Annotated in this window: 57 protein-coding genes (1 of these 57 cut by a window edge); 30 read left to right on the top strand and 27 right to left on the bottom strand. The window is 37.1% G+C overall.

What is annotated here, in order from left to right; all coding sequences use genetic code 11:
- The 7 genes from NZD88_RS16655 to thrS form a co-directional block, all read right to left on the bottom strand.
- On the bottom strand, positions 1 to 63 hold the start of the coding sequence (locus NZD88_RS16655; RefSeq protein ID WP_259830614.1) for a M28 family peptidase. 1,122 nt of this gene lie to the left of the window's left edge; the window shows 63 of its 1,185 coding nt (coding positions 1–63); it begins with the start codon at positions 61 to 63; the stop codon falls past the left edge of the window.
- A gap of 46 nt (positions 64 to 109) precedes the next feature.
- A complete protein-coding gene (locus NZD88_RS16660; protein ID WP_259830616.1) occupies positions 110 to 1,285 on the bottom strand; it encodes a M28 family peptidase in 1,176 nt (391 codons plus the stop codon).
- Between the two features lie 235 nt (positions 1,286 to 1,520).
- A complete protein-coding gene (gene rplT / locus NZD88_RS16665; protein ID WP_034705993.1) occupies positions 1,521 to 1,865 on the bottom strand; it encodes a 50S ribosomal protein L20 in 345 nt (114 codons plus the stop codon).
- Positions 1,866 to 2,038: 173 nt separating this feature from the next.
- A complete protein-coding gene (gene rpmI, locus NZD88_RS16670; protein WP_034711140.1) occupies positions 2,039 to 2,236 on the bottom strand; it encodes a 50S ribosomal protein L35 in 198 nt (65 codons plus the stop codon).
- Positions 2,237 to 2,484: 248 nt separating this feature from the next.
- Positions 2,485 to 3,306, bottom strand: coding sequence for an alpha/beta fold hydrolase (locus tag NZD88_RS16675; protein ID WP_259830622.1), 822 nt, complete (start codon positions 3,304 to 3,306; stop codon positions 2,485 to 2,487).
- Between the two features lie 202 nt (positions 3,307 to 3,508).
- On the bottom strand, positions 3,509 to 4,009 hold the full coding sequence (infC, locus tag NZD88_RS16680; RefSeq protein ID WP_185194848.1) for a translation initiation factor IF-3: 501 nt from the start codon (positions 4,007 to 4,009) through the stop codon (positions 3,509 to 3,511).
- A 99-nt stretch (positions 4,010 to 4,108) separates the two neighbouring features.
- A complete protein-coding gene (gene thrS, locus NZD88_RS16685) occupies positions 4,109 to 6,028 on the bottom strand; it encodes a threonine--tRNA ligase (RefSeq protein ID WP_259830623.1) in 1,920 nt (639 codons plus the stop codon).
- Positions 6,029 to 6,293: 265 nt separating this feature from the next.
- Between thrS and NZD88_RS16690 the strand changes: the two genes are divergently transcribed.
- Entirely contained in the window at positions 6,294 to 7,262 is a 969-nt protein-coding gene (locus NZD88_RS16690; protein WP_259830625.1) for a dipeptidase, read from the top strand.
- A 39-nt stretch (positions 7,263 to 7,301) separates the two neighbouring features.
- Here NZD88_RS16690 and NZD88_RS16695 read toward each other — a convergent pair whose 3' ends face one another.
- Entirely contained in the window at positions 7,302 to 8,846 is a 1,545-nt protein-coding gene (locus tag NZD88_RS16695) for a hypothetical protein (protein WP_259830627.1), read from the bottom strand.
- A 146-nt stretch (positions 8,847 to 8,992) separates the two neighbouring features.
- On the opposite strand from NZD88_RS16695, the gene NZD88_RS16700 reads away from it, so the two are divergent.
- Genes NZD88_RS16700 through leuB form a run of 4 tightly spaced genes read left to right on the top strand, consistent with a single transcriptional unit; the run spans position 8,993 to position 13,303 of the window.
- The gene (locus NZD88_RS16700) at positions 8,993 to 10,156 is read left to right on the top strand and encodes a 2-isopropylmalate synthase (protein WP_259830629.1); all 1,164 of its coding nucleotides are present in this window, start codon (positions 8,993 to 8,995) and stop codon (positions 10,154 to 10,156) included.
- 31 nt (positions 10,157 to 10,187) lie between these two features.
- Positions 10,188 to 11,576 carry a 3-isopropylmalate dehydratase large subunit gene (leuC, locus tag NZD88_RS16705; protein WP_259830631.1) on the top strand — a complete coding sequence of 463 codons (1,389 nt, stop codon included), beginning with the start codon at positions 10,188 to 10,190 and terminating at the stop codon, positions 11,574 to 11,576.
- Between the two features lie 16 nt (positions 11,577 to 11,592).
- A complete protein-coding gene (gene leuD, locus NZD88_RS16710; RefSeq protein ID WP_259830633.1) occupies positions 11,593 to 12,198 on the top strand; it encodes a 3-isopropylmalate dehydratase small subunit in 606 nt (201 codons plus the stop codon).
- The gene (leuB, locus tag NZD88_RS16715) at positions 12,179 to 13,303 is read left to right on the top strand and encodes a 3-isopropylmalate dehydrogenase (protein ID WP_259830636.1); all 1,125 of its coding nucleotides are present in this window, start codon (positions 12,179 to 12,181) and stop codon (positions 13,301 to 13,303) included. Before leuD ends, leuB begins: the two co-directional genes overlap by 20 nt.
- 667 nt (positions 13,304 to 13,970) lie before the next feature.
- Here leuB and NZD88_RS16720 read toward each other — a convergent pair.
- The 9 genes from NZD88_RS16720 to NZD88_RS16760 all read right to left on the bottom strand — a co-directional run bounded on the left by NZD88_RS16720 (position 13,971) and on the right by NZD88_RS16760 (position 22,457).
- On the bottom strand, positions 13,971 to 14,153 hold the full coding sequence (locus tag NZD88_RS16720) for a hypothetical protein (RefSeq protein WP_169233233.1): 183 nt from the start codon (positions 14,151 to 14,153) through the stop codon (positions 13,971 to 13,973).
- A 12-nt stretch (positions 14,154 to 14,165) separates the two neighbouring features.
- Complete coding sequence (locus NZD88_RS16725) at positions 14,166 to 14,771, bottom strand: DUF4230 domain-containing protein (protein ID WP_259830639.1); 606 nt, start codon at positions 14,769 to 14,771, stop codon at positions 14,166 to 14,168.
- Positions 14,772 to 14,773: 2 nt separating this feature from the next.
- Complete coding sequence (locus NZD88_RS16730) at positions 14,774 to 15,340, bottom strand: TlpA family protein disulfide reductase (protein WP_259830640.1); 567 nt, start codon at positions 15,338 to 15,340, stop codon at positions 14,774 to 14,776.
- A 1-nt stretch (position 15,341) separates the two neighbouring features.
- Positions 15,342 to 15,809, bottom strand: a complete 468-nt coding sequence (locus NZD88_RS16735; RefSeq protein ID WP_034744534.1) for a pyrophosphohydrolase domain-containing protein — start codon at positions 15,807 to 15,809, stop codon at positions 15,342 to 15,344.
- A 210-nt stretch (positions 15,810 to 16,019) separates the two neighbouring features.
- The gene (locus NZD88_RS16740; protein ID WP_259830641.1) at positions 16,020 to 16,430 is read right to left on the bottom strand and encodes a hypothetical protein; all 411 of its coding nucleotides are present in this window, start codon (positions 16,428 to 16,430) and stop codon (positions 16,020 to 16,022) included.
- Positions 16,431 to 16,440: 10 nt separating this feature from the next.
- On the bottom strand, positions 16,441 to 17,157 hold the full coding sequence (locus tag NZD88_RS16745; protein ID WP_259830642.1) for a TNT domain-containing protein: 717 nt from the start codon (positions 17,155 to 17,157) through the stop codon (positions 16,441 to 16,443).
- Positions 17,158 to 17,667: 510 nt separating this feature from the next.
- A complete protein-coding gene (locus NZD88_RS16750; protein ID WP_259830643.1) occupies positions 17,668 to 20,601 on the bottom strand; it encodes a reprolysin-like metallopeptidase in 2,934 nt (977 codons plus the stop codon).
- A 204-nt stretch (positions 20,602 to 20,805) separates the two neighbouring features.
- Positions 20,806 to 21,303 carry a DinB family protein gene (locus NZD88_RS16755; protein ID WP_259830645.1) on the bottom strand — a complete coding sequence of 166 codons (498 nt, stop codon included), beginning with the start codon at positions 21,301 to 21,303 and terminating at the stop codon, positions 20,806 to 20,808.
- 14 nt (positions 21,304 to 21,317) lie between these two features.
- A complete protein-coding gene (locus tag NZD88_RS16760; protein WP_169233226.1) occupies positions 21,318 to 22,457 on the bottom strand; it encodes an acyl-CoA dehydrogenase family protein in 1,140 nt (379 codons plus the stop codon).
- Positions 22,458 to 22,650: 193 nt separating this feature from the next.
- On the opposite strand from NZD88_RS16760, the gene NZD88_RS16765 reads away from it, so the two are divergent.
- The 7 genes from NZD88_RS16765 to NZD88_RS16795 all read left to right on the top strand — a co-directional run bounded on the left by NZD88_RS16765 (position 22,651) and on the right by NZD88_RS16795 (position 29,832).
- Positions 22,651 to 24,549: an endonuclease gene (locus NZD88_RS16765; RefSeq protein WP_259830648.1), complete on the top strand. Its 1,899-nt coding sequence runs from the start codon at positions 22,651 to 22,653 to the stop codon at positions 24,547 to 24,549.
- Between the two features lie 174 nt (positions 24,550 to 24,723).
- Positions 24,724 to 25,329: a SatD family protein gene (locus tag NZD88_RS16770; protein ID WP_259830650.1), complete on the top strand. Its 606-nt coding sequence runs from the start codon at positions 24,724 to 24,726 to the stop codon at positions 25,327 to 25,329.
- Positions 25,330 to 25,331: 2 nt separating this feature from the next.
- Entirely contained in the window at positions 25,332 to 26,027 is a 696-nt protein-coding gene (locus NZD88_RS16775; protein ID WP_259830652.1) for a DUF3307 domain-containing protein, read from the top strand.
- 33 nt (positions 26,028 to 26,060) lie between these two features.
- Complete coding sequence (gene purC, locus NZD88_RS16780) at positions 26,061 to 26,780, top strand: phosphoribosylaminoimidazolesuccinocarboxamide synthase (protein ID WP_073330844.1); 720 nt, start codon at positions 26,061 to 26,063, stop codon at positions 26,778 to 26,780.
- 36 nt (positions 26,781 to 26,816) lie between these two features.
- Complete coding sequence (locus NZD88_RS16785) at positions 26,817 to 27,176, top strand: four helix bundle protein (protein ID WP_259830655.1); 360 nt, start codon at positions 26,817 to 26,819, stop codon at positions 27,174 to 27,176.
- Positions 27,177 to 27,240: 64 nt separating this feature from the next.
- Positions 27,241 to 28,740 carry an amidophosphoribosyltransferase gene (purF, locus tag NZD88_RS16790; RefSeq protein ID WP_259830656.1) on the top strand — a complete coding sequence of 500 codons (1,500 nt, stop codon included), beginning with the start codon at positions 27,241 to 27,243 and terminating at the stop codon, positions 28,738 to 28,740.
- A gap of 144 nt (positions 28,741 to 28,884) precedes the next feature.
- Positions 28,885 to 29,832 carry a glycerophosphodiester phosphodiesterase family protein gene (locus NZD88_RS16795; RefSeq protein WP_259830657.1) on the top strand — a complete coding sequence of 316 codons (948 nt, stop codon included), beginning with the start codon at positions 28,885 to 28,887 and terminating at the stop codon, positions 29,830 to 29,832.
- Between the two features lie 200 nt (positions 29,833 to 30,032).
- Here the strand turns inward: NZD88_RS16795 and NZD88_RS16800 are convergent, their stop codons facing one another.
- From NZD88_RS16800 to aroB, 5 genes are all read right to left on the bottom strand, one after another.
- Positions 30,033 to 30,740, bottom strand: a complete 708-nt coding sequence (locus tag NZD88_RS16800; protein WP_259830659.1) for a porin family protein — start codon at positions 30,738 to 30,740, stop codon at positions 30,033 to 30,035.
- Between the two features lie 413 nt (positions 30,741 to 31,153).
- Positions 31,154 to 31,840, bottom strand: a complete 687-nt coding sequence (locus tag NZD88_RS16805; protein ID WP_169233217.1) for a porin family protein — start codon at positions 31,838 to 31,840, stop codon at positions 31,154 to 31,156.
- Between the two features lie 184 nt (positions 31,841 to 32,024).
- A complete protein-coding gene (locus NZD88_RS16810; RefSeq protein WP_259830661.1) occupies positions 32,025 to 32,705 on the bottom strand; it encodes a porin family protein in 681 nt (226 codons plus the stop codon).
- A gap of 310 nt (positions 32,706 to 33,015) precedes the next feature.
- Entirely contained in the window at positions 33,016 to 33,651 is a 636-nt protein-coding gene (locus tag NZD88_RS16815) for a porin family protein (RefSeq protein ID WP_259830663.1), read from the bottom strand.
- A 500-nt stretch (positions 33,652 to 34,151) separates the two neighbouring features.
- On the bottom strand, positions 34,152 to 35,198 hold the full coding sequence (gene aroB / locus NZD88_RS16820; RefSeq protein ID WP_259830664.1) for a 3-dehydroquinate synthase: 1,047 nt from the start codon (positions 35,196 to 35,198) through the stop codon (positions 34,152 to 34,154).
- 101 nt (positions 35,199 to 35,299) lie between these two features.
- Here aroB and NZD88_RS16825 point away from each other — a divergent pair, with 101 nt between their 5' ends.
- Complete coding sequence (locus NZD88_RS16825) at positions 35,300 to 36,484, top strand: pseudouridine synthase (protein WP_259830665.1); 1,185 nt, start codon at positions 35,300 to 35,302, stop codon at positions 36,482 to 36,484.
- A 179-nt stretch (positions 36,485 to 36,663) separates the two neighbouring features.
- On the opposite strand, the gene pncA is transcribed toward NZD88_RS16825, so the two are convergent.
- The gene (gene pncA, locus NZD88_RS16830) at positions 36,664 to 37,269 is read right to left on the bottom strand and encodes a bifunctional nicotinamidase/pyrazinamidase (RefSeq protein ID WP_169233213.1); all 606 of its coding nucleotides are present in this window, start codon (positions 37,267 to 37,269) and stop codon (positions 36,664 to 36,666) included.
- Between the two features lie 129 nt (positions 37,270 to 37,398).
- On the opposite strand from pncA, the gene NZD88_RS16835 reads away from it, so the two are divergent.
- From NZD88_RS16835 to NZD88_RS16855, 5 genes are all read left to right on the top strand, one after another.
- On the top strand, positions 37,399 to 38,541 hold the full coding sequence (locus NZD88_RS16835; protein WP_259830666.1) for a DEAD/DEAH box helicase: 1,143 nt from the start codon (positions 37,399 to 37,401) through the stop codon (positions 38,539 to 38,541).
- 223 nt (positions 38,542 to 38,764) lie between these two features.
- The gene (locus NZD88_RS16840; protein WP_169233211.1) at positions 38,765 to 39,301 is read left to right on the top strand and encodes a YfiT family bacillithiol transferase; all 537 of its coding nucleotides are present in this window, start codon (positions 38,765 to 38,767) and stop codon (positions 39,299 to 39,301) included.
- The gene (locus NZD88_RS16845) at positions 39,295 to 39,756 is read left to right on the top strand and encodes a DUF1569 domain-containing protein (RefSeq protein WP_259830667.1); all 462 of its coding nucleotides are present in this window, start codon (positions 39,295 to 39,297) and stop codon (positions 39,754 to 39,756) included. The genes NZD88_RS16840 and NZD88_RS16845 overlap by 7 nt, the downstream gene beginning before the upstream one ends.
- Positions 39,753 to 40,130: a bacillithiol system redox-active protein YtxJ gene (gene ytxJ / locus NZD88_RS16850; RefSeq protein WP_259830668.1), complete on the top strand. Its 378-nt coding sequence runs from the start codon at positions 39,753 to 39,755 to the stop codon at positions 40,128 to 40,130. The genes NZD88_RS16845 and ytxJ overlap by 4 nt, the downstream gene beginning before the upstream one ends.
- Complete coding sequence (locus NZD88_RS16855; RefSeq protein WP_034730236.1) at positions 40,130 to 40,723, top strand: Crp/Fnr family transcriptional regulator; 594 nt, start codon at positions 40,130 to 40,132, stop codon at positions 40,721 to 40,723. Before ytxJ ends, NZD88_RS16855 begins: the two co-directional genes overlap by 1 nt.
- Positions 40,724 to 40,725: 2 nt before the next feature.
- On the opposite strand, the gene NZD88_RS16860 is transcribed toward NZD88_RS16855, so the two are convergent.
- On the bottom strand, positions 40,726 to 42,138 hold the full coding sequence (locus tag NZD88_RS16860; protein ID WP_259830670.1) for an aminotransferase-like domain-containing protein: 1,413 nt from the start codon (positions 42,136 to 42,138) through the stop codon (positions 40,726 to 40,728).
- Between the two features lie 93 nt (positions 42,139 to 42,231).
- Between NZD88_RS16860 and NZD88_RS16865 the strand changes: the two genes are divergently transcribed.
- From NZD88_RS16865 to NZD88_RS16890, 6 genes are all read left to right on the top strand, one after another.
- Positions 42,232 to 43,116 carry a DMT family transporter gene (locus NZD88_RS16865; RefSeq protein WP_259830671.1) on the top strand — a complete coding sequence of 295 codons (885 nt, stop codon included), beginning with the start codon at positions 42,232 to 42,234 and terminating at the stop codon, positions 43,114 to 43,116.
- Between the two features lie 575 nt (positions 43,117 to 43,691).
- The gene (locus NZD88_RS16870) at positions 43,692 to 44,306 is read left to right on the top strand and encodes a Crp/Fnr family transcriptional regulator (protein ID WP_259830672.1); all 615 of its coding nucleotides are present in this window, start codon (positions 43,692 to 43,694) and stop codon (positions 44,304 to 44,306) included.
- Positions 44,307 to 44,714: 408 nt separating this feature from the next.
- Positions 44,715 to 45,101 (top strand): hypothetical protein, encoded by a 387-nt coding sequence (locus tag NZD88_RS16875; protein WP_259830673.1) that lies wholly within the window; start codon positions 44,715 to 44,717, stop codon positions 45,099 to 45,101.
- A gap of 60 nt (positions 45,102 to 45,161) precedes the next feature.
- Entirely contained in the window at positions 45,162 to 47,297 is a 2,136-nt protein-coding gene (locus tag NZD88_RS16880; RefSeq protein WP_259830674.1) for a catalase, read from the top strand.
- A 43-nt stretch (positions 47,298 to 47,340) separates the two neighbouring features.
- Positions 47,341 to 47,841 carry a CinA family protein gene (locus NZD88_RS16885; RefSeq protein WP_169233204.1) on the top strand — a complete coding sequence of 167 codons (501 nt, stop codon included), beginning with the start codon at positions 47,341 to 47,343 and terminating at the stop codon, positions 47,839 to 47,841.
- Positions 47,842 to 47,925: 84 nt separating this feature from the next.
- A complete protein-coding gene (locus NZD88_RS16890; RefSeq protein WP_259830675.1) occupies positions 47,926 to 48,582 on the top strand; it encodes a DUF6766 family protein in 657 nt (218 codons plus the stop codon).
- Here NZD88_RS16890 and NZD88_RS16895 read toward each other — a convergent pair.
- Positions 48,579 to 49,385, bottom strand: coding sequence for an AraC family transcriptional regulator (locus NZD88_RS16895; RefSeq protein ID WP_259830676.1), 807 nt, complete (start codon positions 49,383 to 49,385; stop codon positions 48,579 to 48,581). The genes NZD88_RS16890 and NZD88_RS16895 overlap by 4 nt on opposite strands.
- Before the next feature lie 68 nt (positions 49,386 to 49,453).
- Between NZD88_RS16895 and NZD88_RS16900 the strand changes: the two genes are divergently transcribed.
- Entirely contained in the window at positions 49,454 to 50,599 is a 1,146-nt protein-coding gene (locus tag NZD88_RS16900; RefSeq protein WP_259830677.1) for an Atu1372/SO_1960 family protein, read from the top strand.
- A 177-nt stretch (positions 50,600 to 50,776) separates the two neighbouring features.
- Here NZD88_RS16900 and pdxR read toward each other — a convergent pair whose 3' ends face one another.
- The gene (pdxR, locus tag NZD88_RS16905; RefSeq protein WP_259830693.1) at positions 50,777 to 52,222 is read right to left on the bottom strand and encodes a MocR-like pyridoxine biosynthesis transcription factor PdxR; all 1,446 of its coding nucleotides are present in this window, start codon (positions 52,220 to 52,222) and stop codon (positions 50,777 to 50,779) included.
- A gap of 102 nt (positions 52,223 to 52,324) precedes the next feature.
- On the opposite strand from pdxR, the gene NZD88_RS16910 reads away from it, so the two are divergent.
- The 3 genes from NZD88_RS16910 (at position 52,325) to NZD88_RS16920 (ending at position 54,080) form a co-directional block, all read left to right on the top strand.
- Positions 52,325 to 52,780 carry a cupin domain-containing protein gene (locus NZD88_RS16910; RefSeq protein ID WP_259830679.1) on the top strand — a complete coding sequence of 152 codons (456 nt, stop codon included), beginning with the start codon at positions 52,325 to 52,327 and terminating at the stop codon, positions 52,778 to 52,780.
- A 171-nt stretch (positions 52,781 to 52,951) separates the two neighbouring features.
- Positions 52,952 to 53,836, top strand: coding sequence for a dihydrodipicolinate synthase family protein (locus NZD88_RS16915; RefSeq protein ID WP_259830681.1), 885 nt, complete (start codon positions 52,952 to 52,954; stop codon positions 53,834 to 53,836).
- Positions 53,837 to 53,846: 10 nt separating this feature from the next.
- Positions 53,847 to 54,080 (top strand): thioredoxin family protein, encoded by a 234-nt coding sequence (locus NZD88_RS16920; protein WP_259830682.1) that lies wholly within the window; start codon positions 53,847 to 53,849, stop codon positions 54,078 to 54,080.
- A gap of 104 nt (positions 54,081 to 54,184) precedes the next feature.
- Here NZD88_RS16920 and NZD88_RS16925 read toward each other — a convergent pair whose 3' ends face one another.
- Positions 54,185 to 54,691 (bottom strand): pyridoxamine 5'-phosphate oxidase family protein, encoded by a 507-nt coding sequence (locus NZD88_RS16925; protein ID WP_259830684.1) that lies wholly within the window; start codon positions 54,689 to 54,691, stop codon positions 54,185 to 54,187.
- A gap of 202 nt (positions 54,692 to 54,893) precedes the next feature.
- On the opposite strand from NZD88_RS16925, the gene NZD88_RS16930 reads away from it, so the two are divergent.
- Together NZD88_RS16930 and NZD88_RS16935 are read left to right on the top strand one after the other, a co-directional pair.
- The gene (locus tag NZD88_RS16930; RefSeq protein WP_259830686.1) at positions 54,894 to 55,694 is read left to right on the top strand and encodes an AraC family transcriptional regulator; all 801 of its coding nucleotides are present in this window, start codon (positions 54,894 to 54,896) and stop codon (positions 55,692 to 55,694) included.
- A gap of 60 nt (positions 55,695 to 55,754) precedes the next feature.
- Positions 55,755 to 56,711, top strand: coding sequence for a nitrilase family protein (locus NZD88_RS16935; protein ID WP_259830687.1), 957 nt, complete (start codon positions 55,755 to 55,757; stop codon positions 56,709 to 56,711).
- Positions 56,712 to 56,828: the final 117 nt, after the last annotated feature.

A 56,828-nucleotide genomic window follows, 5' to 3' on the forward strand; every position in this document is an offset into this window, starting at 1 on the left:
GGTCTGGGCACTGACGTTTCCGACCGCTAACGCAGTGCATAAAAATGTGGTAAGTTTTTTCATATTAAATATTTTGGATGGGTGTGTGATTGCTTATGTTGGTGTGTGATTATTTTTCTATAATGATTTTTCTGGTTATGGTATTTTTATCTGATTTTACGGTCACCATATACGCTCCATTGGTAAGCGCCGAGGTATTCATTCTCTTTTCGTTTTCAGCATTCAGCAGCAATCTCCCGTTCATATCACTGATCTCAACTTTAAAGTTTTTATCATCCTTTGGCAGCTCTATATGAATGAAATCATGCGCCGGATTAGGATAGATCCTGACTGTTTCCAATGAATTTTCAGTGTGCACATCTTCCGTTGCTAAAGTAATGGTTGAAGCGCCTGCAAAGTGCTGTAAAGCACCTAAAGCCGCCTTTCCGGTATTAAAAACGTAGATAGGATCTACATTGGCAAAAGTATCATTGACGGTATGCTCATTATAACTTCTTGTTGTTTCGTAAAAGCCTGTAATAATATCACCTTTGTTTTCAAATGGCATATAATCCGAATTAAATGCATTGGACATAGTTGTCTGAAGTGGAGAATATAATGTGGTACAGGTAGCTAACTGTTGCGTCATCGCCAATGAAGTTGCGTTATTTCCGGTTTGTCCGCTCTGATCGCTTTCACACTTGATATTATTGTTTAAATTTCCCAGTTGTCCTCCTACCTGATCAATATTGAATACAACTTTCAGATTAAGCTGACGCACATTATTCTGGAAAACAACATTATTTACATAATGTGTACTTCCCAAAAGATTCTGCTCCTCACCGGAAAAATGAATAAATTTCACAGAATAATCTGTAGGAACATCTTTTAAGATTCTGGCCGCTTCAAGAAGGATAGATGTTCCGCTGCCATTATCACTTACTCCCGGGCCGGTAACCGTATCATAATGCCCACAAATAATCACGTAGGTATCAGGGTAGACGGTTCCTGTTTTGGTGATGATTAAATTTTTTGAAATATTGCCATTATAAGTGAAACTATCTTCTGTGATTTGGCTTGCATCGTACCCGTAAGACTGATATTTTGCTTTAAGCCAATTCAGTGCATTCGTGTTTTCTGTTGAACCTGTTGTTTTTACACCCAGGTTCCCAAAACCCTGAAGGTTGGCGGTAATATTGGCCTGAGATACTTTATTTACTCTGGTCTGGTAAGCCTGTATAAAATTCTGACCCTGAAGGCTATAAGCTGATAAAGAAAGGAGTAAAATAGTCGTTATTTTTTTCACTTTTAACTAAATTTTTATAGATTTAATAATTCAACAAATGTAGATAATAAAAATCAATTTTATTTTATGCAAAAAGGAAAAATTCTCTAATAGATCCTTATTTTTTTTAATAAGTTTAAAAGGGCGAAATTTAATCTACAGTACGTTATTTTTAATGAAAAAAAGTTACAAAATGGTAGGCACAAAAAAATCCCGAGCAAAGCCCGGGATTATATTGATAACAAAAAATTCTACATTATTTTACTTGATCTACAACTGCTTTGAAAGCTTCAGGGTGATTCATTGCTAAATCTGCTAAAACTTTTCTGTTAAGCTCAACGTTGTTCTTTTTAAGAGCTCCCATAAATTGAGAGTAAGACATTCCATGCTCTCTGGCACCCGCGTTGATACGAGTAATCCAAAGTGATCTGAAATTTCTCTTTTTCTCTTTTCTTCCACGGTAAGCATATTGCATTGCTTTTTCTACCGCGTTTTTAGCTACAGTCCAAACGTTCTTTCTTCTACCGAAAAAACCTTTAGCTTGCTTAATAATTTTCTTTCTGCGAGCTCTTGAAGCTACTGCATTTACTGATCTTGGCATAATTTAAATTGTTTTTTTGAAAAGGGCGGAATTTTTTAATTTAGAATTAAAAGTAAATAATGAAAAATCTTAATTATTATCTTTTCACTATTCATTCACTTAGTGGCACCGTTTCAGGGTTAAATTGTTGAATTTGTTTGAATTCTTATAAACCGAATATAGATTTATAAAAACTACTTAATTGCTAATTGACGTTTAACACTTTTCTCGTCCACTTTTGCAACATAAGAAGTTTGCGTAAGATTTCTCTTTTGCTTAGTTTCTTTCTTTGTCAAGATGTGGCTTTTGAAAGCATTTTTTCTTTTAATCTTACCAGTTCCGGTAAGTTTAAAACGCTTTTTAGCACCTGATTTCGTTTTTAATTTTGGCATTGTTCTGCTTTTTTATTGTTTTGTTATCAATATCTTGTCCTTGATTCCTCGTAATACTTAGGAATTACAGTTGGCAAAGATACAAAAAAAACATCAATCTTTTCCCAGCACCATGGATTTTATAATAATTTCTTTAGCTGTAGGAGCTTTGATATTTTCATTTGTCAGAATGGGGTAGAGGATTTCACAAATCGAACAGCAGATATCTGTACCTGCTGTTCGATTGATATCATATTGAAAATTAAATTCTATGATTTGAAGAACTCCAACAGGTCTTTATTAATCGTTGCAGCTTCTGTAGTTGGCATCCCATGAGGAAATCCCGGGTATGTAATCAATTTCCCGTTTTTAACAAGTTGAGCCGCTACTACACCAGTAATTTCATAGGGAACAATTTGATCATCTTCGCCATGTAATACCAATACCGGCACCTCTACATTTTTAAGATCTTCTGTGAAATCGGTTTCAGAAAAAGCCTTGATACAGTCGTAATGAGCCTTGATAGAACCCATCATTCCCTGTCTCCACCAGTTTCTGCGGATTCCTTCAGATTCTTTGGCTCCTTCTCTGTTATAACCGTAGAATGCCAGCGAAAAATCTACAAAATACTGTGGTCTCTGAGTGGCTGTATTCTGACGGATTTCATCAAAAACAGACATTGGGATCCCGTTGGGATTGTTTTCAGTTTTAATCATAATAGGTGTTACTGCACTTATTAAAACAGCCTTTGAAGCTCTTCCCTTGCTATGCTGTGCTACATATCTGATCACTTCACCACCACCTGTAGAATGGCCTACATGAATGACATCTTTTAAATCCAGCGCTGTAACAATTTCTGCAACATCTGATGCATAAGTGTCCATATCATGTCCATCAGCAGTTTGTGTAGATCTCCCATGACCTCTTCTGTCGTGGGCAATAACCCGGTAACCCTGCTCTAGGAAGAATAACATCTGTACATCCCAATCGTCACTGGATAAAGGCCATCCATGGTGAAAGAATACCGGTTGTCCTTTTCCCCAGTCTTTATAATAAATCTCCGTTCCGTCTTGTAGTGTAAGTGTACTCATTGTTTTTTTTCTTTTAAGTTATTAATAATATAACGAATAGTATTGTTTATTATTTACAATACAAAGGTATATCAATATCTTTCACGGGATATTGATGTAGGATAATATTTAATAATAACTTAATAAAATTTCAAAACAAAAAAAAACCTCAAAATATTTTGAGGTTTTATATGATAGGAAACAGACGCTGGGTCTGCTAAAACTATTTAGCTGGTTTTTTAGGACTCATCATCATAATCATTCTTTTTCCTTCAAGCTTTGGCAGCTGATCTACCTTTCCTACGTGCTCCAGTTCCTGAGCAAGTTTTAGAAGAAGGATCTCTCCCTGGTCTTTAAAGATAATTGAACGTCCCTTAAAAAAAACGTAGGTTTTCAATTTAGAACCTTCTTCAAGGAATTTTTCAGCATGTTTCTTCTTAAATTCATAATCATGGTCGTCAGTCTGAGGTCCGAAACGGATCTCTTTTACCACCACTTTTATTTGCTTGGCTTTAAGTTCTTTCTGCTTTTTCTTTTGCTCATATAAGAATTTTTTGTATTCTAATATTCTTGCAATAAACGGTTCTGCCTTATCGGAAATTACTACCAGATCCAATTCTTGTTCTGCAGCAAATTGTCTTGCTTTATCGATTGGATAAATTCCCGGCTCTACGTTATCGCCCACTAAACGAAGCTCTCTCACACGAATTTTATCGTTGATCAAGTGTAGGTCCTCCTGTACAGGACGTCTCTGTGGGCCCCTGTTGTTAAATCTTTGTGCTATTGTATTAAATTTTATTGGTTAACTTTCTATTTAGCAATATTATATTGCTGCTTCTTTCTTAAAATAATTGACGAAATCTTCCATATTCATCACTCCCAGATCTCCTTCTCCACGTCTTCTTACAGAAATCGTGCCGTCATTCTCCTCATTTTCACCTACAACAAGCATGAATGGGATCTTCTTCAATTCTGCATCACGGATTTTTTTACCCGTTTTCTCATTTCTGTCGTCAATCAGACCGCTAATATCGTGATTTTCTAAAAATTGTGAAACTTTTTTTGCATAATCTACGTATTTTTCACTGATCGGTAAAATAATAAACTGATCAGGGCTTAGCCATAATGGGAAATCTCCTGCCGTATTCTCTAATAAGATCGCGATAAAACGTTCCATAGAACCAAATGGAGCTCTGTGGATCATTACCGGTCTATGTTTCTCATTATCGTTTCCAATATAGTGGAGATCAAATCTTTCAGGTAAGTTATAGTCAACCTGGATCGTTCCAAGCTGCCATTTTCTTCCCAATGCATCTTTCACCATGAAATCCAGTTTCGGACCGTAGAATGCAGCTTCGCCATATTCTACAATTGTTTTCAAACCTTTTTTCTCTGCTGCGTTGATGATCGCATTTTCGGCTTTTTCCCAATTTTCATCAGAACCGATATATTTTTCTCTGTTATCAGGATCTCTTAACGAAACCTGAGTAACAAAATCTTCAAAACCTAATGATTTAAAAACATAAAGCGTTAAATCAATTACTTTTTCAAATTCCTCTGAAAGCTGATCCGGAGTACAGAAAAGGTGAGCATCATCCTGAGTAAATCCACGAACTCTTGTCAGCCCGTGAAGCTCTCCACTTTGCTCATATCTGTAAACAGTACCAAATTCTGCATATCTCTTTGGAAGATCCCTGTAGCTCCATTGTGAAGTTTTGTAAATTTCACAGTGGTGAGGGCAGTTCATTGGCTTCAGCATGAATTCTTCTCCTTCATTTGGCGTTTTGATAGGCTGGAAGCTATCTGCACCATATTTATCCCAGTGTCCTGAGGTTACATACAATTCTTTTGAACCGATATGCGGTGACATTACAAATTCGTAACCTCCTTTTTTCTGAGCATCAGAAAGGAAATTCTCTAATTTTTTTCTTAAAGCAGTCCCTTTTGGCAGCCAAAGAGGTAAACCTGCGCCCACTTTTTCAGAGAAAGCAAAAATTCCTAATTCTTTACCTAGCTTTCTATGATCTCTTCTTTTAGCTTCTTCTAATAATTCAAGATATTCAGTAAGGTCTTTCTGTTTAGGGAAAGAAATACCATAAACTCTTGTTAATTGAGGATTTTTTTCATTTCCTCTCCAGTAAGCTCCGGCTGCATTTAAAATCTTAACAGCTTTCACAATTCCCGTATTCGGAATATGTCCTCCACGACATAAATCTGTGAAGTTATCATGTGTTACAAAAGTGATCTCTCCATCATTAAGATTAGAAATAAGCTCTACTTTGTAAGGATTATCTGCGTATGTTTTTAATGCTTCTTCTTTAGAAACTGGATATAGAGAGAACGTGGAGGCTTTCTTTGCATTTTCCAACACTTTCTTTTCAATCTTCTCAAAATCTTTTTCAGATAAATTTTCGTCCCCAAAATCTACATCATAATAGAATCCACTTTCAATGGCCGGACCGATGGTCAACTTAGCATTGGGATAAAATTCAAGGATCGCCTGCGCCAAAAGGTGAGCCGAAGAATGCCAGAAGGCTTTCTTTCCAAGATCATCATTCCAGGTTAACAATTGTACCGTTGAATCCGTGGTTATAGGTGTGGTGGTTTCTACTTGTTTGCCGTTTACAACTGCGGAGATGGTATTTCTAGCCAATCCCTCGCTTATAGATTTCGCCACATCTAAAGGAGTAACTTCTCCTTCAAATTCTTTGACACTATTGTCTGGAAGTGTAATTTTTATCATTGTTTACTAAGAAATTTTAAGAGGCAAAAATACGCATTTTTTAGTTAATATGCTATATTTAAAGTATATTTGAAATAAGAATTACGGTTGAATCTTGAAAATTGGATTTGTGATTTTAAATGTATTCATTCTTAGCCTAATTTTTTCACGGAGAAATACCCCCATACTTTAGTGTTTTCCAGTAAGAAAGCTCCGAAACTGGGATGTTCTGTCTGTGGAAAATCTGACACTGATTCAAAAAAGAAATGATAAGATGTATAATGATATGAAAAACTTTAATATTGACCTGCACTGCGATTTATTATGCCATTTATTAAGCCCGGGCGCTACAATTGATGATAAAGAACTAGGCTGTTCGCTCCCTTATTTAAAAGAGGGACATGTGAAACTCCAGGTAATGGCCATATACTCCGCGACTGGTGCCAACAGTACGGAGGATGCTGCCAAACAGAGTCACCTATTTTCAGAGATGCTGAAAAATGAAAATTTCTTCTTATTTGAAGGCGAAAATTACAAAAATAAGGAAAATGAAAACAGGGTAGGCGTCATTGCTTCTATTGAAAATGCGTCTGGTTTTTGCGGAGAAGATGAGCCTTTAGAATCAGGATTTAAAAACCTGGAAGCCATCATTGAAAAGACACAGAAAATTCTTTATCTGGGAATTACCCATCATACAGAAAACCGTTTTGGAGGCGGGAATAATTCTGAGGCGGGATTGAAAGAAGATGGAAAAGTTCTGTTAGATTATATTTCAGACAGAAAAATTCCTATTGATCTCGCCCACACAAGCGATCAGCTGGCCTATGGTATTCTTAATTATATTGATCAGAAAAATTACAACATTCCTATTCTGGCAAGCCATTCCAATTACCGGACAGTTCATGACAAAAACAGGAATCTTCCGGATGAACTGGCTAAAGAAATTATCAAAAGAAAAGGTCTGATAGGTCTTAATTTTATCAGAAACTGTGTAGATGAAACCAACCCGGAAAAACTATACGAACATATTCAATACGGACTGGATTTGGGAGGAGAAGATGCTATTGCCTACGGTGCTGATTTTTTCTATTGCAAAAACCACCCTGATAAATCACGTTATCCTTTTTTCTTTGAAGGATATGATGATGCAGTAGCACTGAATGCAATCAACAGCAGAATTGAAAAGGATTTTTCTCCTGAAATCATGGAAAAGATCAGTTATAAAAATGCTTTGAAATTTATAGAAAGTATTTAATAGCACTGGTGGCTGATGAATTCTCACGGCCACCAATTTTTAGCTTTTCCTTTTATACTGTACTTTCTGTTTGATAATTTCAATCACATCCACATTTCTTACTTTAGATTGTACCCATCCATGGATGTCAATATAAAACAGTGATCTCCTATAATATTCGTTTTTAGAAAAGCCTTCAAGGACTTCATCGAAAGCTTCAAATGATTTCTGTTGTTTATTTAAAACCAAGTTGTTGATGTTCTTAAAAAACTGAATGCTTTCAAAATGAAAGGCTTCAGGTTTTTTCATTTTTTTTGCAAATTTCAGCGTTGAGTTGATGAACTCATCATAATCTTCATCATTTCCGGATTCATATTTAGCCATTAAAATGAGCATTCTTGTATGGAAAAGAAGATCTTCCTGTACGTTTCCTTTGCATTCAACCACCTTCATCGAATATTCAATGGATTTTTCAAAGTTTTTACTTCCGAAAAACATCGCGGCCATTTTCAGGTAAAGGATCATAAAGTGGTGTTCATCAATTCTTTCCCGAAGCCTTTCCATTTTAAGTTCAATTTCAGGAATAAGCTTTGTGCCTGCAAAAAATTCGCCTTTCACAAAATGAATATTCATTAAAGTATTGTAGTGGGTAAGGAAAATTAAAGCCTGAAGATTTTCATTCTGGGCAAAATTCTCAGCATTGACGGTTGTATTGAAATTCTCGAAATGTTCTTCCAGAATATCAATATTTCCATATAGAAACAGGATTTTAAGCAGGTAGGTATTCCCTTTGATATACCACACCGGATGGCTAAAGATCATCTCCGGTTTTTTATGGAAAAGATCTACCCATTGGTAGGCGTATTTTAAGGTGTATTTGTAATCCTGAAGCAACTGATTTTTCCACACATGAGCTTTGAAATACCATAGTTTTTCCGTGAAATTCAGTTTTTCCAGTTTTATTTTTTTGATTTGATCATTAAAAAGTTCCAGTACTTTCTCACGGTCCGTATCATTTTTTACATAGCCATACGTCAGCATTTCACTGTACAATTTCAGGGAAAGATTGGAAAGTTCCGTTGCATAATGATTCTGTCGGCTAATCTCTGTAGATTGCTCAATAAGTTCATCAGCCCGCCCTTTTATACTTCGGGTAATAAACTGCGACTCAATTACTTTTTCAAGATCGATGATTTCGGAAGCAATACTTTTCTCATCCAGTTCCAAGGCAGACTGTTTGGTTTTGTCCAATATTTTTAAAGCCTGCTTGTAAAGACCTTTTTGGTATAGGATATTAGCAAAATCCAACTGTTCCCGAAGTTGTATCCTGTAATTCTGATGGCTTGGATTCATTCTGAGGCTCACCAGAATCTGCTTATACAGATGGGCCTTCAGGTTGGAAAGCTGCTGTTTGGTGGAAATTTTTTTCTCAATGATAATGTGCTCATCATATTCCTTCATCTTATCCAGTTCCGAGAAGAGGAGCAGAAATTTAGCATCAACATTAATTCCAAGACGATTCACGTACAGCTTGAACTGTCGTTTTTCAGAAGTGGCTAATGACTTAATCAGGACAAACAAAAAATCTTTCTGCAATTCTGCCATTGTAAATTTGTAAAATATAATTTATTGATTATTAAATAAATATGGTTATTTCGCCAGCCTTTGAATATTGTAATTTTCAGAACAAATGAAAACAAAAAAATATTGTAAGCAGTAGTTTTGATCAAAATTAAGTAAAAAACTTCATTATGAATTCCGAAAAAATCGAAATTTTTGATACTACGCTGAGGGATGGGGAACAGGTTCCCGGATGTAAACTGAATACGAAACAAAAACTAATGATAGCAGAAAGGCTTGATAAGCTAGGGATTGATGTAATAGAAGCAGGCTTTCCAATTTCAAGCCCCGGAGATTTTGAATCCGTTTCAGAAATTTCAAAACTGGTAAAAAACGCCAAAGTTTGCGGACTGACAAGAGCCAATAAAAAAGATATAGATGTAGCCGCTGAAGCGCTAAGATTTGCAAGAAGGCCACGTATCCATACCGGAATCGGAACTTCAGATTCTCATATTAAATATAAATTCAATTCAACAAGGGAAGATATCCTTGAACGAGCTGTAGAAGCTGTAAAATATGCCAAAAGTTATGTGGAAGATGTAGAATTTTATGCAGAAGATGCTGGAAGAACAGATAATGCCTACCTGGCAAAGGTTTGTGAAGAAGTGATCAAAGCCGGAGCTACAGTCCTGAATATCCCAGATACTACCGGTTATTGCCTTCCTGAAGAATATGGCCAAAAAATAAAATACCTGAAGGAAAATGTAAGAGGCATCGAAAAAGCAGTTTTGTCATGTCATTGTCACAATGATTTGGGATTGGCTACAGCTAATTCAATTGCCGGAGCTGTCAACGGGGCACGTCAGATCGAATGTACGATCAACGGGTTAGGAGAAAGAGCCGGAAATACTGCTCTGGAAGAAGTCGTCATGATTTTAAAGCAGCATAAAGACTTACATCTTTACACAGATATTGACTCAAGAATGCTTAATGAAATGAGTTTGATGGTTTCTGACCTGATGGGAATGCCGGTGCAGCCGAATAAAGCCATTGTCGGAGCTAATGCTTTTGCCCATAGCTCAGGAATTCATCAGGATGGTGTTATTAAAAACAGGGAAACGTATGAAATTATAGATCCTGCAGAAGTAGGGGTGAATGCTTCATCCATTATTCTTACAGCAAGAAGCGGGCGTTCTGCCTTAGCTTACCGGTTTAAACATATCGGTTATGATATCACCAAAGATGAGCTTGATTACCTGTATCAGGAGTTTTTAAAAATTGCTGATATGAAAAAAGAGGTGAAAAATGATGATTTGTATATGATGATCGAAACCAGCAGCCGAAAAATAGGATAGTAATTGATTTTAAAATCAAGGAAAATTGAAAATGAACAAGAATAAAAAGACACTTTTTGACAAAGTCTGGGATGCTCACGTTGTAGAAACTATTCCCAACGGACCTCAAATTATTTATATAGACAAACATCTGATTCATGAGGTTACCAGTCCTCAGGCTTTTGCAGAACTCGAAGCAAGAAATCTTGAAGTTTTCAGGCCAAAACAGATTGTCGCTACGGCAGATCACAATGTTCCTACTCTTAACCAGGAACAACCCATCAGGGATGAATTATCCAGAAACCAGGTGGAGCAGCTTACAGAGAACTGCAAAAAAAATAATGTTGAATTATTCGGATTGGGGCATCAGTATCAGGGGATTGTACATATCATTGCTCCTGAATTGGGGATTACCCAGCCGGGAATGAGTATTGTATGCGGAGATAGCCATACGTCCACGCATGGTGCTTTTGGAGCCATTGCTTTTGGTATTGGAACCAGTCAGGTTGCTCAGGTTTTTGCCAGTCAGTGTCTGTTGCTTAATAAACCTAAATCTATGAGGATTACCGTCAATGGAAAACTCAATGAGAATGTTCAGGCGAAAGATGTTATTCTTTATATTATTTCCAAAATCGGAACCGATGGCGGAACGGGTTATTTCTGTGAATATGCCGGAAATGTATTTGAAAAAATGTCTATGGAAGGTAGAATGACCGTTTGCAATATGAGTATTGAAATGGGAGCCAGAGGGGGAATGATCGCACCGGATAAAACGACTTTTGACTATGTAAAAGGAAAAATATTCGCTCCGAAAGAAGAGGAGTGGACAGAGAAACTAGCCTACTGGGAAACTCTTAAGACGGATGAAGGAGCCATTTTTGATAAAGAATTGACCTTTGATGCATCAGAGATATTTCCAATGATCACGTACGGGACTAATCCTGGAATGGGAATTTCCGTTCATGAAGTGATTCCGGTTCCTCAGAATGAATCCGAAGAAAAAGCGCTTCAGTACATGGGACTGAAAGCCGGACAGGAAGTTTCAGGTATTAAAGTACATCATGTATTCATCGGAAGCTGTACGAATGCTAGAATAGAAGATTTCCGCTCAGCAGCCCAATATATTAAAGGAAAAAATAAGTCTGAAAGTGTAAGCGCCCTGATCGTTCCGGGTTCGCAACAGGTTGTAAAACAAATCTATGAGGAAGGTCTGGATAAGATTTTCAATGATGCAGGATTTCAGATCCGGCAGCCTGGGTGCTCAGCTTGCCTCGCGATGAATGATGACAAGATCCCGGAAGGAGAGTATTGTGTTTCAACATCCAACAGGAATTTTGAAGGCAGGCAGGGGCAGGGCGCCAGAACTATTCTTGCGAGTCCGCTCACTGCCGCAAAAGCAGCTATAGAAGGAAGAATTTCGGCTTTTGAAAGCTTAAACTAAACAGATCAACAGACCAATGCAAAAATTAACATACATACAATCCCGCGCAGTACCGTTGCCGGCAGAAAACATAGATACAGACCAGATTATTCCCGCCAGATTTCTCAAAAGCATAGACAGAAAGGGTTTTGGAGAAAATCTGTTCAGAGACTGGAGATTTAATATCCATACAGGAGAACCTAATCCGGATTTTGTATTAAATAATACTAAATACAGTGGAGAGATTCTGGTTGCCGGAAATAATTTCGGGTGTGGAAGCAGCAGGGAACACGCCGCGTGGTCTTTGACGGATTATGGATTTAAAGTAATCATCTCGAGTTATTTTGCCGATATCTTTAAAGGAAATGCTTTAAACAACGGACTTCTTCCGGTAAAGGTTTCTGAAGAATTTTTAAAAGATATTTTAAAGACCGTTACTGAAAATCCTGAGTCAGAGATTGCCGTGGATGTAGAACAGCAGACGATCAGTTTTAATGGTAAAACAGAAACTTTTGAACTCGATTCTTATAAAAAAATATGCCTAATTAATGGCTATGACGATATTGATTTTTTAATCAGCAAGAAACAGGCGATAAAACAGTTTGAACTAAAAACACAAAAGTATGAGCAACAGTTATTTTAAAATAGCAGTTCTTCCCGGAGACGGGATAGGTCCCGAAGTGGTCAGTGAAAGTATTAAAGTACTGGATGCTGTAGCAGAAGTATTTCAATGCCAATTTCAGTATTCCTATGGATTGATGGGGGCTGAAGCTATTTTTAAAACAGGTGATCCACTTCCAGATGAAACACTGAAAATCTGCAAAGATTCAGATGCTGTGCTGTTTGGGGCAATTGGCGATCCGGTTTTCGACAATAATCCAGAGGCAAAAGTAAGACCTGAGCAAGGTCTCCTGAAACTTCGCAAAGAATTGGGATTGTATGCCAACATCAGACCTTTGAAAACGTACCCTTCACTGATTGACAAAAGTCCCTTAAAAAGAGAAATTATTGAAGGAACGGATATTCAGATCTTCAGAGAGTTGGTAAGCGGGATTTATTTCGGTGAAAAATTTACAGATCCGGACGGTAAATATGCCTACGATGTCTGTAAATACAGCACTGAAGATATTATTCCTATCGCCCATATGGCTTTTAAAGAAGCTGAAAAAAGGAAAAAGAAGCTTACATTGATTGATAAGGCTAATGTTCTGGATACTTCAAGACTTTGGAGAAAAACGTGTCAGAAAATTGCGACACAATATCCTGATGTACAGCTGGAGTATATATTTGTAGATAATGCGGCGATGCAGCTGGTTCTTAATCCTAAGCAGTTTGATGTAATTTTGACCGAAAATATGTTCGGGGATATTATTTCCGATGAAGCAAGTGTTATCGGTGGTTCCATCGGACTTCTTCCTTCGGCATCGATAGGTGAGGAAAATGCACTTTTTGAACCTATCCACGGGTCTTATCCCCAGGCTAAAGGAAAAGGTATTGCCAATCCTGTGGCATCCATCTTAAGTACCGCTATGATGCTTGATTATCTTGAACTTCCGGAAGCTGCGGATAAACTAAGAAGGGCAGTAGAACATGCTATAGAGAACAGATATGTAACGGTAGATCTTAATACGGAACAGCATTATACCACCAGTGAAGTGGGCAGTTTTATTGCAGATTACATCAAATATTCTGAGAAATCCTATTACAATTTCGAAAACATCAAGATCGGAAAATCCACAATCGTTTGATCATTTAAGTCCACATAATAATAGATTAGTAAGAAAGGTTCTGTTCATTCATTTGAGCGGAATCTTTCTGTTCTGACTGCTTACTATTTTACTTTTTTTAACCGCAAAAGTCACAAAAGTTTTGATTTTTTTAAATACTTTAGAGCCCTTTAGTTTCAAAAGTTTTAATCCCCTGAAATAATAAGCCGAAAATCAAAGGTTTTCACAGAACTTAGGTGTTTTAATGCGTAATGTATAAACGTTAAAAATAACTAAAGTGTTAAAAATAACTTTTATATTTTTTATCTCTCACAGATTTCTCAGATGACACAGATTTTCATTTTGCGCTTTTTAAAACATTAAGATAAATGAAGAAGATAAGATGAGTTAAGAAAAAATCAATGATTTTTTTTATTTGTACGTCTCAAAAGCGAAGCTAAATCTTAATGTTCTTACCAGCTTAATAAGGCTTAATGGTTTAAAATTCTTTTCCTATCAGATTAAACAGATCATTTATTTTTGCCATTATCAATAAACTCTTTGATTTTTTATAAAACGCAAGTGCTCTTCTCTGCAGCTTGAATTTAAACTTGAAATCAACTTAAGTGTTTAAAAAACTTTTGTGGCTTTTGTAGCTAAAAATTTTCAATAAAAAAGGTTCCACTCCAATGAGCAGAACCTTTTCGTTTTATTTTTTCGTGTTATCCGTTTTTCCTGATTTATTTTTCGAAGATTTCTGAACATCTTCTTTGTCAATATCAGGAGGATTGCTTTTTTCTGATGAAGCAGGAATGTTTTGAAAATCCTCGTTCTGCTTTTTCGTTTCTGCACTGTTTGCAGATTCTTTCTTTTTGTTATCTTCTGAATCCATAGCTTTACATTTTTAGAGTCCTAAAACACCGAGCTTGCCGGTTTCATCTTCTATAGTATAATTCAAAGCTTTTGCCAAAACGAAAATATTATTAAGATTTTCCATTAATTGTTTGCGGCCTTCCGTTCTCAACTGGTTCTGATCGATAGACTGAACTGCTGTTTCTTTGGCTTTCTGGCTCACATTTTTAATGTCCTTTTCAGAGATTCTGTTAAAGAAAGAATCATCCAGCGACTGAATTTCAACGCTTGGGGTAATTCTTATGTCTGCATCCGGAAGCTCAGTGATAACCAGTTTTTTATTAATGGAATCCACTTCTATCTTCATTTTGTTAAGATCATAAGACACCTGTGCATTGGTTTTGGTGTAGGTAATAATACTGTTGTTTGAAACTTCTTTTCCAAACATTTCGTAGCCCATTTTGGTTTTCTGCATGCTGGAAATATTCTGCTCCATAACCACCATTTTATTCATTCGGGATATCTGGTTGGTCAGAATGTAATAATCTGATTTTTCCGTCTTTCCACCAAGGTTTAAACATGATTTAAGTCCGAAGAACAGGATCAGCATAACGAGAATTCCCGCTGCAAATGATATGATTACTTTATAATTTCTCAACACTATTTGTTAAAAATTTCTTTGATTACAGAACTGTCATCTTTTTTCAGAATGTTTACCAGATCTCTCTCTATATATCCGCTGGTAGGCATTTCTATGATTCTTCCGATCTCTTTACCATATTTTTCCACAATAATAGTAGGAACTTTCTGGATATTATAGCGTACCTCGTCTCCGGTAGGAGATTCCTTTTTACGGTTAACAGCAATAATAGTAAGCTTGTTGTCCGGATATTTTAATTCCTCCAAAATCTTCATCAGCCTCGGGAAATCCCTGTGGCTGTCCTCACACCAGGTTCCCATAAAAACAACAAGAGAATAAGAAGTAAGTTTGGCTTTTCTAAGTTCACCGATTGCTTTCTGGTCAATAGCATATTCATCATGCTCTTTCACATACCAGTCTGCATAGGGCGCTTTTAAGAACTGCTCTTTAAATTGGTTTCCTAAAAGCATCTTGCCGTCATTCTTGCTTTCCACTTCACGGTTCATTACCACTTTTTGGGCGCTGAACTGCTGAAATGCCAGAACAAGGGTTGAAACGGCAACAATATTGGTAATAAATTTTTTCATATTATTTTTCGATAATTGTTTTTAAATCGGCAGGAGAGTAGTACTTGTTTTTAAGGACTTTATGGTCTGCTTTTCTGTACACATTAAATTTCTCGCCGGATTTTTCATAAAAAGATTCTACTTCTTTTTCTTTATAAAATGCGACAGTTTCCTCTGCCTGTTCTTCATTGTCGCAGGCTTTAGACATATTGGAACGCTGTACTTCGTTGAATAGTTCTACAAATTTACTGCCAAGTCCGAATTCCAGAACGGCTCCGCTTAAAACATATTGTAAATCACACAATGCATCAGCAATTTCTACAATATCATTATCAGCAATAGCCTGCTTTAATTCATTTAATTCTTCCTGCAAAAGTTCAACTCTAAGGTTGCATCTTTCCTGAGAAGGGATCTGGGGAGTATCTAAAATAGGGGCTTTAAAAGTAGTGTGGAATTCTGCAACTTGGTTCAGACTGTCAATTTTATCCATGAATTTTATTATTTACAGCAAAGATAGAAAACGATTTTGGAAAATTTGTAATGTACATGGCATATTATACTACATAAGATGATGAAAAAATTCAATGATGTTAGTGGGTTTAATTTTTCATAGCATCGTAATTTTTCTACTTATAGATCCATAAAAAAACCACAGTTTTTAAGCTGCGGTTTTTATTTATTTCAAGATAAATCGTCCTCATTACTCATATTTCCAAATACCTGAGATTTGTAAAACCGTTAGTCCAGGTTGCTTTTCGCCGTAACTGAATACGCAGAAATATTTTGAATGGCAGGATTGACAATCGGTTCCGAAATATAAAGTGGGTAAATTACTGACCGTTAATGCTCCAAAATGTAACATGCTGTTTGACGTTTCGGTAACAATTTTGTTTTGCAGTAATTCGCCTTTGGATAAAACTATATCTTCATTATATATTTGAAAGATAGGGAATCCTGATTCATAAGGTATTATTTCAATGCTGTTTTCATGGCCACAATCACAGCAGGTGAATTGTGTTACCGCTAATCGTGTCATTTCAACATTGCTGAAAAAATTCTTTGCAATAGGTGCCTGTTTAAGGATGTTTATTTTTTTTGATATTGAATACATGGGAATTTATTTATTGCTGAATAACCGTACCTGCTAAGTTATTGTATTTTCCACTAGGGCTTTTTTTGATTGTGATTCTTACATATCCTTCCTGTGCCAGCTTATTCCATGTTTTCTGATACCCGGTTGTTACATCAATCGGAATTTTCCACATAGTTTGTTTACCTCCGCCCACTTGATTAAACCATGGAATGACATCGCCTACTTGAGATTTGAAAGGTAGCAAATTATTCAGAACATCTATTTCATAATAAAAATCATACTTATTTTCAGCCTGATTTAAGGCTCTTTGAGAAAAAGTGTAAACATATCCGTTGATGATCGGGCTTGTAAAGCTTCCTCCTAAAGTAGGGACTCCTGTGCCATCATAACTGCCAACAGCACCACTGTATCTGTCAAATCTTTGTCCGGCCTGAAAAGAAACATCGTCATAGATATTGTATCCGCCATTTGCAGGTGGCCAGCCGCCATTCAGATTGTTAGCTTTAAAGAGCGCTTCCAGTTCAGTCCATTTTCCCAGCTTGTATAGATCAAATGCCTGATTTCTGATTGTTGGACTTACAGTTCCTGCTGTATCATAGGTTAAAGCAAATTCATCCGCATTTTTATAGAATACATGAGTCACTGCTCCCGTTGTAATGTCAATCTCATCTTCTCTGTCTGAGCTACACGCAATGGAAAAAGAAGCCATTGTGAAAAATAAGAAGTACTTAAATAAATGTTTCATAATAAAAGTTTTAATAGTTATTTAATTTTTTTGAAGCAATATGGTATTAATCCCTTCCTGAAAAACAATTTTGTCTTTATGGTGCTATAACAACCAGAAATCACTTTAGTAATTTACTTTTTGTAATCATAGGGCATCCATTTTAAAGCAAAATAAATTCTGATCGAGATTAGGAGGAAAAGCAACGGTAGGGTCACCAACTTAGGGAAATTTAATACAGAATTTCCTTTTAATAAAAGCTGGTTTAACGGTACAATGAAAGAATAATTTCGAATGATAAATTTAAATCAAAAAATCATATAATAGTGAATTTTTTCAAAATAAAACATTATTAGTATTGGAGGTTTGTTAATTGGGATGTTTTTAACAACAAATTTTCATGTTTTACAGTTTATTTGATGTGAAGAGGAATAGTATTGTAGTATCATTAATAATCTATCAATGATCATACATCAAAAAAAGACCGCTCATTGCTGAACGGCCTTTTTAAAGTGTTTACTTTAATGATTATTAGTTTTTGATGAATCTCTTGGCAGCTTCTCCAGCCTGGATCATATAAGCTCCTTTGATAAGTCCGCTTACATTGACACTGCCTCTTTCTAGTTTTCCTGAATTAATTAGTTTTCCACCCATATCGAAGATTTTATAATCTTCAGATGTCGTATTTGAAATATGTAATATATCTCTTACAGGATTTGGATACAGTCTGATATCAGTGTTAGTGATTAGATCTCTGGTACCAGATAATTCTCCTTTTCCTGAAGAAACGATATTCAGCGTATAGTCTTCAACTTGTCCATAAGTATAAGCTTCACATGAAGAAGTAGGTATAGAACTGTACTTCATCATCACTCTCATTCTTGTGGATCCGACTGCAGCGGTTGCAGGGATCGTGATGCTTCCCGTTACAGGAGTTGTTGTAGAGCCTGCTTTAGACCATGCCAGTTCTCCGCTGTCTGTAAAGTCGCCGTCACCGTTATAATCGATATAGACTGCGTAGGCTTCACTGTAAACAGTTGACGTCCATGTTGGAGTTACTGAGATCGTGTAAGCGCTTCCTCTCGTTACATTGGTAGAAACAGAAGTGAAGTTTTCATAACCTGCTGTTCCCGTTGATGTATTATTGATTGTTCCGAATTTTACGTTTCCGATTCTTTCATCAGCAGTATTGCTGGCAGAAGATGAGCAATAAGTCACTGTACCTCCGGTAAGCGTTGTAACGCTCACGGTGTTGCTTGAAGGAGAAGCGTTTCCAGCTGCATCTTTAGATTTAACCGTGAAACTGTAAGTTGTTGCTGGTGTTAAGCTGGTTACAGTATAAGTGGTAGATGCTGTATTACCGATCAACGATCCGTTCATGTAAACATCGTATCCTGTAACACCTACATTGTCGGTTGCTCCGCTCCAGGACAGATTGGTAGTCGTAGCTGTAGTTCCGGAAGCCGCAAGGGTAGGCGCTGTAGGCGCTACAGTATCTGTTCCTGATCCTGCATTGACCGTAATATTGGCGTTATTAACATCAAAGAAAATGTGGTTGGAGCCTTTTACCATAATTCTTCCTGTTGTAGTGGATGAATTAGGAATGGTCACAGCCTGGGTTCCATCGTTTGGTGTTCCGGCAATAAGGGTAGTCCAGGTATTTCCGCTGTCTGTTGACCAAAGAATGTCTACATTGGTAGCATTGACACCGTTAGCAGTAGTTCCTGCTACATTCCAGGTAACCGTTTGTGAGCTTCCTCCTGCATATGATATTGCTGAGTTTTGTGAAGACACACTGAATGGTCCTGCTGTTCCGTTTACCGTGATCAGGGCGTCATCAGAATTGTTTCCTGAACCTCCGGCTCTGTTGTCACGAACTGTAAATCTGAAATTTAATGATCTGGCAACATTTGACAAAGCTTCCACTGTGATTTCTGAACCAGCAGTAGTAGTGGCTCCTGTTAATATCGATGCCATTCTAGGGAAATACCTTGTTGGAGACGTTACAGGGGTCCATGATCTGAATGTTGGGCCTGTTGCTTTTGTAGCACTCGCTGCAGAGCTTGCTCCTGTTTGAGATGAAGAAGCATTATCCATCTGTTCCCAGATATAAGTTAATGAGTCTCCGTTGGCATCGGTTCCCGTTCCTGTTAACATGAATGGGGTGCCTTTTGGAATAGTATAATCAAGACCGGCACTGGCGGTAGGAATAGCATTTCCTGTAGAAGTACTTACCGGGCATGTTTTAGCTTTAATATTATTGGTGATCTGTTGGATGCTCACCGCATGGAAAAATGCATCGGAATGCGGCTGGATATCCTGGGCTGTAATTCCTGCATACCCCATAATGGTAGATCCGGAACCGGGTTCCATATTAACACCTGTACCTTCATTTCCATGAGAGAAAGTATGGTTTCCTCCAAACTGATGACCCATTTCGTGGGCCACGTAATCAATATCGAAGTTATCTCCTGAAGGAATAGCGTCTGCCGGAGAAGTATATCCGCTTCCTTTTGATCCGTTGGTACAGATACAGCCGATACATCCTGCATTTCCGCCACCTCCGGAAGCTCCGAATAAGTGTCCGATGTCATAATTTGCTTCCCCGATCACTGAAGTCAGGGTGCTTTGAAGCTGGGAATTCCAGCTGCTCATTCCTGAAGCCGCAGAATAGGGGTCTGTAGAAGCGTTGGTATAAATCACGGCATCATTATTGGCGATCAGAACCATTCTTGCTGCAAAATCTTTTTCAAAAACACCATTGACACGGGTCATGGTATTGTTAATGGCAGCCAGTGCATTTGCTTTAGTTCCTCCAAAATATACCGTGTATTCTCCTGTAGTTGAAAGTGCCAGTCTGAATGTTCTCAGTTTGGCATCATCTGCATTCGGTCTTGCAGCTATATTGGAGTTCGATACGCCTTTCTGAGCTACATCGATAACAGTACATTCAAATTTGTTGAGATTATCTTTTTTATCAGACTTTTTGTATACCACATAAGACGAAAGATCTTTGGCATACGGCTCAATGAAGACTGCAGATTTATCACCATAGATTTCCATAGAGGATAGTCCAAGGGAAGAAATACTGAAATAAACTGTTGAATTGGGGTCGTTAAGGCCTTCGCCTACGTAAGATTTGATATCCGGATATTTCGCAGCAAGCTGAGGGTCAAAGTTGGAATTTTCTCTTACTTTAAAGTTTTCCATCTTTCCTTCAGAATTAGGAAAAGAGATGATGGTTTCTGATTTCTCTCCCGGAGCGAGTCTTTTGGGAGCTTTTGCAAGAGCATTCTTTAATCCTGCAAAATCCAGGCTATAGATTTTCGGATTATTGATTTGGGTTTTGTTTTCAAAAATGTCTGAAGGTGCTTTTTTTGAACCTTCACTCCAGAGACGGTCAGTCTGCGCGAAAGAAATGCCCGTAATAAGAAGCATTCCAATCATGGATAATTGTTTTTTCATATCAATTAATTATTTTGATTGTGGAATATCAAAGCTAATAAAAAATATATTACGAAAAACAAAATTATTTAAGAAAATTTCTGAGTATGCATTTAAAATATTATGCGATACATTGAATATAGTTAAAAGTGTATTATCTCAAAAAAAGAAAATAGCACACGTAAAATACGTATGCTATTCATTTATTGATAGAATAATTCTCTATTACATTTTATCATCAGCAGTAGGTCCGTAAAGTCCCGGAACCTTATTTCCTGTTGATCTTAAATAAACCACAAGCTCACCTCTGTGATGATACAGGTGATTGTATAAAAATCCTCTGATTACCTGTATTCTTTGAGTAGGAGGGAAAATAGCGTTTCCGTTCATTTCCATTGTCCATTCATTGAAATAAGTGGTTTCATCTGAGTTTTCTAAAACTTTTTGAGCTTTGGCTACATTTTCTTCAAATTTTGCCACAATGTTCTCAGCTTTAGAAATGTCACCTTTATCATACTGGTAAATTCCCATATCAAAAACATCCAGATTGAAGGTAGACTCATACCAGTTATAAACTTCTGCAATGTGGGAAGCCAGTTGGGCGGTCGTCCAGTTTTTCTCAGACGGTTTCCAGTCTAAGGCACTGTCCGGAATTGCTTTTAAAATTTTTCTGGTATTTTCCGCTTCATGCAGAAACTCACCTAAAAGAGCTTGTTTAATCATTTGTGTTGTTTTTATTATTTTGTAATATCTCTTCCGATCACCATTCTCTGGATCTCAGAAGTTCCTTCACCAATTGTACATAATTTAGAATCTCTGTAGAATTTCTCAGCAGGGAAGTCCTTGGTGTAACCATAACCTCCAAAAATCTGAACAGCATTGTTAGAAATTCTCACACATGCTTCAGAAGCATACAGTTTTGCCATTGCTCCTTCTTTAGTCATTTTTTGCTTGGCATTTTTCAATGTTGAAGCTCTTTGGATCAAAAGTTCAGCAGCATCAATTTCAGTTGCCATATCAGCAAGCATAAAGTTGATGGCCTGGAACTCAGCGATTGCTTTTCCAAACTGATGTCTTTCCTTAGCATATTTTAAAGCAGCTTTATAAGCTCCTCTTGCCGTTCCCAAACTTAAAGCAGCGATAGAAATTCTTCCACCGTCCAAAATTTTCATGGCCTGCTTAAATCCTTCTCCTACTTCTCCCAAACGGTGTGAATCCGGTACACGAACGCTGTCAAAGATAAGCTCAGCGGTTTCAGAAGCACGCATTCCTAATTTATTTTCTTTCTTTCCTGAAGTAAAACCAGGCATTCCTTTTTCCAGAACAAAAGCAGTAGAGTTGTTTTTAGCACCTATTTCACCTGTTCTCGTCATTACTACAGCGATATCTCCTGAGATGGCATGAGTGATGAAGTTTTTAGCTCCGTTGATGATCCATTCATCACCATCTTTTATAGCAGTAGTAGACATACCTCCTGAATCAGAGCCTGTATTGTGTTCTGTAAGTCCCCAGGCACCGATTACTTTTCCTGAAGCCAATTGCGGAAGCCATTTGTTTCTCTGCTCTTCATTTCCAAACTCATAAATATGATTGGTACAAAGTGAATTGTGTGCTGCTACAGAAAGACCGATAGACGGGTCTACCTGAGAGATTTCATCCAGAATAGTAACATATTCATGATAGCCTAAACCGGAACCTCCGTACTGCTCAGGAACTACAATCCCCATAAATCCCATTTCTCCTAACTGGTGAAATAAGTCTTTTGGAAACGTTTGGCTCTCGTCCCACTCCATAATATTAGGTCTGATATTTTTCTCAGCAAATTCTCTTGCTGTTTCCGCTATCATTTTAATGTTGTCAATAGTCTCTGTGTTCATATAGATAAAATAGTTAGTTCCCAAAGATAATTAAATTGACGGAAAGCCAAAAATAATTATTAAGGTCATAGTATCTTATACGCAATATTTTAGTAATCAATTTTTTATATTTTAAGAATTAATGATTTTTTAATAAATTATTCAGAACTTTAAGTGTTTTAATTTACTATTTTAGCCTCCCAATTTTTAAGGTATGAAAAAAATTTTACTTCCTATTATTCTTATTTCTTCATTTGTTTCTGCCCAGGTTCCGGCGGGATATTATGACGGAACAGCCGGACTTACAGGCTATACGCTGAAGTCTAAATTGCATGATATTATTTCTGAAAAGAATGTGAACTGGCATTATGGTGATTTGCAGGAATATTATAAACAGACCGATTTAGATATTTATTATGATCATAATAATACGAACAATCCTTCCAGTGGGAACTATATATTAATGGATATTTATTCAGAAATTCCGAATGGAGCAGATGCATATGAGTATAATTCCACGCAATTGCAGGGGACAGGTTCCATTACAGCAGAAGGACAGGCGTGGAACCGGGAACATATGATTCCACAAAGTACATTTAGTACAGGGAGCATTAGTAATTATCCTATGTATTCTGATTTGTTTTATGTGGTGCCGGTTGATGGCTGGATCAATCAAAGAAGGTCCAATTACCCATATGGTGTAGCAGGATCAACAGTTTATTATAATTTTACTAACGGTTCAAAAATTGCAAACGATGCTACTCCAGGTTTGGCTTATACAGGACATGTTTATGAACCAATCAATGAATTTAAAGGAGATGTTGCGAGAGCATTATTGTATTTTGCTGTAAGATATGAAGGAAAGCTGAACGGCTTTAATCATAATGCGGGAACGACTCCGGCCAATGACGAATCCCAGTTCGATGGAACCGAAGAACGTGCCTTTGAACCGGCTTATATTACCATGTTAAAACAATGGAATGCTTTGGACCCTGTTTCACAAAGGGAAATAGACAGAAATAATACGGTGTACAGTATTCAGAAAAATAGAAATCCATTTATTGATAATCCAGGTTGGGTTGATTTAATTTGGTCTGAAACTCCCGATACAACTGCGCCTTCTGCCCCAACAAACCTGTCAGTAGTTCAACAAAATGCCAATTTTGTCAATTTAAGCTGGACTCCAAGTACAGATACGGATATTTTAGGATACAAAATTTATATGAACGGTGCTGCAACGCCTATTGTTACTACCAAAAATACCAGTATTTCAATTGATCGGTTGACTCCATCAACCACTTATACTTTTACTGTAAAATCATATGATAAAGGATATCTGGAATCTCCAATCAGTAACAGTGCAGCTGCAACTACCATAGCTTCAGATGGTTTTGCAAAGGATTTAATGATTACCAAATATCTTGAAGGAAGTGCCAATAATAAAGCTATAGAAATTACCAATAAAACCGGACATGAAGTTAATCTGAATAACTACAATATAAATATTCAGTTTTACAGTGGAACCAGTTATTATTTCTCAGATAGCTTTCAGCTTGAAGGCAAAATTGCTAATAATGAAACATTTGTAATTTTGAATCCTAATGCTGCATTCCCATGTTATACTAATTCGCAAGCTAAATTTGTTACTGCTTCTACTCCCATGACTTATACTGGAGTTCAATATGTGGAATTAGCATATAAGGGTTTTGGTACGGTTGATGGAATCGGTTTGAAAAGTACATCTAATACAAACAGCAATGTTTCGTTATATCGAAAAGCAGGTATAAATCAGCCTGCAACAACATTTACTGTTTCAGAATGGGATTCTTATCCTATAAACTACTGTCAGAATCTAGGAACATTATCCGCAGCTGATCTGATCGCTTCCAACAAAGAGTTTAAAATATATCCAAATCCTGTTGATGATAACCTTTTCGTAAGTGGCGAGACTCAGGATATTAAAACGGCTCAAGTGCTGGATGTTTCAGGAAAAGTAATCTATACTGAGAAAGATCCGTTCAGAAATAAGAAAAATATTTCTGTGCAGAATCTTTCTACTGGTTTCTATTTCTTAAAACTCGATGAGAAAGTCTATCAGTTTATTAAAAAATAGCTGGTTAGAATATCATGTTTTTTGGCCGTTTTATGCTTTTAACTTTTTACATAATTCGCTAAAAAGCTTGTCAACAATACATAATTGATATAAGCAGATTCACTAATAATCATTATCTATAAGTGTTTCTGCTTATATTTTTTATTTATAAGTAATTATGCTTATATTTGCACAATGATAGCGGTCATAACCGGTGATATTATAAATTCACAGCATGCAGACACAGAAGTTTGGATTACCAGACTCAAGAATCTCCTGGAAAACTGGGGAAGTTCACCGCTCGCATGGGAAATCTACAGGGGAGATGAGTTTCAGTTCAAATGTAGCATTGATGAAGTATTTTGGCGTTTTCTAGCCATTAAGTCCCTTATAAGAAGTCAGGAAAATTTAGATGTAAGAATTGCCATAGGCATTGGTGAAGAGAATTTTTCCTCCGAAAAAATTACAGAGTCCAACGGAACGGCCTATGTGAATTCCGGACGATTACTGAATGATCTTAAAAGCGACGGACACACCGTTTCCATAAAAACATCCAGCGAATCCGTAGACAGGGATTTAAACATCCTCCTGAAATGGTCTTCAAAAGATTTTGACAGCTGGACGGTAGCTACGGCAGAGATTATTCACGAAATGATCATGAACCAGGATATCACACAGGAAGATCTCGCCAGGAAATTTGCGATCTCACAGTCCTCGGTAAGTCAGAGACTGAAACGAGCGAACTACGAACTTATCGTAGAAACTAATCAATATTTTAGAAAGAAAATCTCAGAACTGTAAGCATGATCTTTACTAAACTCATATTGGCACATCTACTCGGAGATTTTGTTCTTCAGCCAAACTCTTGGGTTGCAGATAAAGAACGCCGTAAGCTGAAAAGCCCGTATTTGTATCTTCATGTTCTGATTCATACTGTTTTAAGTTTTATTTTTCTTTGGAACACAGATTGGTGGTGGGTTTCACTGCTTGTCGGAATCACACACTTTATCATTGACGCTTCAAAGCTGGTCTTCCAAAACGTAAAAAATAAAAAAGCCTGGTTTTTCATTGACCAGTTACTGCATATTCTTGTCATCCTGGGAATTTCATTCTATTTTAAAGAATTCAATTTCGATTTTCTGAGCAATAATGAGTTCTTAAAGATATTGATGGCAGCATTGTTCCTGACCACACCAGCTTCGATTTTCATAAAAACACTATTGTCTTCGTGGACTCCGGTTCCGGAAACACAAAGCAGCTTACAGACCGAATCTCTATCGAGTGCGGGAAAATATATCGGGATCTTGGAACGTCTTCTGGTATTTACCTTTATTATGGTGAATCACTGGGAGGGCGTAGGTTTTATGGTGGCTGCCAAATCTGTATTCAGATTCAGCGATCTTGCACAGGCTAAACAGAGAAAACTCACGGAATATGTACTGATTGGTACTTTGCTGAGTTTCGGATTGGCTGTTTTAACAGGAATTTTAATTAAGTAATATAAAATAAATCTAACTAATAAGAATTTAGAAATGGAAAAGAAAGAAATGTTGTATGAAGGTAAAGCAAAACAAGTATTTGCTACCGATAATCCTAACGAAGTAGTGGTACGTTTTAAAGACGACGCTACAGCATTTAATGCTCAAAAAAGAGGATCAGTTGATTTGAAAGGTGAAATGAACAACGCGATCACTACTTTGATTTTTGAATATTTAAATGAAAAAGGGGTTAAAACTCATTTCATTAAACAACTAAACGAAAGAGAGCAGCTGGTAAAAAAAGTATCCATCATTCCATTGGAAATGGTGGTAAGAAACTACTCTGCAGGAAGTATGGCTCAAAGATTGGGAGTGGAAGAAGGAATTAAATCTCCGGTGACCATCTTCGATATCTGCTATAAAAAAGACGAATTGGGAGATCCGCTTATCAACGATCATCACGCCGTTTTCTTAGGAGCAGCAACCTATGAGGAGCTTGCTGAAATGTATAAACTTACTGAGGGTATCAACGAAATTCTGATTGATCTTTTTGATAAAATGAATATCATCCTGGTTGATTTCAAAATTGAATTAGGAAAAACAGCAGATGGGGAGATCATCCTTGCCGATGAAATTTCTCCTGATACATGCAGACTTTGGGACAAAGATACGATGAAGAAACTGGATAAAGACAGATTCAGAAGAGATCTTGGAGAAGTTACTGAAGCTTATGTTGAGATCTACAATAGATTGAAAAATTTACTTGGTAAGTAAATTTGAGAAGTTAGAAGTTAGATATTAGAAATTAGTATGAAATCGCACCGGATAGAAGATTTAAAGGTTTGGAAAAAATCGATGACTTTGGTAAAAGAAGTTTATTTGGTTTCTGCCGAACTACCAAATGAGGAAAAATTTGGTTTACTATCTCAAATAAGAAGATGTGCAGTTTCAATACCGTCTAATATTGCTGAAGGTGCGGGAAGAAATAATAAAAACGAGTTCTATCAATTTCTTGGAATTGCATTTGGTTCTACCTATGAGCTACAAACCCAGTTACAGTTATTAATAGATCTTAATTTTATTTCTGAAGTTAAAATAGTACCTTTAAAAGAACTTTTAGCTGAAATTCAGAAAATGATATACTCATTAAAAGAAAGTTTAAAATTATAATTGAAGTTAACTTAGACTAGATTCTAACATCTAATATCTAACTTCTAATTTAGAAAAAATAGAAATGAAAAGTTTAGACATTCATAAAAGTGAATATTTAAAACAATTTGAAACTCAAACCTACGGAAGAAATCTTTTCAGAACGCAGGAAGAAGAAAGACTGGACGCTCCGAATGAGGAGTGCGGTATCTTCGGAATGTATTCGGATCATGATCTTGATACGTTTTCACTTTCGCAGTTCGGGCTTTTTGCATTACAGCACAGAGGCCAGGAAGCTTGCGGTATTTCTGTTCTTAAGGACGGAAAAATTACCAATATGAAAGATGAAGGTTTGGTTTTGGATGTTTATAAAGAGATCCAGGATCCTGAAGCTTTTATGGGAAATTCTGCAATCGGGCACACCCGTTACACGACTGCAGGAGACAAAAAGAAATATAATTTTCAGCCATTTTTCGCCAAAAACGAATATGATCAGATTATACTTTCTATCGCGCACAACGGTAATCTTACCAATGCAAGAGAATTAAAAAATGAGTTGGAAGCTGAAGGCGTCGTTTTCAGAGCTACTTCCGATTCAGAGGTTATCTTAAGATTAATCCAGAAAAATCTTGATCTAGGCTTACGGGGTGCTATCAAAGCAACCATGGAAAAAATAGAAGGTGCATATTCGGTCGTAGGAATGACGAGAAATAAATTCTTTGCATTCAGAGATTTCAACGGAATCCGCCCTTTAGTTTTGGGTGCTGTTGACGAAAAAACATATGTTGTTGCTTCAGAATCTGTTGCTTTAGATGCGGTTGGAGCGCAATATGTCCGTGATATTTTGCCGGGTGAAATCATTTATACAAATGAAAACGAACCGGGTAAGCTTAATTCTTACATGGTTAATGAAGCGAGAGGCAAGCAAAGGATCTGTTCTTTTGAATACATCTATTTCGCAAGACCTGACTCTACCTTAGAAAATATCAATGTATACGAGATCAGAGAAAAATCAGGGGAAAAGATTTGGGAACAGGCACCTGTAGACGCCGATATCGTTATTGGGGTTCCAGATTCAGGAGTTCCGGCTGCGATAGGGTTCTCAAAAGCTTCCGGCATCCCATTCCGTCCTGTTCTGATCAAAAACAGATACATCGGAAGAAGTTTCATTGTTCCTACACAGGAAATGAGAGAAAGGGTAGTTAATCTTAAGCTAAACCCGATTATTTCTGAGATCAAGGATAAAAGAGTAGTGATCATCGATGATTCTATCGTAAGAGGAACTACTTCCAAGAGATTAGTAAAGATATTGAAAGATGCAGGAGTAAAAGAAATTCACTTCAGAAGTGTTTCTCCGCCTATTATTGCACCATGTTACCTAGGAATCGATACGCCTTCAAAAGACGATTTGATTTCAGCGAATATGACTACTGAAGAGCTTAGAGATTATCTGGGAGTAGACTCTTTAGAGTTCTTAAGCACAGAAAACCTGAAAGAAATTTTAGGGTCTTCCAATCACTGTTTCGGATGCTTTACAGAAGAATATCCGGTAGGAAAAGGAGAGGAGGTAGAATTATTCAATTAATATCCTACGATTTAAAATAAAGAAGAAGAAGCCAGGCATTACGTCTGGCTCTTTTTGTTTTTATAAATGTATCAAAAGCTTAATATTCCTTTCTTATACAGTATAAATGCAAGTTCTAAATTTGTTCCTTTAAAATTTCACGATATGAAAAACGTATTTTTAACAGGTGCTTTTCTGATACTGGTCCAATGGTATTCCTCTCAGTCTTTCGATAATCAGGCGCATCGCGGAGGAAAGTCCCTATATCCCGAAAATACCATTCCGGCCATGAAGAATGCTCTTAAAATGAACGTAACGACGCTGGAGATGGACCTTGCTGTCACAAAAGACAAAAAAGTAATCCTTTCCCACGATGCTTTTCTGTCCCCTGAGTTAATAACGAAACCCGATGGAACTTACATTCCGAAAGACTCCGGGTTTTACTATAAAATTTATGATATGCCCTATGCAAAGATCCAGACATTTGATGTAGGCTTAAAGAAACTTGATCGCTATCCCGACCAAAAGAAGATGAAGGTTCAAAAACCGCTCTTCGCAGACGTAATAGCTGCATGTGAAGCTTACTCCCGTGAACTGAAAAGACCTTTGCCTTTTTATAATATAGAAACCAAAACACGTCCTTTTTCTGACCATATATTTCATCCGGAACCTAAGGAATTCGTAGATCTGATGATGAAAGTCATTATAGAAAAAGGTATTCAGGACCGGGTAATTATTCAATCGTTTGATCCCAGAACCCTGGAAATCATTCATAAAGAATATCCTAAGATCATGACTGCTCTTCTGGTAGAAAAAGTAGATGATAAAAAGATCGCACAGCAGCAGGCTCATTTCGAAAACATACCAGCCCTAAAATTCAGGCAGTATCCGAATCATTTGAATGGTGTAGCCGGAGATATGAAATTTCTAAGTTTTACCCCTACTATTTACAGCCCTGATCATACACTCGTTACTTCAACACTTGTACAGGAATGTCATGCATTAGGTATGAAAGTCATCCCATGGACAGTCAATACAAAAGAAAGATTAAAAGAATTAAAAGATATGGGAATAGATGGGGTAATCAGCGATGATCCGCGAATATTTGAATAACTCCTTATGTCTTTGTTGAATATAATTAGACATGAAATCTTTTATAGCAGTGTCAGCCAACATAAAGCTTTCTGACTCCCCAAATCCGTAAGTCTCGTGTCTGAAATCTGACGTCTAAAAATCTTTTTCAAAACGAAAGGCCGGACTTAAAATTTTTAAGTCCGGCCTTTACTATAGGTTAAATAATTGATTGTCTTCTATTAGAATTTGTAATTCAAGCCTAATTGAAACGCTCTGTGGTTCAATGGTTCAGTACCTTCAGGCTTTTGGTTTCTCATATCCGTAAGACTGTTGATATATCTTGCATTGATTCCTAAGTTTTGAGTAATATCGTACCCAAGACCTAAACCAAGACCCAAGTTGAACTTGTTAACATTGTCTTTATTGATATCCTCAGAGTTTGATACCGACTGAGTGGTTGTAATACCTCCTGTCGTTGTAGAAATTGTACTGTCTCCAGAGTTTTTACCGTTGATGAAGTAACTGAACTCAGGACCTGCTTCTACATAGAATCTTTCAGTAGGTCTCATTTGTACCATTAAAGGAACTGAAATATAGTTCATGGTAGTCTTGTATTCGCTTTTCGTTTTAACGTTGGTAGCACCCGTTGTTACATCTGTAGATGAGATCACGCTTCTTGCACCTAACTGGTTATATAAAACCTCCGGTTGTAAGCTGAATTTCTGAGAAAGTGGAATATTAACTAAAACCCCAGCATGGAATCCTACTTTTTGGTTGTCAAGGCTTAATTTCTGCTCACTGAAGTAAGACGAGTTTCCCCCTGCTTTAATACCAAATCTGATAGGTTGTTTTTCTTTTTTAATTGGATCCGTGTTTACTGTTTTTGTTTCTTGAGCAAATGTCATCATGCTAGCAGTAACTGCCAATCCTAGAAATAACTTCTTCATAATTTTATTTTTTTTTAATTTTACTATTGTACTTCTTATCCGATTTATCAATCAGACTTGAATTATTTTGCAAAATGCTTGCCAAACTCAAAAAAGTCTTATTTAAAGGGCTTTGGAGAAGGTTTTTGATGTTGTGTTTTTTATACTTTTAAAGTTTTTTTAAGAAAAATTATGTTATGAAAATTTGTTTTCTGAAGATGATTTTGAGTGAAATTGACTTTATGTTGATGATTTAACATAGTGTTAAAATTGAAGAAACAAAATAATAACTATTGAAATTGTAGAACCTTTTTAAACCTTCAACCATTTTCAGACGTACCAAAAAAGCAGTTCCGGGAACTTTATTTTGTTTTTAGCTAAAGAAAAATGCCGGATCCTAAAGAATCCGGCAATGATTTGAAAATAATATATCTCTATTTGAATTTATAGGCTAAACCTATTTGAAGTGCATTATTTCTAACGGCATCTCCGGTGTTGAGCTTGTAGACATCTGTAATTCCTGCTGTAAATCTTGCTGTTACGGCAAGATTTTGAGTAAAGTAATAACCAGCTCCCAGTCCTATCCCAAAATTGAATTTATTGAACATATACATGGCAATTTTACCGGAATAACTTTGCGTACTGCTGGTTCCATCCAGATTGCTGGTTTGGGTCAACTCATTTTTAGATCTTCCTCCCAACAGAAATCCAAATTCCGGGCCTGCCTCCACATATAGATCGGGTATTATATTATACTGAAACATCAATGGGATTGAAAGGTAGCTTAACGACAAGGTTTCCTTACCATTCATTCTGGCAGAAGGAATATCAAAGAATATAGTGCTCTCTATTTTTGATCCCAGCCCGTTATACATTATTTCCGGCTGAATACTGAACTTATCCGAAACCGGAATATTGGCAAAAACTCCTGCATTAAAACCAATTTTTGCCTTTCGCTCATAATTGAAATAGGCATCTTCATTTCCATCGGTAAGAGAAGAAATATTCATTCCTCCTTTTACTCCAAATGTAATGGGAGATGTAGATTTTTGTTCTGTTTTTTCCTGTGCATTAACCACAAAGCTTCCTGCGAATGCTATGCCTAAAATTAGTTTTTTCATGATTTTTAAAGTTTAATAGTATTTCCCACTGTGCAGCAAAACTACCACCAAAGGAAGGGAATTGATAAACGTGATTTCCTGTGAAAAGGTCAGATTTAAATAAATAAACCTGACCTTTTTTTTATTTCTATCAAAAAGCTGAATTCAATAAAATAATTCGGCTTTCTGTTGAATATAAAATTGATTATTTGAATTTGTAAGCTACACCTACCTGGAAAGCATTGTTTCTAATGGCATTTCCACTGTTCTCCTTATAAATATCGGTAATACCAGCTGTAAACCTTGCGGTTACTCCAAAATTCTGAGTAAAATAATATCCAGCTCCAATACCAATCCCGAAATTGAATCTATTGTGCAGATCTTTAACAATCTTGTCTGAGAAAGTTGTTGTTTCGGTTGTGGTAGTATTTCCAGAAGTTTTGATAGCGGTAAATTCTCCTTTGTCTTTCCCTCCTAAAAGAAAACCAAATTCCGGTCCTGCTTCTACATACAACTGAGGAAGGATATTATACTGTACCATTACCGGAACAGAAAGGTAATTTAGTGTTTTTTTGTAGTCGTACTCCATTCTGTAGCTGTTGCTGGAGCTGTTTCTTTCTTCAATTTTTGAACCTAATTGATTAAAAAGAAGTTCGGGTTGAACACTGAATTTTTCTGCTACCGGAATATTAACGAATACTCCTGCATTGAAACCTGCCTTCATTTTCTGATCGTTATCATACCCATCATATGTAGAAAGGGTAGAAGCGTTGAATCCTGCTTTAACTCCAAATGTAATAGGTGAAGTAGATTTTTGTTCTGTTTTTTCTTGTGCATTCACCAAAAGGCTTCCTGCAAATGCTAATCCTAAAATTAGTTTTTTCATGATTTTTAAGTTTAATAGTACTTCCCACCGTGCAGCAAAATTCCCGCCAAAGGGAGTAAACTGACAAAAGTCATATTTTAAGGCGAAAAGGTCAGGTTTAAACGAATAAACCTGACCTTTTCTATTGAAATCAATTTGTATATGAAGAAACTTGTAGCTAGCTAACATTGATAATAAAATCAAGTTTTCAGCTGATCTTATATACGCAAACTCCTTGCCAAAAATACTGAATTAACAAAAAAAACCGGATTAAATAAATAATCCGGTTTCCTATTGAATATAAAATTTGTTATCTGAATGTTGAAGCTTATTATTTGAATTTATAAGCTAATCCTACCTGGAATGTATTGTTTCTTGTTGCATCAGATCCGTTAGGTCTGTCTTTAGCGATGTCTGTTAAACCAGCAACATATCTAGCTGTAATTCCAAAGTTTTGAGTGAAGTAATATCCTGCACCTAGACCGATACCGAAGTTAAATGTACTTAGGTTATCTTTATAGTTGTCTGTTGTAGAAGATTGTCCAGTAGATTCGTTTTTGAATTTGTTTTTAGCACTTACTAAAAACCCGAATTCTGGTCCAGCTTCAACATAAAGGTTAGGAATCAAATTGTACTGGAACATTACCGGTACTGCGATATAATCTAGTTTAGTAGAAGCAGAATAGTTAGTGTTACCTAATTTATATTCTGACTTTTCACCATACTGAGAGTATAATACTTCCGGCTGAATGCTGAATGATTCTGCAATTGGAATGTTAGCAAATACACCTGCGTTGAAACCGATTTTAGATTTTTGATCATCTAAACCTTCATCTTTAGAAAGAGAAGATACGTTCATTCCACCTTTTACACCAAATGTTACCGGGTTAGAAGAAGACGTTGGAGTCTGTTGTGCGAATGCCAGTGAACTTGCAGTTACTGCTAATCCTAAAATTAACTTTTTCATAACTTTAATTTTTTAATATTTACTATTTCTAATTTTAAATTTTACTACCGTCAAACCTTACTACTGAGTTTGACGCAGAGTATCTTTCAAATTGCTTGCCAAAAATGAATAACATGATAAAAGTCAGTAGTGAAATTATTGAAAATAGAAGTGGTTTTTATCACAACTATTTGATTGTCAATGTTTTGTAAATTAAAATAAACGTTTGTTTAGAAATGATATAAATTAAACCCTTTCCAAAAGCAGCTTGAATTATATGAGAATGATGTGGAAATAACCTTAAATCATCATACTTTTCATTATAATATATTATAAATAAACCTAAAATAGATATAGTTTGGTTGTTGTGGAGGAGCCTGCCTATTTTCACAACAAAAACGATTAATACTTACAAAGGAAAAGAGCAGATAAGAATTGACTATAATAGATGTCCCGGAACAAATTGACCATATATCAACTTATTCCGGGACAAACTGTATTGTTACTATTTCTAATTTAAGTTATAAATCATTGAGTTTTCTGTAGAACTCCAAAGATTTCAGGATGTTTTCCTGACTGCACTGGTGATCATACGTACATGAACCTATCCCTGAAAGCAGAGAAAAATTGATTTTACTATCCGTATTCTTTTTATCATTAAGAAGAAGAGCTGTAATACTTTCGTCTGTAAAATCACTTATATCAAGGTAAGGATAGTATCTCCGAAGGTTTTCAATAATAGATGATGCATCCTGTTCACTGATAAGGTCTTCAAGATAAGCCAGATGAGCTTCGCAGATCATTCCCATGGCTACGGCTTCACCGTGGAGGATCGGGTTTCCCTGACTCAGACAAAGACTTTCTAGAGAATGCCCGATTGTATGCCCAAAGTTCAACGTTTTTCTGATATTTCTTTCATGAAAATCTTTCTCCACCACATCCTGCTTGATATCCATAGAAGTCTGGATATGGGGGACTATTGTTTCTACCTCCAGTTTATGAATCTGAATAAGGCTTTCCCAATGTGCCTTGTCAGCGATAAGGCCATGTTTCAGCATTTCTGCAAAACCGCTGCGCAATTCTTTAAACGGAAGTGTTTCTAAAAATTTAGGGTAAATAAAGATCTGTTCCGGGAAGGCAAAAGTTCCCACCATATTTTTATAGTTCATTAAATCGATTCCTGTTTTCCCTCCAATAGAGGCATCACACATCGATAAAAGGGTAGTGGGGATATTGATGAACGAAATTCCTCTCTTATAAGTAGATGAAATAAAACCACCCATATCTGTAATCACACCGCCTCCTAGATTGATGACAAGTGCCTTTCTGTCGGCCTGCATCTCTGTCAGGATCTCCCAAAGCTGGTTGGCCGTCTGGATATTTTTCATTTCTTCACCCGCTTCGATCTCTAAAATTTCAAAGCCTAAGTCTGTTTCCATGTTACCTAAAAGAACCGGAAGACAATATTCATGGGTATTTTCATCAACTAAAATAAAGATCTTACTGAAAGATTTTTCATGCAGGAAGGTGTTTAATTGAGAAAAATCATCGTTTAATATTGTTATCATTATCGGGGTTTCTTTAAAATTAAAATAAAACTATTCTGCAAAGTTATGATTCTTAATTTCTAACTCGTAACTAAATTACTATCTTTGCAAAAATTTTTAGAATGAGCAGAGATAATAATAATTCAGAAAGACCAAAAAGACCAAGAATTTCAACAAGAAAAAATTCTGATGATTCTCGCGCTTCTAGATCTGGAAATTCTTCAGGATCAAAACCTTTTAAGAAACCTTTTCCTAAAGCTGGCGAAAGAAATTTTGACCCAAAAGGAAACAATTCAAAGTTTGAACAGAAACCTTTCAAAAAAAGTGAAGAAAGTTCTAAGAGCAGAGATGAAGATCCAGGTTCGAAAACTGAGAGTAGAGCATACATCACCAATGCAAATGAAGGACGTGAGAGAAAGACTTTCGGTAAACCGGCTCCAAAAAGAGATGGGAAGAGTTTTGGTACCAGAGACAAGTATGAAAGAGGCAGTTTGAAATATGGAAGAAGACCATCAAGTGGAGATGACAAAAATGAAGATAAGGCAAGGTCTTTTGTACAGAAAAGAAGGTTAAACAAGATTGAAAAAGACGTTCATAAAGATACCATCCGTCTTAATAAGTATATCGCCAACTCAGGAATTTGCAGCAGAAGAGAAGCTGACGAACTGATCACGCAGGGGCTGGTAGAAGTAAATGGAGTGGTAGTGAATGAAATGGGATATCAGGTTCAGAAGACTGACAAAGTAGTTTTTGACGGACAGGGTATTACGCCTGAAAAACCGGTATACGTGCTTTTAAATAAACCGAAAGGGTATATTTCTACCACTAAAGATGACAAAGCGAGAAAAACCGTAATGGATCTGGTAGCCAATGCATCACCGTACCGTCTTTTCCCTGTCGGAAGACTGGACCGTTCTACAACTGGAGTTATTCTTTTAACGAATGACGGACACATGACTAAAAAACTGACGCATCCTTCTTTTGATGCTAAAAAAATCTATCATGTGACGCTGGATAAAAAACTGACCAATGAAGATATGAGACTTATCGTAGAAGGAATTCGTCTTGATGAAGGAATCGCGGTAGTAGATCAGATTTCATTCATTGAAGGAAAACCTAAAAATGAACTTGGAATTGAAATTCACAGTGGATGGAATCGTGTAATCAGAAGAATTTTCCAAAGACTTGGATATGAAGTGGAAACTTTAGACAGAGTGATGTTTGCCGGATTGACAAAGAAGAATATCAAACGTGGACACTGGAGAATCCTTACAGAACTAGAAGTTAATAATCTTAAAATGCTTTAATCATTTAAAGAGAATTATAAGTATTAAAAAAGCGCAGAAAATTTATTTCTGCGCTTTTTTATTGATATGCATGAAGCCTTTTCTAATAAGATAAGCTTATACCGACCCTGATTCCCCTTCCATGTAGTGTGGATTTTTGCAAAGCAAAAAAACGGGGTAGTTAAAAAGAGTGGTACGTTCTATCCCAGAACCGTAATCCCTTTTTGGATTAAATCATAAATAGCATCTCTGCCATTATCAGGTTTCACATTAACGGCTTTAGTTCCGTTGAAATGGAGGCACGTAATATAGCCGTTTGCAATAGCATCTGTACATGTGAATTTCACACAGTAATCCAGGGCAAGTCCTACGATTTCAAGCAACTGGATATCGTGGTATTTTAAGAAATCATCCAGCCCTGTTTTCATAAAATGATTATTGTCCTGAAAACCACTGTAACTATCGATTTCCGTATTTTTCCCCTTTTGAATAATATGGGTTACTTTATCTCTGTTCAGATCTTTATGGAATTCTGCTCCGAAAGTTCCCTGAACACAATGATCCGGCCACATAAACTGTGGAACACCGTTCAGGATAATACTTTCTCCTACTTTTCTGTTGTTATTGCTGGCAAAACTTTTGTGATCAGCAGGATGCCAGTCTTGAGTAAGGACGATCTGGTCGTATTCATTTTCTTCCATCAGAAGATTGATATAAGGAATCACTTCATTTGCTTCCGGAACTGCCAATGCGCCGCCTTCACAGAAATCATTCTGTACATCTACGATTATTAACGCTTTTTTCATATTAAGATTTCTCGAATTTTGGATAAAAATACTCAAAAAATTGTCCAAAATTGAATTATCGGACAAATCGGCAATATAAAATTTTAAACCAAATATCAATAGCTTATCTTTGCAGTAAATAAGTATTTTATGTCATTTGAGTCGTTAGGGTTATCACACAATATTATTCATTCTGTCAACAAATTAGGGTATTTAAAGCCATTCCCAATTCAAGAGCAGGCCATTCCTGTTATTTTGCAAGGGAAAGATTTGATGGGAATTGCCCAGACAGGTTCCGGAAAAACGGCTTGTTTTGTCATGCCTATTTTAGAGAAATTACAGAATGCAGAAGTTAAAAAAGATCGTAATGTTCAGGTTTTAATATTGGTTCCTACACGTGAGCTGGCCATTCAGATTGATGAAGTTTTCAGGGCTTTCACAGAAAATCTAAAGCGTGAGATTCGCACAATGGCTGTTTATGGAGGGGTTTCTATCAATCCGCAGATGAAAGGAATGTTTGGGGTAGAAGTTCTTATCGCAACACCGGGCCGTTTATTGGATTTAATTGATCATAATGCCTTGAGTATTTCAGGAATTCAGCATTTAGTAATTGATGAAGCGGATAAAATGTTTCAGTTAGGTTTTGGAGAAGAAATGAATAAGCTTTTCGCTCTGATGCCTGTCATCAAACAAACGACTCTGTTTTCGGCTACCTTAAATGATAAAGTTGCTGAAATGAAGGAGCGTTTATCAATTAATCCTACAATAATTGAAATAAAAAAGGATGAAGTTGAAATTGATCATATAGAACAGCTGGCTTATCACGTTTCACCGGAAAATAAAGGTCCTTTTTTACGGTATTTAATTAAAGAAAAGAAAGTTGAAAAAGCTTTAATCTTTGTTTCGTCTACAAGATCTGCCGATAATTTGGTAGAAAAGCTTAAAAAAAATAAAATTAAAGCAGTCGCTATTCACAGTCAGAAATCACAAGGCGCGCGTCGAAATAATTTAGAAGAATTTAAAGTAAATGGGGCTCAGATCTTAGTGGCTACAGACTTAATTGGGCGTGGAATTCACATCGAGTCTTTACCTTGCGTCATTAATTATGAATTGCCGCGTTCTCCTTTAGACTATATTCACCGTATTGGTAGAACGGGTCGTGCGAACGAAAAAGGAACGGCTATCAATATTCTAACGGATGATGAACTGCAGCATTTCAGAGTGATTCAAAAGAAAATGGGCAAGAAAGTGACTTTACAAAGAACAGAGGGTATTGATTTGCATGGATATTAATGCATGAATTTAAATAATAAGGGCTTCAATTTTAATAGAATTGAAGCTTTTTTTAGACCTCAATACTTCAGTCCATATTTTGTAAATTATAACCAATAAATTAACGTTTTCTTCATTTTAAATTCTTTGATTTTTGATAAATTTACATTCACGGCATTTAAAAAATTGTCCAAAAATTAATAACCGGATAAAACTGCGATATTAAAAAAATAAAACGAGTACAATGAGCAACTTAGAACAGAAGAGGTTTCCGATAGGTGAGTACCAACAGCCTGAGAATATCTGCGATATCAAACTTGATGAATATATTAAAGTCATCAAAAACTTTCCTGAAAAGCTTAAAAACTTAATAGAAGACCTCTCTGATGATCAGTTGGATACCCCTTACAGAGAAGGTGGATGGACGGTACGGCAGCTTGTGAATCACATTGCTGACAGCCATATCAACAGTTTTATCCGTCTTAAATTGGCATTAACGGAAGACAATCCTACCATCAGACCTTATGATGAAGCGAAATGGGCAGAACTGCAGGACAGCGTCAATATGCCGATAAAACCCGCCATGAGAATGATCAAGGGTACGCATCAAAGATGGGCAGCTTTGCTTAAAACTCTTACGAATAAACAATTCGAAAGAACCTTTCATCATCCTGAACAAAACCAGAATTACGATCTGAGAAACTATCTTGCCCTTTATGTTTGGCATTGTAATCATCATTTTGCTCACATTGAAAACCTGAAGAAAGAAAAAGGGTGGTAAAAAAGAGTCTGCACAACCCAATTTATTTTGAGGAGATTGTACAGAGAATTTCCCTGCTTGCTGAAAATGCTCCCCGGAAATGGGGACAAATGAACGTTTCTCAGATGTTAAAGCACTGTGAACTTGTTCTTAAGGTAGCTTTGGGGAAGATTGATCTTCCGGAGATCAATATCTTCTTTAAGATGGTAGGGGCAGCAACCAAAATAGAAATGCAGATTTTTAATAACGGAATTCCCCGAAACATGCCTACTTTTCGAAAACTAATCGTTAATTTTGAATGTGATTTTGATGGATCAAAAACCAATCTGCTGAATACACTGAAGGACTTCCGGACCGCATCTGAAAATAAAGAGCTTCCGGACCACCACAGATTATTTGGCACAATGACTGAAAAGGACTGGGGATTTTTAGAATACAAACATCTTGATCATCATTTAAAACAATTTAATGTATGAGTTTTTTTGATAAAATATTCGGAGGAAAAGAAGAAAACCCTGAACGTAAATCTTTCTGGAAAAAAATAGAATCTTCAGAAGATCTGTCCCAGGCTATAGAAGCTTCTTATCACCATAGAATTGCTATTTTCAAACATTCAACACGATGCTTCATCAGCACAACGGTTTTGAAAAACTTTGAAAAAGAAATAGATGGTTTAAATGATAAACCGGATTTGTATTATCTGGATCTGCTGGAGCACAGACTGATCTCAAATAAGATCGCTGACGATCTTGGCATCAGACATGAAAGCCCGCAGTTAATCATTATAGAAGATGGAAAAGTGGTCGACAGCTCTTCACATGAAGATATATCCGTTAGACAGATTGTATAATGAAGAATATCAACACGTATTTAGCTAAAGTACTCAATGTTCCTATAGAAAAGGTGAACATGTGCAGCTTACACTATGAAGTAAAGAAAATACCTAAAAATCAGTTTCTTTTACAATATGGTGAAATATGCAGGCATATATTCTTTGTGGAAAAAGGATTGCTGAAGATGTATTCCATTGACAAGAATGGGAAAGAACACATCATACAGTTCGCTCCCGAAAGCTGGCTGATTTCTGACCGAAGCAGTCTTTATTTTAACGAAAAATCCATTTACTATATAGAAGCAGTGGAAGATACCGAAGTGCTGTTTCTTCACCCTGATTTCTTTAACAAGCTGGTAGAACAGTTCCCCAACAGCATTGAAAGAAGTGATTTCTTGCTGCAAAAGCATATCCGAAGTCTTCAAAACAGGATCAACTCCCTGCTGGGCGAAACCGCAGAAGAGAGATACATGAAGTTTATCAAAATGTATCCGGACCTTCTCCTGAGAGTTCCGCAATGGATGATCGCTTCCTACCTTGGAATCACTCCTGAAAGTCTAAGCCGCGTAAGAAAGGAACTGGCAAGAAAAAACTTCGTTCCGGATAAATAATATCAGATTTTCTTCGCAAGATTTCCGACCTGCTGCAGGCATAATTGGGTTTCTTCCGTCCAGGGAAGACCAATGCAAAGACGCATGCAGTTTTCAAACTGATCCTGTAGGGTAAACATTCTGCCAGGAGCAATACTGATGTTCTGTTTAATCGCCAGATCATACAGTTTAGTGGTGCGGATCTTTTTGTCAAATTCTACCCATAGTGAAAGTCCTCCCTGTGGGCGGCTTGTTTTGGTGCCTTCAGGAAAATAGTCTGCGATCGTCTGTACATAATTCTGATAATTATTCTGAAGAGCCCTTCTCATTTGCTGGAGGTGCTTTTCATATCTGCCGGATTTCAGAAAGTTAGCCACAGCCTCGTTCACAATGGAAATAGATGAAGTTGAATGGAGCAGTTTCAGCTTCATAATCTTGTTCTTGTATTTTCCGGGGGCAATCCATCCTACGCGATATCCCGGAGCCAGCGTCTTTGAAATAGAGCTGCAGTACAATACATTTCCGTCTTTATCAAAGGATTTACAACATTTCGGACGGCTGGAACCAAAATAGAGATCACCATACACATCATCTTCTATTAAAGGAATGTTATGTTCAGAGAGAAGCCTTACGATCTCCTTTTTATTTTCGTCCGGCATACAGCTTCCCAAAGGAGAATTGAAATTTGGAATCAATAAACACAGATTGATCTGTGGAATCACTTTTCGCAACGCTTCAATTTCAATACCTGTCGTAGGGTGAGTGGGAAGCTCCAGGACATTTAAACCAAGCCCGTTGGCCAGTTGAAGGATTCCAGGATAGCAAGGGCTTTCAATGGCTATCGTATCACCCGGTTTTCCTAAAGCCATAAGACAAAATGACAGGGCATTCATCCCGCCATTGGTAGTGACCAGATCATTTTCGTTAAGATTTCCACCCCACTGAAGAGAGCGTACCGCAATCATTCTCCGAAGCTTTAAATTTCCCTGAAGCTCCTCATATTCTGTTCCGCCATCTTTCAATTCACGGGTGGCATTGATGATTTCTTTCTTTAACTTAGCTTGTGGGAGAAGGTCTCCTGAGGGAATTCCTATAGAGAAAAAAGTGATTCCTTTTTTACCCATATTCTCATAAACGCGGCTTATCAGTTCATCCGGTTCATCATTATTGGCGATCAAAGACGGACGGCTCACTTCGGGAAGCGGAAGCTTTACAGACATCAGCCTGCTGACAAAATAACCTGACTGCGGCTTGGATTCTATTAATGACTGTGATTCCAGTTCCAGAAATACACGCTTGGCTGTATTCATGCTCACATGGTGCTCCTGACACATCATTCTTACGGAAGGCAGCCTGTCTCCAGCCTTCAAAACTCCGTTTCTGATCTGTGAAGCGATTCCGTCTGCAATTTCTGTATAAATAAATTCTTTGCTCATTGTTTCTAACTGTGCTCATGCAAATATACAAAACTGGGACTGTGTTTATTCGTTTTGGCTTTCTAATTTTGACTCATTAAAAAAAATATAAAAATGATGATTGATAAAATATCAAAAGACGAAAGTGTAAGCGGATGGATCAACGGCTTTATAGGCGTATTGTTGTTTAGTGGATCAATGCCGGCCACCAAATTAGCAGTGATGGAAATGAGCCCTATTTTTGTAACCATTGCCCGTGCCGGTATTGCAGGAATCCTGGCACTTTCTGTTTTACTGATCTATAAAGAAAAACGTCCTGAAAAAAAGCAAATATTCCCATTATTGCTGGTTTCAATTGGTTGTGTCGTTGGTTTTCCGCTTCTTTCTGCATTGGCGCTTCAATATCTGACTTCGGCCCATTCTATTGTGTTTTTGGGAATGCTTCCTTTAGCAACAGCGGTCTTTGGAGTTCTCCGTGGAGGGGAAAGACCCCATCCTATATTTTGGTTTTTTTCTATTATAGGAAGTCTTTTAGTCATTGGATATGCAGTTTCTCAGGGGATTTCTGCTTCACCTGTCGGCGACATCCTGATGTTGCTTGCCGTGATCTTATGTGGAATGGGGTATGCTGAAGGGGCGAAACTGTCAAAAACATTAGGCGGCTGGCAGGTTATTTCCTGGGCTCTGGTATTGGCATTACCGGTTATGATTCCTTTGTTTTTTATGTACTTCCCGGACCATATTGAGACCGTTAGTTTTCAGGGTTGGTTTGGAATGGCTTATATTTCTCTTTTCAGTATGTTCATTGGATTTATATTTTGGTACAAAGGTTTGGCTCAGGGGGGCATTGCAACTGTCGGGCAACTACAGCTTTTGCAACCTTTCTTCGGACTGGGGCTTGCTGCCTACTTCCTTCATGAACAGGTAAGTATGGGAATGTTGGGAGTTACTATAGGCGTCATCTTATGCGTTGCCGGAACAAAAAAGTTTGCAAAATAATCAAAAATAATGCATTATGATTCTAATCATAAAATAACGTTTAGTCATTATACTATCTTTGGAATGAAGATCAAAGTACAATGATGAAGGTTATCATTTAGCTTATGAAAATCAAAAAATAATTTTACAGCTATATACTTTAAAAACCCGTTTTTTCATTAAAGCGGGTTTTAATATCCCTAAGCTACCCATGATAACTGAATCGTCGTGCGGTAGGTTTAAATTTGCGAATACGTTAAATTATAGGTCGTTTTTGTGTTTAATATTTATTTGATATTTTAATTATATTGTATTATGGTAATTGTTTTAACTTTATTTAACAGTTTTTATAATCAATAAGGTTCGGTATTTGCATATGCTAAGACAGAATTAGGTTCCCAATGAAAATTGTCCGGAGAAAGCTGTTAGAAAACGAAAAACAATTATAGTGATCAACGGAAATACCTTGCATTGAATGAACCATGAAACAGAAAGATAAAATGATTCAGATTAAAGATTGAAAAATTTTATATTAAAAGCGGTTTCAGTAATAAATTTCACTATTTTTTATTGAACATATTTTTAAAGAGATACTTATGAAAACAATAAGCTGCATGAATATTGACGATGAGCTGTTATATTCATCCGGAGGAGACATCAGACAATATAAAAAAGGTGAACTCGTATACAGGGAAGGGGACCATACACTCTATTATTTCCAGATCAGAGAAGGGAAAGTGAAACTCAATAATTATGATGATGAAGGAAAAGAATTTATACATAATATTTTTGGTGGAAAACAAAGCTTTGGGGATTCAATGCTTTTTTTAGATAAATTTTATCCAACCAATGCAGTTTGTATAGAAGCATCAGAAATTATCAGAGTGCCAAGGGACCGGTTTCTGGAATTAATAAAAAAACATCCTCATCTGTCTTTGGAAATGAATGCCTGTCTGTCTCAAAGGCTTTATTTTAAAGCTGTTATGCTTCATAGTATGGCGTCCCTGAATCCCGTTTCAAGGCTCAAAGGACTTTTGGACTACCTTAAAAGCTATCACGACGACAGCTGTGGAAGTTGCTTTCAAATAGAGCTCACAAGGCAGCAGATTGCCAATCTGGTGGGGCTTCGTGTAGAAACTGTTATCAGAACATTGAAAAAAATGGAAAAGGAAGGAAATATCACAATAGAAAACAGGAAAATTGTCTATTGATATCATCTTCAATATGATTCAGGTCATAAAAAGGTGAATTATTCTACCGTATATTTGAAAAATCAAGTTTGAATACATTTCTTAAGACCTTAGTAAAAGGCAACATGGGAGCTTTCAGCTTTCAGAATTAGATGATCAGGTTTTAACCATTGCATGTTGCAATACATTACTCCATATTCCTACATGAAAAATGATGTTGAGAATACTGGAGGTTTCGGTAACCGCAATTTTGAGATATTGAAATGAAAAAATCATTTCCTGCCCAATCAGACATTTTGAAAGCTTCCGCAGCATTCGACTGAACGAGCCGGAACAAATTATGTTTTATCTCTCAATCAAAGACAAGGACGATCTGCATTATTTTGAGAAATATTTAAAAATTTCTGATAACTAATAACCATTGTGAATATGATATTTGAAAATGACACTTTAAAATATTCCGGGCTGAATGATAAAAACAATGTAATAGAGAACGAGTCTTTATTTCCAAGCGTTATCAATTCATATGGAGTTACTGCTTTTCTGATCAAATCATTGGAAAAGATAAAAAACAATGCCCAATGTGATATTCTTAAAAATGTGATTGATACCTCTATCAAAGAATATATTTTGAATATTCGTGAATATCATGGCGAAAAAACACGGTCTCCATCCCATATAGATGCAGAAATAAAAATAGAAAATTCTTCTTTCACTTTATATGCCAAAACTGCTTATTATAAAGTATTAAAAGAAGAAGAATACCTCAATAAACTCTTACATACACTGGGAAAAGATAGGACTGGCACGGAATAATTCGTGAACGATATTGTTTGACTTTTTACCCTTCACACCACACCAAAAAAAAAATTTGATATGAAAAATGACTCTCAAAAAAATAAAAAGTTAGACCAACTGGATGAACACAGTACTTCCAATGAAAATGAAAAACTGACGACTAACCAGGGGATAAAAATTAATAATAACCAGGATTCATTAAAGGCCGGAGACAGAGGCCCAACACTACTGGAAGACTTCATTTTAAGGGAAAAAATTACCCATTTTGATCATGAAAGAATTCCTGAAAGAGTAGTTCATGCCCGCGGCTCAGGAGCGCATGGCGTTTTTAAGCTGAACAAAAGCCTTAAAGCGTATACCAAAGCAAAATTTCTGAATAAAATAGGTGAAGAAACACCTGTTTTTGTAAGGTTTTCAACAGTTGCCGGAAGTAAAGGAAGTACTGACCTGGCCAGAGACGTAAGAGGTTTTGCCATAAAGTTTTACACCGAAGAAGGGAATTATGATCTTGTAGCCAATAATATACCTGTCTTTTTTATTCAGGATGCTATAAAATTTCCGGATCTGGTCCACGCTGTGAAACCGGAACCCGATAATGAAATTCCACAGGCCGCTTCTGCACACGATACGTTCTGGGATTTTATTTCGCTGATGCCGGAAAGTATGCATATGATCATGTGGGTCATGAGTGATAGAGCGATTCCGAGAAGTTTGAGAATGATGGAAGGTTTTGGAGTCCATTCCTTTAAATTCATCAATGAAGAAGGTAAAGTTCATTTCGTTAAATTTCACTTTAAACCCAAATTAGGCGTCCATTCCGTGGCATGGGACGAAGCGCAGAGAATCTCGGGTGTAGATCCTGATTTTCATAAAAGAGATTTATGGGAAGCTATTGAAAACGGAGCTTTCCCTGAATGGGATTTTGGTGTACAGCTGATTCCAGAGGAAGACGAGCATAAATTCGATTTCGATCTTCTTGATCCTACAAAACTGATTCCCGAAGAAGAAGTTCCTGTAGAGCTCTTTGGAACTTTGACGTTGAACAGAAATCCGGATAACTTCTTTGCCGAAACGGAGCAGGTAGCATTTCATCCAGGACATCTTGTTCCCGGAATTGATTTTACCAATGATCCGCTGCTTCAGGGAAGATTGTTCTCCTATACAGATACCCAATTATCAAGGCTGGGATCACCGAATTTCCATGAAATACCGATCAACAGATCAATTAATACCGTCCACAACAATCAGCGTGACGGACATATGAGACAGCAGATCGTAAAAGGAAAAGTAAGCTATGAGCCCAATTCTATCGGGGGAGGATGTCCTTTTCAGGCTATGATGTCAGAAGGAGGTTTTGTTTCTCAGGAAGAAAGGGTTTCCGGCGAAAAGGTGCGAAAAAGAAGTCAGAGCTTTGTAGATCATTATTCTCAGGCAAAATTATTCTACAACAGCCAGTCGGCTCCTGAACAGACTCACCTTCAGAATGCTCTTATTTTTGAATTGTCAAAAGTGACGATACTGGAAATCAGAGAAAGAATGGTAGGTCAGCTTGCTTTTATCGATAAAACGCTTGCACAAAAAGTTGCCGATAAGGTAGGAGTTAAGGTTAAAAAATTAAACGAGCCTAACCAAAGCATCCCTGCAGATGCGAACGTAGCTGAACTTCAGAGCGAAGAAAAAGAACCTAAAACGAAGATTTCGGATGCGCTGAGTATGAAAGATACGGTAAAAGATACCATTAGAAGTAGAAAAATAGGCTTTATCATAGCTAACGGTACGGATGGAAGCACTCTTAATGATTTAAAATCAAAACTGGAATCAGAAGGAGCAAAAGTGGAGCTCATCGCACCAAGTGTAGCACCGGTTAAAACCAACGATGGTTCAACCCTTACTCCCAAACATTCTCTTACAAGTATTGCCAGCGTTTGCTTTGATGCCCTATACATCAGTGGCGGAGAAAAATCAACAAAAGAACTTATGGCTCCTGAGAATAAACATCATGTGCTGCAGTTCATCAATGAAGCTTATAAACACTGTAAGGCAGTCTATTTTGGAGAAAACACGGACGAACTTTATAACAACAGCAATATAGCTGCGAAAAAACATGAAGACCCGGCAGTAGTTACCTGGAAAGACAGCAGTTCTGATCAGCAATTTATCAAAGCTGTTTCCGGACACAGAGTCTGGGATCTGGAGCAGGAAAGAAACGCATAGACCTTAAGAATACATCCTTCACACTCACAAAATATTTATAATTATGGAATTTCAGAAAAATCTTTTAGAATATATAAGCCAGTCTATTATGATGGCTGGTGAAACCATTTCAGTAGCAGAAGGCGTTACCTCGGGATGCCTTCAGCTTGCTTTTTCGCAGATGCCCAATGCTTCCTTATTTTTCAAAGGAGGTATGACCACTTATACACTCCCACAGAAAGTAAAACTGCTGAATGTAGACAAAACAGAGGCTGAAGAATGTGACTGTGTTTCAGAAAACATTGCTCGAACCATGGCTCTGAACGTTGCAAAACTCTTTGAAACGGACTGGTCTATTGCCACTACAGGCTATTTTACTCCGATAAGAAAATCAATGTATAAGATCTTTGCCTATTTTTCCTTTTCGTATAAAGGTGAAATCATTTTAACGAAAAAACTGGAGCTGCATCCCAAAACGCAGGCTCTGAATGCGCAGATGTATTATACAGAATTCATTCTCGGATGTTTTAAAAGTGAAATCAATCAGCTGTTGATCCTGAAATAGATCATGAAAAAATTATAGAACAGAAGTTTAAAAGTTCAGGAATCCCATTCCTGAACTTTAACAGTAAATTTTAAGCTCGTTACCATGTCAAAAAAAAGTTTCTTTTACCGTAACAGTTTAAGTATTGTTGTGCTCGTACTGATGCTTGTTTGCCTTTTCGGTCAGTTTTTAACGGGCTGGAAAACACTGAATAAAGAACTGGCAGAGCAGGGAAGTGCCATGCTCAGTTTAGGCAGCTATATCCACAGTGGACATTTTATACAGGCAACTTTTGAAAACTGGGAAAGCGAATTTCTCCAAATGATGCTGTATATTGTCCTGACCGTTTCTTTAAGACAGAAAGGCTCCAGTGAATCAAAATCTTTGGAAGGGAAAGAGGAGGTAGATAAAGAGCCACAACCCCATGCAAAAGCCCCATGGCCGGTTAAAAAGGGCGGAATATGGCTTGCTGTATACAAACACTCTTTATCTTTAGCGTTTGCTACTTTATTTATGATAAGCTTTGGAATGCATTTCTATGGCAGCCTGAAAGACTATAATGAAGAGCAGATTGTAAAAAATGAGCCTACCACCACAGCTATACAGTATATATCAGAATCCAGGTTCTGGTTTGAATCTTTACAGAACTGGCAAAGTGAATTTTTAGCGGTTTTCTCTATCGTCGTGTTATCGATCTGGCTCCGTGAAAAAGGTTCTCCGGAATCTAAACCAGTAGATATGGCCCATGATGAAACCCCTTAATTGACTTTCTTTACTTTGGGCTTAGATTTCATGATGGTCTGATAGGAAGACGTAAAAGCTGACAAACTCTGATAACCCACTTTGTAAGCGATCTGGCTTAGGGTAAACTGTCCTGCATCGATGAGTTCTATGCTTTTCAAGATCCTTACGAGCTGATGGTACTTCTGAAGCGTAATTCCGGTTTCGTTCTTAAATATTCTCTGCAGGCTTCGGACAGACATTTGTGCTTTTTCTGCCAGTTCATCGGCGTTCAAACTATATTTAAAATTGGAATTAATATACGTGCAGACGGGGATTAGTCTAACATCCGAGGGAACGGGGATTTCAAGATAACTGCTTTCTTTGCAGAAATTGGGAAGGCTTTTTAAGATCGCTTTAAAAAACAGATCCTGTTCTTCATCCTCTTCGATCAACTGATTCCATTTGGAGGCATATAAAAGCATTTCTTTTAAAACAGGAGGAACGGCAAAAACGTGAACATTTTGGTAAAAATCATCCTCAAAAACGGTTTTAAATAAAAACACCATTAAATTAACGGTCTTTGCTTCGGAGGTAATTCTGTGCGCTTTTCCCGAAGGAATCCAAATGACGTGATATTGCGGCACCAGATAAATCTTCTGATCGATATGGAAATACTGGTATCCCTCTTCCACAAAAGTGAGCTGGGCACGATGATGGGCATGCTCATGATCATCATGTTTCCAGTCTTTCTCACACCAGACATACGCTTCTTTTCCAATGGTATCTACAAATCGGCTATCTGTTTTTTCCGTTAACCCACATTTTACGATGTCGTTCTGCATAGAATTTTTGGCAAATTTAATAAAAACGACAATACTAATTTTGTATAGTAATTATTTATCTATTAAAAATGAAAAAACTAAGTAGGGTTTTTGTATTAATTTTATTATTAAAAATCACCACGATCATGGCACAAAACCATAAAGCTAAAATACTGGTCCTCATTCATTCTGATAATGGTGGAACTTATGAACTGGCTAAAGAAATAGCATCTGGCATCGAAAACAGTAAAAGTGCTACAGTCGTGATTAAGCAAGTCAAAGATTCTCAAAATCCAAAATTGAAAAATGTTCCTGTAGCCTCCGTGGACGAATTGCCGTCTTATGACGGAATTGCTTTCGGATCACCGGTGTATTTCGGAAATATCAGTACCGGAATGAGCGAGTTTTTATCTAAAACCGTTAATTTATGGACGAACCATGCACTGGAAGGAATGCCTGCAACTGTTTTTATGTCTGCGGGAAGTGGTGCCGGAAAAGAATTGGCTCTTAATGCTTTCTGGAATACATTAGCAGTTCATGGAATGGTATTGGTTTCCAATGGAATCAGAGGAACCGAAAGCATCAATAAAGAAATTCCTCAGGGAAATACGGTTTTGGGTGTAATGAGTATGGCGTCACTGAAAGATGTGGAAAGACCAACAAAAGACGAACGTGCACTGGCAGAACTTCAGGGAAGTAATTTTGCTAAAACGGCTTTGGCTTTGAAAGGAACCTTCAGCAAAAAACAGATGACTGCAATTGTTTCGGAAAAGTCTGATGATATCAATGCTCTTTTGAAACAGAAAAATATTATCCTGCCAAAGGTTCCTCAACCAGCTGGAAATTATAAGCCTTATGTACGTTCCGGAAACCTGGTATTTATCAATCAGGTGGCTTTAAAAGACGGTAAAATTTTAAATCCCGGGAAATTAGGCGTTGATGTCAATGAAGCGCAAGTGAAAGAAGCTACAAAAGCCACGATGCTTAATGTGATAGCCGTTTTAAAGGAAGCCGTAGGTGGTGACCTTAATAAAGTAAGACAATGTGTACAGCTGACAGGAATCTTCAATACGAAAGATAACTATACAAAACATGCGGACTTAATGAATACTGCATCAGACCTGACTGTTGAAATCCTTGGAGAAAAAGGAAAACATGCCAGAGCGACTTTGGGAGCTTCATCTATTCCTGTAAATTCTTCTGTGGAAATACAGGCTATTTTTGAAGTGGAGTAGATCACTCTATAAAATTACCTATGTCTGCTTTACCTGTTAAAGATTGGAATATTTTGCCTTTTTCTTACAGATAGAGCAGATTTTTTAATTTCTAAGTATTCAGTAGAGATGGATTTTAGCCCATCTTAAGAAGAAATTCTATTCCAACGGCTTCAGCCAAAGCCTGGAAATATTACCTTATTTTATTTTGCTGATATGAAATTTCAGAATATCGGAAATAATTTTTATACTGTCTTCCAGCTGTTCTTCGGAAAGAGAGCCATAACTCAGTCTGAATCCGTTGATGATCGTATCGTGGCTATACTGGTTAGGATGGATAATATTAATGTTTTTCTCAAGTAATGACGCTGTTACAGCATCCCAGTTCAGGGTTTCTTTTGGAACAATCCAGAAGGCAAGACCACCCTCAGGCAGCATAAAATCAGAGATATCTTTCAAATGCTTTTCCAAAAGACTGTATACAAAATCTCGTTTGTTTTTATAATGGACCGTTGCTTTTTTAATATGCTTTTTTACAGTTCCGTCCTTCATTAACTGCAAAACTGCCTGTTCCATGATCACATCACCCTGAACATCAATGATCTTTCTTAAATCTCCAATTTTTTGGATCAGGCCTGGATCTTTGGATGCCAGATAGCCGATTCGCAGAGCCGGGGCCACTACTTTACTCAATGTCCCCACATACACATAGCTGTTCAGTTCAGTAAAACTGGAAACAGGTAGTATCGGACGGTAACCAAAATGGAATTCATTGTCATAATCATCTTCAATGATGGTCATTCCATACTTGTTTGAAAGTTCTATCAATTCCAGTCTTCGTGCTAAACTTAAAGTAACGGTTGTAGGATATTGTCTGTGAGGGGTAATGTATATGGCTTTTATATTTTTATTTTCTTCTAAAAGCTTTTTAATATTTTCAATACTAATCCCTTCATCATCCACTGCCGCTGGCAAAAGTTCTGCTCCTGCATACTCAAAAGCTTTCCAGGCGGGTTGATAACCAGGGTTTTCTACGATAACCTGATCTCCGGTTTTTAGCAGGCACTGAGCAGTCAGAAACATAGCCATCTGACTTCCCCTTGTGATTGAAATTTCATTTTCGTTGATATGCATGCCCCGCTGATGGTTCAGCATCTGGGAAATGGTTTTCCGGAATTCCATATCACCATGCTCATTTCCGTAACCCATCATTTGCCATTTGGCTTTCCTGTTAAAGATCTGGCGGTAAGCACGCGCGAGTTCCATCACAGGAGCTATTTTGCTGTCGGGATGTCCATCATCAAAATTGACTACTGGTCTGCTTAAACCGAATGAATCCTTTTCAGCTTCCGGACCTCTTGTATTGATCCTTTCCTGTAAAACTGGAAGCTTGTGGGATACAAAAATTCCTTTTCTTTCTTTCGAAATCACCCATTCTTCATTGGTAAGCACCTGGTAGGCTTCTACCACCGTATTCCTGTTGATTTTTAGCATCAAAGCCAGATTTCTGCTTCCTGGGAGTGCATCGCCTGCTTTGAGCCTTCCGGAACGTATATCCGCAATAATAGTATCTGCAATTTGCAGATAGACTGCCTTTTCAAGCTCTTTATCTATTTCAAATTCTAATTTCCAAGGACGAAGCATCTGGACTACCTGTTTATGTAAAAACTGAATCATTTAAACAGTCCAAATATAAGATAATTTTGTCATGCAATAACGCAACGAACAACTAAAATTTAAAACATCATGGACAAAAAAGATTTCAGTTCAAAAGATTTTCACGAAACATTTGCAAGACCAAAGTATGTAAAACCCAGTCACCTGATTCATAAAAACGTAGAAAATGCGGGCGTACACAATCAGTTTTCCACAGAAAGGAAGCACCCGGTATTTTTCGTGGATCTTCCTAGTAAAAATGTCAGTATGACCATTGGGGGACTGACTCCAGGCCAGCAAACCAACAGGCACCGCCATACCTATGAAACCGTACTTTATGTCATCGAAGGAAAGGGATGGACGGAAGTAGAGGATGAAAGGGTAGATTGGGAGGCAGGAGATGCCGTTTATATTCCTTCATGGGCATGGCATAAACACCAAAATCTTAGCGATACAGAGCCTGCGAAATATTTAGCCTGTGAAAATGCACCGCAGCTTCAGAATCTGGGTGTCGCCTTAAGAGAAGAAGAAGGCAGAGACCTGTAAAGCTCAAAGATTAGGGTTTGGAGTATAATTGATCATTAGATAAAGCTTTGATGAATTTAAATCATAATAACACCAAATAAAACACGCTCTCAATATAGAATAGAAGATCTTCCCTAATCCCTAATCCCTAATCCCTAGTCTTAAGTTTCATTCAATTAAAATCAATGCAATATGAAAAATGTTCCATTTAAAGGAATAATCGCGTACCCCATTACGCCTTTTGACGAGAACGAAAAAGTAGATATTCCTCTTTTCAAAAAGCTGGTAGAAAGGCTTATCGTTTCCGGAAGTCATGGAATTGCGCCATTAGGAAGTACAGGTGTAATGCCGTATCTCTCTGATGAAGAAAAAGAAGCGATAACGGAAGCCTCTATCCAGCAAACCAATGGCAGAATTCCTACGCTGGTGGGTGTATCCAATCTTACCACAGAAAAGACCGTTCATCATGCTCAATTTGCTGAAAAAGCAGGCGCAGATGCGGTAATGATCATTCCGATGAGCTACTGGAAGCTTACAGATGACGAGATCGTAGCACATTATGACGCGGTTGCCAGTAAAATATCAATTCCCATCATGGCATATAATAATCCGGCAACCAGTGGAGTAGATATGTCGCCAGCTCTGCTGAAAAGATTGTTGGAGATCTCTAATGTCACCATGATTAAAGAAAGCACAGGAGACATCCAGAGAATGCACTATTTACGGAAAGAACTTGGTGAGGAAACAGCCTTCTATAACGGATCCAATCCATTGGCATTGGCGGCATTTACTGCCGGGGCAAGAGGATGGTGTACCGCCGCTCCCAATCTGATTCCTGAGTTAAATGTTGAACTCTACAACGCGATTGAAGAAGGTAATCTGGAAAAAGCAAAAGACGTGTTCTACAAACAATTTGATCTTCTGAAATTTATAGTCAATAAAGGTCTGCCAAGAGCTGTCAAAGCAGGTCTGAATATTTTAGGTGAAGAAGGCGGAAATTTAAGAAGTCCGCTAAAACCTTTAACCGAAAAAGATAGAGAAGAACTTAAAAATATTATTAAAACCCTTGTTAATTAATTTAAATCTTATGAAAAAAACAGTTTTTTATCACGCAGGATGTTCAGTATGTGTAAGTGCAGAACATGACATTATTAATCTTATCGGTGCTGAAAATGTAGAGGTCATCCATTTAGGAAATGACAGAAATAAAATTGCAGAAGCCGAAAATGCAGGTATACAATCTGTTCCAGCTTTGGTAACACCGAACGGAAATGTGCTGCATATCAATTTTGGAGCATCCATGGAGGATGTAAAGAAATAATAAAACTCTGGTGGCTGAAAATTTCGAAGCCACCAGAAATTTACTGTCAGTTTAATATTGATCTTGTAGAAAGGAGGCTGCGAAATTCGCAGCTTTCTTTTATTTTATACAATGGCATTTCCTTCCACGCCATCTGCATTATTGGTTTTAATACCAGTAAGCGCTGCTGCTACAAAACTGAAAAGACTGACCAGTTTTCCAGCTTTAGTATCCCAGTAATACGTCTCTTTAGGCTCTACGCGAATGATGGTTACATCCGGATCATCCTTTCCGTCAAACCATGCTTTAGCCATCGGCGACCATTTTTCCTCAATGGTGGCTTTGTCTTTATAAATAGAAGCCTGTCCATAGACAGAAAGATACTGTGAATCACTGTTATTCATAAAAAACAGCTGTACTCTGCGGTCTTCTTTAATTTCAAAATTTTTGTTACTTGTTCCGCTGCTGATAAACCATAAATTTCCACTGTCGTCCGTTTCCTGCAGAGACATAGGACGTGAATTGACAGGAGCCGTTTCAAGATCGGTGCAGAACATACAAATTCTTGCTTTTTCAGACAGTTCCTGAATCTTTTTAATGGCTTCGAGGTGGGTTAAATTCTGTGTTGACATAGTATTATATTTTAATGATTGGTATTGAATAAGAAATTAAAATTGATTGCTTCCGGAAATTGAAGATCAATGTTAGAGTAGTTTAAAATATTCAAATACCTGACCAAACAAGACTTTTTTGTGGTACCATCGGTTAAAATTTTTCTTTATAATCATAAAATAGGCCTATTTCATTCTATAGAATTTTGCGTAATTTTGAAGAATGCAAATCCAGCCTCCTGAGCATTTATCATCTTACATCCGGCATTATATCTTTTTAGAAAATGCAGGCAGTGAGTGTAAAAACTTAAGGTTATTTACAGATGGGAGCACAGGGTTGATCTTGTCCGGCAGCCAGGATCTGTATGCTGGCGGTTCAAGGGATCATATTCCATCCTCTTTTTTTTATGGACAGCCTGCGGGGTATAGAGATTTTACAGCAGAAGGCTCATTTTCTATGATAGCCGTGGTTTTTCAGCCTTATTTTTTTAATATTATTCTTAAAATTTCGGCAAAAGAAGCCAAAAACCAAATTATCTCTGCTGAAGATGTTTTGAAAAATGAACTGTTACCTTTTCAGGAAGAACTCTTAGAAGGGACTGACCCTCAACTTATTATTTCTAAACTGAATACTTTCTTTACGAAATTCCTGTCCGGAAAAATAAATTCTGATGATGAGCTTATCAAAGCTGTTCAACAGTGGATGCTTAAAAATAAAGGCTTAGTATCTTCAAAAGATCTGGAACAGTTCACCGGATACTCTGAACGGCATCTTGAAAGGAAATTTGAAGAATACATGGGCTTAACTCCCAAAAAGTACGGAAACATCATCCGGCTTCATCACTTCATTAATCTTATGAAGAAAAATGCGGGCAGTGAAAGCGTTGCAGGTCTTTCTTATGATGCGGGATACACCGACCAGTCTCATCTGATCAAAGATTTTAAAAGCAATATTGGGCTTACTCCCAACCAATATCTGAAAATTGAAAACAAACTAGCCATCAATTTTATCGAGTTGCAATAAGAATGTCGGTTTTTTACAATCCTCAGATAAGTCTGATGGGTAGTTTTGCAGAAAAAAAAGATGGACAATCTCAAGATTTCAACGGCACAATTCGAAAATAAAAGTGGTGACAAAGAATACAATCTGTCTGTGATAGAGAAATTAGCCGCAGAGGCCTCAGCTAAAGGTTCACAGGTGATTGCTTTTCATGAATGTTCGGTGACAGGGTATACTTTTGCCAGAAACCTTTCAAAAGAGCAGCTTCTGGATATTGCAGAATTTATCCCTGACGGAAAAAGTATTCAAAGATTACAGCAAATTGCCACTCAATACAACATCACGATATTGGCTGGCCTTTTCGAAAAAGATGAAAAAGATAATATTTTCAAGGCTTATGTATGTGTAGATAAAACCGGAATGAAAGCTAAATACAGGAAACTTCACCCCTTCATCAACCCTCATCTTACCCCTGGGAATCAATACTGTGTTTTTGATATTCACGGCTGGAAATGTGGTATTTTGATTTGTTATGACAACAATATCGTTGAAAATGTAAGGGCGACAAGGCTTTTGGGAGCAGAGATTATTTTTATGCCGCATGTCACTATGTGTACGCCTTCCACAAGGCCGGGCGCAGGATTTGTAGATCCGGAATTGTGGAAAAACAGGGAAGTAGATCCTACATCACTTCGTCTGGAATTTGACGGAATGAAGGGAAGAGACTGGCTGATGAAATGGCTTCCGGCAAGAGCTTATGACAATGGAATTTATGTGGTTTTCTCAAATCCTGTCGGGATGGATGATGACCAGCTGAAAAACGGTTGCTCAATGATCATTGATCCTTTTGGAGATATCATTGCGGAATGCCGTTCGTTCGATGACAGTTTTGAAACAGTCACTATTTCTCCTGAAAAACTTTCCCTGGCGGGCGGAAGCAGATATGTTAAAGCGAGAAGACCGGAACTGTACAGAGATATCATCGGTAAGGAACATCAGTCTGAGCAGAAAGTGGTTTGGATGAAGGATGAGAATATTTAGCCTGACTTGGGTTGGAAGCAGGAAGAAGGAGGCAGGAAGTTATCCTTGTCAAGGTTTAAAACCTTGACATTCTATGTTAATTAGCAAATTTTATAAGTTAAAATATTTATATTTTTT

Source organism: Chryseobacterium pyrolae (assembly GCF_025153485.1).
Taxonomy (GTDB): Bacteria; Bacteroidota; Bacteroidia; order Flavobacteriales; family Weeksellaceae; genus Chryseobacterium; species Chryseobacterium antibioticum.

Excerpts from the sequence above, each read along its gene's own strand:
- rplT (WP_034705993.1), bottom strand. The coding sequence starts at position 1,865 with ATGCCAAGATCAGTAAATGCAGTAGCTTCAAGAGCTCGCAGAAAGAAA.
- rpmI (WP_034711140.1), bottom strand. The coding sequence starts at position 2,236 with ATGCCAAAATTAAAAACGAAATCAGGTGCTAAAAAGCGTTTTAAACTT.
- NZD88_RS16675 (WP_259830622.1), bottom strand. The coding sequence starts at position 3,306 with ATGAGTACACTTACACTACAAGACGGAACGGAGATTTATTATAAAGAC.
- thrS (WP_259830623.1), bottom strand. The coding sequence starts at position 6,028 with ATGATAAAAATTACACTTCCAGACAATAGTGTCAAAGAATTTGAAGGA.
- NZD88_RS16690 (WP_259830625.1), top strand. The coding sequence starts at position 6,294 with ATGAAAAACTTTAATATTGACCTGCACTGCGATTTATTATGCCATTTA.
- NZD88_RS16695 (WP_259830627.1), bottom strand. The coding sequence starts at position 8,846 with ATGGCAGAATTGCAGAAAGATTTTTTGTTTGTCCTGATTAAGTCATTA.
- NZD88_RS16700 (WP_259830629.1), top strand. The coding sequence starts at position 8,993 with ATGAATTCCGAAAAAATCGAAATTTTTGATACTACGCTGAGGGATGGG.
- leuC (WP_259830631.1), top strand. The coding sequence starts at position 10,188 with ATGAACAAGAATAAAAAGACACTTTTTGACAAAGTCTGGGATGCTCAC.
- leuD (WP_259830633.1), top strand. The coding sequence starts at position 11,593 with ATGCAAAAATTAACATACATACAATCCCGCGCAGTACCGTTGCCGGCA.
- leuB (WP_259830636.1), top strand. The coding sequence starts at position 12,179 with ATGAGCAACAGTTATTTTAAAATAGCAGTTCTTCCCGGAGACGGGATA.
- NZD88_RS16720 (WP_169233233.1), bottom strand. The coding sequence starts at position 14,153 with ATGGATTCAGAAGATAACAAAAAGAAAGAATCTGCAAACAGTGCAGAA.
- NZD88_RS16730 (WP_259830640.1), bottom strand. The coding sequence starts at position 15,340 with ATGAAAAAATTTATTACCAATATTGTTGCCGTTTCAACCCTTGTTCTG.
- NZD88_RS16735 (WP_034744534.1), bottom strand. The coding sequence starts at position 15,809 with ATGGATAAAATTGACAGTCTGAACCAAGTTGCAGAATTCCACACTACT.
- NZD88_RS16740 (WP_259830641.1), bottom strand. The coding sequence starts at position 16,430 with ATGTATTCAATATCAAAAAAAATAAACATCCTTAAACAGGCACCTATT.
- NZD88_RS16745 (WP_259830642.1), bottom strand. The coding sequence starts at position 17,157 with ATGAAACATTTATTTAAGTACTTCTTATTTTTCACAATGGCTTCTTTT.
- NZD88_RS16750 (WP_259830643.1), bottom strand. The coding sequence starts at position 20,601 with ATGAAAAAACAATTATCCATGATTGGAATGCTTCTTATTACGGGCATT.
- NZD88_RS16755 (WP_259830645.1), bottom strand. The coding sequence starts at position 21,303 with ATGATTAAACAAGCTCTTTTAGGTGAGTTTCTGCATGAAGCGGAAAAT.
- NZD88_RS16760 (WP_169233226.1), bottom strand. The coding sequence starts at position 22,457 with ATGAACACAGAGACTATTGACAACATTAAAATGATAGCGGAAACAGCA.
- NZD88_RS16765 (WP_259830648.1), top strand. The coding sequence starts at position 22,651 with ATGAAAAAAATTTTACTTCCTATTATTCTTATTTCTTCATTTGTTTCT.
- NZD88_RS16770 (WP_259830650.1), top strand. The coding sequence starts at position 24,724 with ATGATAGCGGTCATAACCGGTGATATTATAAATTCACAGCATGCAGAC.
- NZD88_RS16775 (WP_259830652.1), top strand. The coding sequence starts at position 25,332 with ATGATCTTTACTAAACTCATATTGGCACATCTACTCGGAGATTTTGTT.
- purC (WP_073330844.1), top strand. The coding sequence starts at position 26,061 with ATGGAAAAGAAAGAAATGTTGTATGAAGGTAAAGCAAAACAAGTATTT.
- NZD88_RS16785 (WP_259830655.1), top strand. The coding sequence starts at position 26,817 with ATGAAATCGCACCGGATAGAAGATTTAAAGGTTTGGAAAAAATCGATG.
- purF (WP_259830656.1), top strand. The coding sequence starts at position 27,241 with ATGAAAAGTTTAGACATTCATAAAAGTGAATATTTAAAACAATTTGAA.
- NZD88_RS16795 (WP_259830657.1), top strand. The coding sequence starts at position 28,885 with ATGAAAAACGTATTTTTAACAGGTGCTTTTCTGATACTGGTCCAATGG.
- NZD88_RS16800 (WP_259830659.1), bottom strand. The coding sequence starts at position 30,740 with ATGAAGAAGTTATTTCTAGGATTGGCAGTTACTGCTAGCATGATGACA.
- NZD88_RS16805 (WP_169233217.1), bottom strand. The coding sequence starts at position 31,840 with ATGAAAAAACTAATTTTAGGCATAGCATTCGCAGGAAGCTTTGTGGTT.
- NZD88_RS16810 (WP_259830661.1), bottom strand. The coding sequence starts at position 32,705 with ATGAAAAAACTAATTTTAGGATTAGCATTTGCAGGAAGCCTTTTGGTG.
- NZD88_RS16815 (WP_259830663.1), bottom strand. The coding sequence starts at position 33,651 with ATGAAAAAGTTAATTTTAGGATTAGCAGTAACTGCAAGTTCACTGGCA.
- aroB (WP_259830664.1), bottom strand. The coding sequence starts at position 35,198 with ATGATAACAATATTAAACGATGATTTTTCTCAATTAAACACCTTCCTG.
- NZD88_RS16825 (WP_259830665.1), top strand. The coding sequence starts at position 35,300 with ATGAGCAGAGATAATAATAATTCAGAAAGACCAAAAAGACCAAGAATT.
- pncA (WP_169233213.1), bottom strand. The coding sequence starts at position 37,269 with ATGAAAAAAGCGTTAATAATCGTAGATGTACAGAATGATTTCTGTGAA.
- NZD88_RS16835 (WP_259830666.1), top strand. The coding sequence starts at position 37,399 with ATGTCATTTGAGTCGTTAGGGTTATCACACAATATTATTCATTCTGTC.
- NZD88_RS16840 (WP_169233211.1), top strand. The coding sequence starts at position 38,765 with ATGAGCAACTTAGAACAGAAGAGGTTTCCGATAGGTGAGTACCAACAG.
- ytxJ (WP_259830668.1), top strand. The coding sequence starts at position 39,753 with ATGAGTTTTTTTGATAAAATATTCGGAGGAAAAGAAGAAAACCCTGAA.
- NZD88_RS16855 (WP_034730236.1), top strand. The coding sequence starts at position 40,130 with ATGAAGAATATCAACACGTATTTAGCTAAAGTACTCAATGTTCCTATA.
- NZD88_RS16860 (WP_259830670.1), bottom strand. The coding sequence starts at position 42,138 with ATGAGCAAAGAATTTATTTATACAGAAATTGCAGACGGAATCGCTTCA.
- NZD88_RS16865 (WP_259830671.1), top strand. The coding sequence starts at position 42,232 with ATGATGATTGATAAAATATCAAAAGACGAAAGTGTAAGCGGATGGATC.
- NZD88_RS16870 (WP_259830672.1), top strand. The coding sequence starts at position 43,692 with ATGAAAACAATAAGCTGCATGAATATTGACGATGAGCTGTTATATTCA.
- NZD88_RS16875 (WP_259830673.1), top strand. The coding sequence starts at position 44,715 with ATGATATTTGAAAATGACACTTTAAAATATTCCGGGCTGAATGATAAA.
- NZD88_RS16880 (WP_259830674.1), top strand. The coding sequence starts at position 45,162 with ATGAAAAATGACTCTCAAAAAAATAAAAAGTTAGACCAACTGGATGAA.
- NZD88_RS16885 (WP_169233204.1), top strand. The coding sequence starts at position 47,341 with ATGGAATTTCAGAAAAATCTTTTAGAATATATAAGCCAGTCTATTATG.
- NZD88_RS16890 (WP_259830675.1), top strand. The coding sequence starts at position 47,926 with ATGTCAAAAAAAAGTTTCTTTTACCGTAACAGTTTAAGTATTGTTGTG.
- NZD88_RS16895 (WP_259830676.1), bottom strand. The coding sequence starts at position 49,385 with ATGCAGAACGACATCGTAAAATGTGGGTTAACGGAAAAAACAGATAGC.
- NZD88_RS16900 (WP_259830677.1), top strand. The coding sequence starts at position 49,454 with ATGAAAAAACTAAGTAGGGTTTTTGTATTAATTTTATTATTAAAAATC.
- pdxR (WP_259830693.1), bottom strand. The coding sequence starts at position 52,222 with ATGCTTCGTCCTTGGAAATTAGAATTTGAAATAGATAAAGAGCTTGAA.
- NZD88_RS16910 (WP_259830679.1), top strand. The coding sequence starts at position 52,325 with ATGGACAAAAAAGATTTCAGTTCAAAAGATTTTCACGAAACATTTGCA.
- NZD88_RS16915 (WP_259830681.1), top strand. The coding sequence starts at position 52,952 with ATGAAAAATGTTCCATTTAAAGGAATAATCGCGTACCCCATTACGCCT.
- NZD88_RS16920 (WP_259830682.1), top strand. The coding sequence starts at position 53,847 with ATGAAAAAAACAGTTTTTTATCACGCAGGATGTTCAGTATGTGTAAGT.
- NZD88_RS16925 (WP_259830684.1), bottom strand. The coding sequence starts at position 54,691 with ATGTCAACACAGAATTTAACCCACCTCGAAGCCATTAAAAAGATTCAG.
- NZD88_RS16930 (WP_259830686.1), top strand. The coding sequence starts at position 54,894 with ATGCAAATCCAGCCTCCTGAGCATTTATCATCTTACATCCGGCATTAT.
- NZD88_RS16935 (WP_259830687.1), top strand. The coding sequence starts at position 55,755 with ATGGACAATCTCAAGATTTCAACGGCACAATTCGAAAATAAAAGTGGT.